General features: G+C 45.7%; 44 protein-coding genes and 1 riboswitch (1 of these 45 only partly in view). Of the genes, 39 read left to right on the top strand and 5 right to left on the bottom strand.

Annotated elements, in window-relative coordinates; genetic code table 11:
- The first annotated feature begins 74 nt into the window (after nucleotides 1-74).
- From GPK88_RS00475 to GPK88_RS00455, 5 genes are all read left to right on the top strand, one after another.
- Entirely contained in the window at nucleotides 75-251 is a 177-nt protein-coding gene (locus GPK88_RS00475; protein WP_173772132.1) for a hypothetical protein, read from the top strand.
- 7 nt (nucleotides 252-258) lie between these two features.
- On the top strand, nucleotides 259-3,285 hold the full coding sequence (locus GPK88_RS19250) for a metallophosphoesterase (RefSeq protein ID WP_173772134.1): 3,027 nt from the start codon (nucleotides 259-261) through the stop codon (nucleotides 3,283-3,285).
- Nucleotides 3,286-3,747: 462 nt separating this feature from the next.
- The gene (gene relB, locus GPK88_RS00465) at nucleotides 3,748-4,104 is read left to right on the top strand and encodes a type II toxin-antitoxin system RelB family anti-toxin (protein WP_173772136.1); all 357 of its coding nucleotides are present in this window, start codon (nucleotides 3,748-3,750) and stop codon (nucleotides 4,102-4,104) included.
- A gap of 2 nt (nucleotides 4,105-4,106) precedes the next feature.
- Nucleotides 4,107-4,940 carry a S1 family peptidase gene (locus GPK88_RS00460; protein ID WP_215707446.1) on the top strand — a complete coding sequence of 278 codons (834 nt, stop codon included), beginning with the start codon at nucleotides 4,107-4,109 and terminating at the stop codon, nucleotides 4,938-4,940.
- A gap of 15 nt (nucleotides 4,941-4,955) precedes the next feature.
- Nucleotides 4,956-6,461 (top strand): recombinase family protein, encoded by a 1,506-nt coding sequence (locus GPK88_RS00455; RefSeq protein WP_173772138.1) that lies wholly within the window; start codon nucleotides 4,956-4,958, stop codon nucleotides 6,459-6,461.
- A 77-nt stretch (nucleotides 6,462-6,538) separates the two neighbouring features.
- Here the strand turns inward: GPK88_RS00455 and GPK88_RS00450 are convergent, their stop codons facing one another.
- The 3 genes from GPK88_RS00450 to GPK88_RS00440 all read right to left on the bottom strand — a co-directional run bounded on the left by GPK88_RS00450 (nucleotide 6,539) and on the right by GPK88_RS00440 (nucleotide 11,382).
- A complete protein-coding gene (locus GPK88_RS00450; protein ID WP_173772140.1) occupies nucleotides 6,539-7,585 on the bottom strand; it encodes a transglutaminase domain-containing protein in 1,047 nt (348 codons plus the stop codon).
- Between the two features lie 147 nt (nucleotides 7,586-7,732).
- Nucleotides 7,733-9,619 (bottom strand): ABC transporter ATP-binding protein, encoded by a 1,887-nt coding sequence (locus GPK88_RS00445; RefSeq protein WP_215707447.1) that lies wholly within the window; start codon nucleotides 9,617-9,619, stop codon nucleotides 7,733-7,735.
- 11 nt (nucleotides 9,620-9,630) lie between these two features.
- Nucleotides 9,631-11,382 (bottom strand): ABC transporter ATP-binding protein, encoded by a 1,752-nt coding sequence (locus GPK88_RS00440; protein WP_021976390.1) that lies wholly within the window; start codon nucleotides 11,380-11,382, stop codon nucleotides 9,631-9,633.
- A 266-nt stretch (nucleotides 11,383-11,648) separates the two neighbouring features.
- Here GPK88_RS00440 and GPK88_RS00435 point away from each other — a divergent pair, with 266 nt between their 5' ends.
- Nucleotides 11,649-12,041: a metal-dependent transcriptional regulator gene (locus GPK88_RS00435; RefSeq protein ID WP_021976391.1), complete on the top strand. Its 393-nt coding sequence runs from the start codon at nucleotides 11,649-11,651 to the stop codon at nucleotides 12,039-12,041.
- Between the two features lie 111 nt (nucleotides 12,042-12,152).
- Here GPK88_RS00435 and GPK88_RS00430 read toward each other — a convergent pair whose 3' ends face one another.
- Nucleotides 12,153-13,067: a DMT family transporter gene (locus GPK88_RS00430; protein WP_508304643.1), complete on the bottom strand. Its 915-nt coding sequence runs from the start codon at nucleotides 13,065-13,067 to the stop codon at nucleotides 12,153-12,155.
- A 134-nt stretch (nucleotides 13,068-13,201) separates the two neighbouring features.
- A complete protein-coding gene (locus tag GPK88_RS00425) occupies nucleotides 13,202-14,434 on the bottom strand; it encodes an argininosuccinate synthase (RefSeq protein ID WP_021976393.1) in 1,233 nt (410 codons plus the stop codon).
- 429 nt (nucleotides 14,435-14,863) lie between these two features.
- Here GPK88_RS00425 and argC point away from each other — a divergent pair, with 429 nt between their 5' ends.
- The 33 genes from argC to GPK88_RS00260 all read left to right on the top strand — a co-directional run.
- A complete protein-coding gene (gene argC / locus GPK88_RS00420; RefSeq protein WP_021976394.1) occupies nucleotides 14,864-15,904 on the top strand; it encodes an N-acetyl-gamma-glutamyl-phosphate reductase in 1,041 nt (346 codons plus the stop codon).
- Between the two features lie 36 nt (nucleotides 15,905-15,940).
- Nucleotides 15,941-17,164, top strand: a complete 1,224-nt coding sequence (gene argJ, locus GPK88_RS00415; protein ID WP_173772142.1) for a bifunctional glutamate N-acetyltransferase/amino-acid acetyltransferase ArgJ — start codon at nucleotides 15,941-15,943, stop codon at nucleotides 17,162-17,164.
- A gap of 550 nt (nucleotides 17,165-17,714) precedes the next feature.
- Entirely contained in the window at nucleotides 17,715-18,611 is an 897-nt protein-coding gene (gene argB / locus GPK88_RS00410) for an acetylglutamate kinase (protein WP_118062712.1), read from the top strand.
- Nucleotides 18,598-19,788 carry an aspartate aminotransferase family protein gene (locus GPK88_RS00405; RefSeq protein ID WP_119247803.1) on the top strand — a complete coding sequence of 397 codons (1,191 nt, stop codon included), beginning with the start codon at nucleotides 18,598-18,600 and terminating at the stop codon, nucleotides 19,786-19,788. The genes argB and GPK88_RS00405 overlap by 14 nt, the downstream gene beginning before the upstream one ends.
- A gap of 447 nt (nucleotides 19,789-20,235) precedes the next feature.
- Nucleotides 20,236-21,675: a sodium:proton antiporter gene (locus GPK88_RS00400; protein ID WP_173762645.1), complete on the top strand. Its 1,440-nt coding sequence runs from the start codon at nucleotides 20,236-20,238 to the stop codon at nucleotides 21,673-21,675.
- Nucleotides 21,676-21,690: 15 nt separating this feature from the next.
- Nucleotides 21,691-22,695, top strand: a complete 1,005-nt coding sequence (locus tag GPK88_RS00395) for a cytidylate kinase-like family protein (protein ID WP_148448466.1) — start codon at nucleotides 21,691-21,693, stop codon at nucleotides 22,693-22,695.
- A 239-nt stretch (nucleotides 22,696-22,934) separates the two neighbouring features.
- Nucleotides 22,935-23,147 (top strand): FeoA family protein, encoded by a 213-nt coding sequence (locus GPK88_RS00390; protein WP_118062708.1) that lies wholly within the window; start codon nucleotides 22,935-22,937, stop codon nucleotides 23,145-23,147.
- A gap of 113 nt (nucleotides 23,148-23,260) precedes the next feature.
- The gene (locus GPK88_RS00385) at nucleotides 23,261-23,401 is read left to right on the top strand and encodes a hypothetical protein (RefSeq protein WP_178004320.1); all 141 of its coding nucleotides are present in this window, start codon (nucleotides 23,261-23,263) and stop codon (nucleotides 23,399-23,401) included.
- On the top strand, nucleotides 23,398-23,622 hold the full coding sequence (locus GPK88_RS00380; protein ID WP_021977524.1) for a FeoA family protein: 225 nt from the start codon (nucleotides 23,398-23,400) through the stop codon (nucleotides 23,620-23,622). The genes GPK88_RS00385 and GPK88_RS00380 overlap by 4 nt, the downstream gene beginning before the upstream one ends.
- A gap of 55 nt (nucleotides 23,623-23,677) precedes the next feature.
- Nucleotides 23,678-25,861: a ferrous iron transport protein B gene (gene feoB / locus GPK88_RS00375; RefSeq protein ID WP_174096010.1), complete on the top strand. Its 2,184-nt coding sequence runs from the start codon at nucleotides 23,678-23,680 to the stop codon at nucleotides 25,859-25,861.
- 222 nt (nucleotides 25,862-26,083) lie between these two features.
- Entirely contained in the window at nucleotides 26,084-26,281 is a 198-nt protein-coding gene (locus tag GPK88_RS00370) for a FeoB-associated Cys-rich membrane protein (protein ID WP_021977522.1), read from the top strand.
- 17 nt (nucleotides 26,282-26,298) lie between these two features.
- Nucleotides 26,299-26,655: a heavy-metal-associated domain-containing protein gene (locus tag GPK88_RS00365; protein ID WP_021651583.1), complete on the top strand. Its 357-nt coding sequence runs from the start codon at nucleotides 26,299-26,301 to the stop codon at nucleotides 26,653-26,655.
- Nucleotides 26,656-27,069: 414 nt separating this feature from the next.
- A complete protein-coding gene (locus tag GPK88_RS00360) occupies nucleotides 27,070-27,849 on the top strand; it encodes a nucleotide-binding protein (protein WP_118062705.1) in 780 nt (259 codons plus the stop codon).
- Nucleotides 27,846-29,162, top strand: a complete 1,317-nt coding sequence (locus tag GPK88_RS00355) for a nitrogenase component 1 (protein WP_215706380.1) — start codon at nucleotides 27,846-27,848, stop codon at nucleotides 29,160-29,162. Before GPK88_RS00360 ends, GPK88_RS00355 begins: the two co-directional genes overlap by 4 nt.
- Complete coding sequence (locus tag GPK88_RS00350) at nucleotides 29,159-30,196, top strand: nitrogenase component 1 (protein WP_021977519.1); 1,038 nt, start codon at nucleotides 29,159-29,161, stop codon at nucleotides 30,194-30,196. Before GPK88_RS00355 ends, GPK88_RS00350 begins: the two co-directional genes overlap by 4 nt.
- Before the next feature lie 76 nt (nucleotides 30,197-30,272).
- A complete protein-coding gene (locus GPK88_RS00345; protein WP_215707445.1) occupies nucleotides 30,273-32,744 on the top strand; it encodes a carbamoyltransferase HypF in 2,472 nt (823 codons plus the stop codon).
- A gap of 3 nt (nucleotides 32,745-32,747) precedes the next feature.
- Complete coding sequence (locus tag GPK88_RS00340; RefSeq protein WP_022426401.1) at nucleotides 32,748-32,957, top strand: HypC/HybG/HupF family hydrogenase formation chaperone; 210 nt, start codon at nucleotides 32,748-32,750, stop codon at nucleotides 32,955-32,957.
- Nucleotides 32,957-34,000, top strand: coding sequence for a hydrogenase formation protein HypD (gene hypD / locus GPK88_RS00335; protein WP_021977516.1), 1,044 nt, complete (start codon nucleotides 32,957-32,959; stop codon nucleotides 33,998-34,000). Before GPK88_RS00340 ends, hypD begins: the two co-directional genes overlap by 1 nt.
- A gap of 46 nt (nucleotides 34,001-34,046) precedes the next feature.
- A complete protein-coding gene (hypE, locus tag GPK88_RS00330; protein ID WP_195567142.1) occupies nucleotides 34,047-35,054 on the top strand; it encodes a hydrogenase expression/formation protein HypE in 1,008 nt (335 codons plus the stop codon).
- A 37-nt stretch (nucleotides 35,055-35,091) separates the two neighbouring features.
- A complete protein-coding gene (locus tag GPK88_RS00325) occupies nucleotides 35,092-35,361 on the top strand; it encodes a TM1266 family iron-only hydrogenase system putative regulator (protein WP_174096000.1) in 270 nt (89 codons plus the stop codon).
- Nucleotides 35,358-36,125 carry a nucleotide-binding protein gene (locus GPK88_RS00320; RefSeq protein ID WP_021977513.1) on the top strand — a complete coding sequence of 256 codons (768 nt, stop codon included), beginning with the start codon at nucleotides 35,358-35,360 and terminating at the stop codon, nucleotides 36,123-36,125. Before GPK88_RS00325 ends, GPK88_RS00320 begins: the two co-directional genes overlap by 4 nt.
- Complete coding sequence (locus GPK88_RS00315) at nucleotides 36,119-37,474, top strand: nitrogenase component 1 (RefSeq protein WP_215707444.1); 1,356 nt, start codon at nucleotides 36,119-36,121, stop codon at nucleotides 37,472-37,474. Before GPK88_RS00320 ends, GPK88_RS00315 begins: the two co-directional genes overlap by 7 nt.
- The gene (locus tag GPK88_RS00310) at nucleotides 37,471-38,757 is read left to right on the top strand and encodes a nitrogenase component 1 (protein ID WP_215707443.1); all 1,287 of its coding nucleotides are present in this window, start codon (nucleotides 37,471-37,473) and stop codon (nucleotides 38,755-38,757) included. Before GPK88_RS00315 ends, GPK88_RS00310 begins: the two co-directional genes overlap by 4 nt.
- 90 nt (nucleotides 38,758-38,847) lie before the next feature.
- Nucleotides 38,848-39,279, top strand: coding sequence for a DMT family transporter (locus GPK88_RS00305; protein ID WP_021977510.1), 432 nt, complete (start codon nucleotides 38,848-38,850; stop codon nucleotides 39,277-39,279).
- A 110-nt stretch (nucleotides 39,280-39,389) separates the two neighbouring features.
- Entirely contained in the window at nucleotides 39,390-40,166 is a 777-nt protein-coding gene (locus tag GPK88_RS00300) for a ComEA family DNA-binding protein (RefSeq protein WP_215707442.1), read from the top strand.
- Nucleotides 40,167-40,176: 10 nt separating this feature from the next.
- The gene (locus GPK88_RS00295; RefSeq protein ID WP_021977508.1) at nucleotides 40,177-40,866 is read left to right on the top strand and encodes a response regulator transcription factor; all 690 of its coding nucleotides are present in this window, start codon (nucleotides 40,177-40,179) and stop codon (nucleotides 40,864-40,866) included.
- Between the two features lie 3 nt (nucleotides 40,867-40,869).
- Complete coding sequence (locus GPK88_RS00290) at nucleotides 40,870-42,300, top strand: sensor histidine kinase (protein ID WP_021977507.1); 1,431 nt, start codon at nucleotides 40,870-40,872, stop codon at nucleotides 42,298-42,300.
- A 10-nt stretch (nucleotides 42,301-42,310) separates the two neighbouring features.
- Nucleotides 42,311-43,267 (top strand): GerMN domain-containing protein, encoded by a 957-nt coding sequence (locus tag GPK88_RS00285; RefSeq protein WP_174095994.1) that lies wholly within the window; start codon nucleotides 42,311-42,313, stop codon nucleotides 43,265-43,267.
- 36 nt (nucleotides 43,268-43,303) lie between these two features.
- Nucleotides 43,304-45,589 carry a DNA internalization-related competence protein ComEC/Rec2 gene (locus GPK88_RS00280; RefSeq protein WP_215707441.1) on the top strand — a complete coding sequence of 762 codons (2,286 nt, stop codon included), beginning with the start codon at nucleotides 43,304-43,306 and terminating at the stop codon, nucleotides 45,587-45,589.
- A 122-nt stretch (nucleotides 45,590-45,711) separates the two neighbouring features.
- Nucleotides 45,712-47,091: an NAD(P)/FAD-dependent oxidoreductase gene (locus tag GPK88_RS00275; RefSeq protein WP_215707440.1), complete on the top strand. Its 1,380-nt coding sequence runs from the start codon at nucleotides 45,712-45,714 to the stop codon at nucleotides 47,089-47,091.
- A 252-nt stretch (nucleotides 47,092-47,343) separates the two neighbouring features.
- Nucleotides 47,344-47,519: riboswitch (cobalamin riboswitch) on the top strand.
- A gap of 156 nt (nucleotides 47,520-47,675) precedes the next feature.
- Nucleotides 47,676-48,980 (top strand): sirohydrochlorin cobaltochelatase, encoded by a 1,305-nt coding sequence (locus GPK88_RS00270; RefSeq protein ID WP_021977503.1) that lies wholly within the window; start codon nucleotides 47,676-47,678, stop codon nucleotides 48,978-48,980.
- Nucleotides 48,981-49,101: 121 nt separating this feature from the next.
- Entirely contained in the window at nucleotides 49,102-50,115 is a 1,014-nt protein-coding gene (locus GPK88_RS00265; protein WP_215707439.1) for a hypothetical protein, read from the top strand.
- Nucleotides 50,112-51,134 carry the 5' portion of an ABC transporter substrate-binding protein gene (locus tag GPK88_RS00260; RefSeq protein WP_148448441.1) on the top strand. The gene runs 123 nt beyond the window's last position, so the window shows 1,023 of its 1,146 coding nt (coding positions 1-1,023); it begins with the start codon at nucleotides 50,112-50,114; its stop codon lies off the right edge, out of view. Before GPK88_RS00265 ends, GPK88_RS00260 begins: the two co-directional genes overlap by 4 nt.

Raw genomic sequence — 51,134 nt, 5'->3', positions numbered from 1 at the left:
AGTGCGCCTTCCGGGCGCAAGCAGGGAATAGTCCCTTATAGGGACAGAGCAAGCCACCCGCTAAGCGGGTGGTCTTGACTCAGACTATGCGGGACACGCTTGCAGAGCCAAAACAGAAACTGATTTCTATGGACGATGTAACTTCTGTGATTGCCGGACAGATTGGGCAGATTCTTCCGATGGACGAGGAAACGGCGGAACAATTCCGGCAGTTGGCGAAGAAAATGATTAAACAGGCAGAGAAAGGGTGAAAATGCTGTGGCACAATCAGAAATAAAGAAAATAATCAGGCAATTAAAGAAAAAAGAGATTAGAGTTTTTGATGTTTCAGAGGAATATGAGAATGAAATTCAGATTGTAACTTTTGAACGAAAAGCGGGATTGCGCATAACTGGAAAAAAAGGATTCGATATTATCTCAAATACCTTTTTTGTTGAAGAAACCTTAATTCACATTGATACAGATAGTGAACAACGAAAGAAAGATATTTTCTTATCCTTTGATGATTTTGATTCTTATTTTGATTTTTTAAACGGAGATATTTATGAAAATGCTTGCTATACATTTTGTCCTTTTTCGAAGCTCTCTACTTCTAAAAGAATTGATGCAGAAAAGTTAATGGCAAAAAAAGCATTTATCGAAGATACAATAGATGATTATTCATTGTCATTATCGAATAAAGAACAAGAAGGTTATGAGAAAGGCAAACAAATTCATAAATCATGTCAACAGTGGAACAAAAAATTTAGTAATTGTAATAGCTATGATGAATTAGTAAAAGTCGTGGAGAATTATAAAAAATCTAAGATTTCTTCCATTGTAGATGTCAGCTTTTTCTTCTTTCAATACATTTTTGCAGATGTTGAGAATAAAAAAAGATTCTCTATTATTATGGAATACATGTCCTCCGGTGCTTATCCTGAATACAAAATGATAAATGCTTTATGTTCAATATATGATCCTGATGATGTTATGCAATCGTTTAATTATTCTTTAGGAGCAAAGGGAACAATATATAAGCATAAGAAGAAATTAAAAGAGTATATTGATCTCTTGAAAGAGGGAGAAATTGATTTTTATTCAGAAGCATTGTTTGACAAGGAAACGCACTACTATTGTGAAAAAACTAAAGGATATCAAAAGAATAATACATATTTTCCAATCACAACAATTTATAGGTATTTTGAAACATTTGATGAGTTTGTTAATTATCGAAATGGGGATTTGACATATTGCGATTTATCAGATGCACTTGAATGTAATGCGGATTTTTCTAAGTATATCGTTGATGAAACAACAAAGCTTCCGATTCATGCAAATATGGATGTCACATATTCTGTAAAGAAATACTATCATAACAGAAAATTTTATGTAACACAGAAGTGGCTCAATAAATCTGGTAGTATACTTAAAGAATATAATCATACATTTAACTATTTTTTTGATTTTGTTGCTTTTCTTAAAGGAAATCTGTCCAATGCAAATTTGCTTTTTTGTGATGGAATTGACAATTTAGATCAGTGGGATTTTATTGACTTTACAGGTGCAAAACTGAAAAGCAGCTTGTGTGAAAAGTTTGGTTTACAATATGATACTTATACAATTAACTTGAATGTTATAGAATCCTTTGAGTGTATTGAAAAAAATGAATCCGAAACTGCTTTAGTTCTTCAATCTTCGAGAGATTTGGTATCGGAAGTAGCAGGACGAGACTTATCATATTTCGATTGGGCTTTTGATAACAAATGCCAAAGAGTTCACTATATTTCAGATCTTCATCTTATGCACAGAATACAAAATGCAGGCTGTCGTTCAAAAGAAGATATTATATATGTAATTCAAAGAATAGTTAATACTATTGCTAATGAAGCAGGATGCTTATTATTGATTGACGGTGATGTGTCATCAGATATTGGAATATTCCAGTTATTTGTAAAGATGCTTTCCAAAACATTACGCCGAAACACACAGGTTGTGTTTACGATTGGAAATCATGAGTTATGGAGTTTTCCGGGCTTTCAAATAGAGCAGATTGTTTCAAAGTATCGAACTATTTTGGAAAAGCATGGTATGTATTTACTTCATAACGATCTTCTTTACAAAGAAGATTGTAGTTTGCTTGCTGATCCGAAAACAGGAATACACCTGATTAAATACCATGATTTGTGCAAAATGAATGAACTGCAAATTGCTGACCGCTTGCGAAGTGCAAGATATGTGATTCTCGGCGGATTGGGCTTTTCAGGATATAATACAGAGTTTAATGCTGATAATGGCATTTATCGAATGACTATGGACAGGACTACTGAAATAAAAGAATCTAAAATTTTTGAAGATTTGTATAATCGGTTATGCCCTATTCTTGCAAATAAGAATGCAATTATTTTAACACATACACCCAAAAAAGATTGGTGCAGAGAAGCAGAACCTGATAAAAATTATGTTTATGTAAGTGGACATACACACAGGAATTTTTTCCATGACGATGGTGAATATAGAGTTTATTCAGACAATCAAGTTGGATACCATATCGAAACCCCTCACTTGAAAACTTTTTTAATTGATAACGATTATGATTGCTTTTCTGATTATGAGGATGGTATATTTGAGATTACGAGTGAGCAGTACAATGACTTCTACCGAGGGAAAAATATATCAATGACTTTCCAACGAGAAGTAAATGTACTCTATATGTTAAAAAAGAATGAGTATTACTGTTTTATTCACAAATCAAGAAGTGGTAGTCTTACTATCCTTAACGGTGGCACCATGAAAAAATTGGAAATTCAAGATGTTCAGTATTATTATGATAATATGGATACCATGATTTCTACGATAAAAACGCCGCTGGACAAGTTTACTTCATTTCAAAAACGAATTGCAGATATGGTAAAACAAATTGGTGGAATTGGCGCAATTCATGGTAGCATAGTTGACATTGATTTTTATAATCATATATATGTGAATCCATTTGACTTATCAATAACAGGGTATTGGGCATCAGATATAATTAACAAAATTGTATATCCGTCTATTCCTGCCTTATTAGAAAAAAATTGCCCTATAATGTTTGGCGAATATGTTAAACTTCTTAAAGGTAATAGTGAAAATCCATTAGCGTTGAAACAACAAACAAATATTACAGTATTACCACAGACATATCTTGATACGGATATTTACAAGGCTTCAAGAGAAATAAAGAAGATGCAAAAACTTAGTTCAAACATATTAACTTCTTGGTATGAAGATACTCTACATAAAAGAACTAAAATTGAACTTACATAGAAAGTTTTGCTTATTGGGGCTTATGAAAAAATGCGATTGTAAATCATGGGAGTAGGATAAGCGAAGCTCCCTTCATATACGCCCTGTCTGCTGATGAACCCAACCCTGTGCTTGCTGCTTCAAATGCTCTTGCCCTCCCGGTTGGCAACCTCATTTTCGCAGCAACGCCGACAGAGCGTATAACACACTATACTTTGCAAGCAAAGTCGTGTGCCAAAGGGGTACCCTTTGGAAACCCTATTTTAGAGGAAGCGTGTAGCCACACTTCCTCCAAAATGAAAAATAAGCGGTCACAATCTGCTGTAAAACCACAGTCGGATTGACCGCTTATTTTGTTGTAACCCTCCCCGTTTTCTTTATCCGCTTTACGAGTATATTCCTCAAAAATATGCTCAATACGGGTTGGAATAAAACCTTAAAAATGATATACTACGCATAGAGGAAACAAGGAGGTTACAGCCCATGAAAGAATTAGGAGAACGCCTGCGGAGATTGCGGGAAAGTGTGAAGCTGTCGCAGGTAAAGATGGCAGAACTTTTGGGAGTGAAGCAGTCCAGTATCAATCGTTATGAGCAGGGGCAGTCGGCTCCCTCTTTGGAAACGCTTGTAAGGTATGCGGATTATTTTGATGTATCATTGGATTACCTGCTTGCCCGGACAGACAATCCGCAAGGCAAGCTATATGAACACCGTCCGAAGATTGCGCCGGGGAGTGAGGAAATGAAGCAGTTTATTGAAATGTGTTTTGATCCGCAATCTCCGCTGAATGAAAAATTAAAACAGACGCTTCTTGAAATGATGAATGATAGGAGGAAATAATTATGGCAATAATTCCGGAATTTTTTATAAATTCTGTTACATCAATCGGTGTACGTAATGGTGCTGGTATTTCATGGACAGGTACAGGATTTTTTATAGTTAGAGTGTTTGATGCAGAAGGAAACGCACGTCCGATGCTTGTCACTAACAAGCATGTACTGGCAAATAAATGCAGTATTGTACTACGGTTGAAAAAAAGAGACAATAGTACATTAGATATTGTAGATGCAGCACTTTATGAGAATGGAGTAAAATTATATTATGAACATCCAAATGCAAATGTCGATATAGCTGTTCTTCCTTTAAATGGGAAATTTATAACAGATAACAATATAGAATTTGCAGCATTTGATATTGATAAACATGCAATGACATCTGAAGAATTACGATACGAAGGGGTTGACGAAGGAACACTGATACATATGTTGGGGTTTCCTATGGGACTTGTAAATATAAATTCTAATTTACCTATTTGTCGTTTGGGGTGTATTGCTAGAATTAGTGCTGCACAAATACTAGAGTCTTATAATATTCTTGCTGATATACAGAATTTTCCGGGCAATTCGGGAAGCCCAATTGTCACTAGACCAGAAATAGTTTCAATAGAAGGTACGAAATCGTTGAATAAATCTGTATTAGTTGGAATTGTTCATTCGTATATTCCGTATAGAGAAAATTTAATCAATAGTCAAACCCAGCAAGTTGTAGAAATACGAAGTGAAAATAGTGGAATTGCATTAATTCATCCAGTTGAATTTATTAGAGAGGTTGTAGATGAAATCGTAAAGCCTTTCAATGAGAAGGCTAATTCGCAAAACCAAACGGAAGAAGAATAATTGGAGAGATGCAAAATGAAAGGTGTTATCTATGCCCGCTATTCTTCCGACAATCAGAGAGAAGAAAGTATTGAGGGACAGTTGCGGGAATGTAAGGAGTATGCAGAGCGCAACGATATTACAATTTTAGGAACTTATATTGACAGGGCATTGTCAGCAAAAACAGATAACCGCCCCGAATTTCAACACATGATTAAAGACAGCGCAAAAGGCTTATTTGATGTTGTCCTTGTATGGAAATTAGACCGCTTTGCCCGGAACCGTTACGACAGCGCACGATATAAAAATCTTTTGAAAAAGAACGGTGTGAAAGTCATTTCCGCAAGGGAAAATATCTCCGAGGGCAGCGAGGGAATTATTCTGGAAGCCATGTTGGAGGGATATGCGGAATACTATTCTGCGGAGCTCTCTGAAAAGGTTATCCGGGGACTGACCGACAATGCGCTGAAATGTAAATACAACGGCGGTACTGTTCCGATGGGATATTATATTGACGAACAGCAGTATTATCAAATCGACCCCAAGACTGCCCCGGTGGTACTGGAAATGTTTACAAAGTACAGCGAGGGGGCAACCATGCAGGAGCTTGTTAATCTATTGAACAGTCGGGGTATGCGTTCCATTCGTGGCGGGAAAATTACGCTGAATATTATGAACCATTTGTTGAAAAACCGCCGCTATATGGGCGAGTACAGTTATCGTGATGTAGTCAAAGAGGACGGTATTCTAGCGATTGTCCCGAAAGAATTATTTGAACGGGTACAGAAACGGCTGGCGAAGAACAAAAAGGCTCCTGCCCGTCACAAAGCCGAGGACGATTACCTTTTGACAACGAAGCTGTACTGTGGGAAATGCGGCTCCTTTATGGTGGGAGAAAGCGGCACAAGCCATACGATGAAAGTACACCGTTATTATCGCTGTGTGAATACCAAGAAAAAGAAGCTCTGCGACAAGAAAGCAGTCAAGAAAGACTGGATTGAAGATTTGGTTGTCAACTATACCATGAAAGCAATTATGAATGATGCAGTCATGGAACGGCTGATTGATATGCTGATGGAGTTGCAGAAGAAAGAAAGCACCGATCTGCCCCTTTTGAAAAAGCAGCTTGCAGAAACGGAAAAAGGTATTAACAATATGCTCAACGCCATTCAAGCAGGAATTTTTACCCCGTCCACCAAGCAAAGACTGGACGAGTTGGAGGAAACCAAAAGCCAACTTGAAGTCAGCATTTTGCAGGAGGAAATGCACAAGCCCCTGCTTACAAGAGAACAGATTGCATTTTTCATTTACCGTTTCCGCAAATTTGATGTGACAAAGCGGGAACAGCGGCAAAGACTGATTGACAGTTTTGTAAATGCGGTGTATCTTTATGAGGACAAGATAATCCTTACTTTCAACTATAAGGACGGTTCTAAGACTATCACACTGGCGGAAGTTGAGGGTTCGGATTTATCCGTACTCGGTGCAGTGATCAAGAGGCTTTCTATAAATCTGATTTATGGAAAGTCTTTTAATTTTTAGAATTATATTCACAGAAAAATGCCACATATGCATAATGATATGTGGCATTTTGACGCTATCGAATTTCTTAAATGACGTTACAGTTTCTCCCCTTCATTCACTTCCTCAATAAACACCTTCCCTTCCGCCTGCTGTTCCGCAAAATGAAATCGCAGTACAGCCTGAGGCCAGTTGAGTGTGATGATGGCTTTTTTGTCCCGTGTCTTTCCTGCGGCCTGGATCTGATCTACAAGGTCTGCGAGGACTTCACGGGTGAGATATCCGCCTCGCCAGTGGAAGGTGAATTCGCGGCCTTTTTTTGCAGCCTGGAGGGCACGTTTGTATACGTCTTCCAATTTGGTGAAGGACAGCTTTTTCTCGCGGTAATAAAAGTGGTTTCCATCCGGGCAGGGAGGTGCCGGAGCGATCAGTGGTTCATGGTCACGGAAGATGTTTTTGTCATCCAGATTAAAATAATCGTAACGGATACTGGTTGAGCCGTCTTCGTTTTTGCCCAGAGTATTATCGAAAGTGGCATCCAGATGATAGTACTGTCCGTTGATCCGGACGATGTTCCAGGTATGACGGTATTTGATCCCTTTTTCCGGATTGTTCCCGCAGATGGCGATAATACACCATACACCAAGGGCATCACAGAGGACCTTTACGGATTTGGCGATTCCCTCGCAGACACCGACACCATGGCCCAGAGGCCCGATGATCTCGTGGGAATATGGCTTTTTCAGTTTGTCGTAGCGGATATTTTCGCAGATGAAGTCATGGACATATTTTTCCTTATCCCACTCGGAAAACTTCATGGCGGTGCGCACAAGCTTGTCTACGCGGGCTCCCAGGGCTTTCTGATGCTTCCGGATTTTATTTTTGTCGAAGATATATTCAGGGATCAGTATCAGATTTGGCGAGTCCTTGTAATAACGGTATTTAAATCCCACAGCCCAGAAAATCTCCGGGTGATCCAGACGAAGCTGGAAAAATACATCATAGAGCCAGTTTCCATCGGTGGTTGGTACCTGCGGGATCAGGAACTCGTCGGAAAGCTCCATAAGCCCGTGAAGCATTGCACGGTACACGTTTTGTTTATCTTTCGACATTTTGCCGTAGTAATATTCTTCAGTTTGTTTCATATATAAAAATACGGAGACTCCTTTCCGGAAAAATAGATTTCAATCAAAGATTATAGCATAAAAAAACATGCAGGACTATCAGAAAAGATACACCCTGCATGTTTTTGGTATTGAATATTTTAGATCGAAAATAACTGTGAGCCAGGATCAGCCATTATACAGCTGATAATACCGGCCCTTCTGAGCAAGCAGCTCCTCATGAGAACCACGCTCGATAATACGACCCTGCTCCAGGACCATAATACAGTCACTGTTGCGTACGGTGGAAAGTCTGTGGGCAATCACAAAAGTTGTCCTGCCTTCCATCAGTTTATCCATACCATCCTGTACCAGCTTTTCGGTACGGGTATCAATGGAACTGGTGGCTTCGTCCAGGATCAGGACAGGCGGGTCTGCAACAGCTGCACGGGCGATGGAGAGAAGCTGTCTCTGGCCCTGGCTCAAGTTTGCACCGTTTCCACGGAGAAGGGTGTTATAACCCTGTGGAAGCCTGCGGATAAAACCGTCGGCGTTGGCAAGTTTTGCTGCTGCGATCACCTCTTCGTCTGTGGCATCCAGTTTTCCGTAGCGGATGTTTTCCATAACGGTTGCCGTGAACAGGTTGGTATCCTGAAGAACGATGCCCATGGAACGGCGGAGATCGTCTTTTTTGATCTTGGTGATATTGATGCCGTCGTAACGGATCTTACCTTTCTGAATGTCGTAAAAACGGTTCAGAAGGTTGGTGATGGTTGTTTTTCCGGCGCCGGTAGATCCTACAAAAGCGATCTTCTGGCCTGGCTGTGCGTACATGTTGATGTCATGAAGAACGATCTTGTTGGAGTTATAACCAAAATCCACATCCTCCAGAACCATGTCACCTTTCAGTTCGATATAATCTGTGGTACCTTCCGCCTTATGGAAATGTTTCCATGCCCAGCGGCCGGTACGTTTCTCGGATTCAGTGAGAACGCCGTTTTCCTCTTTTGCGTTGACAAGAGTAACGTAGCCTTCATCCACCTCGGAATTCTCATCCAGAAGATCAAAGATACGTTTGGCACCGGCAAGGGCCATAACAATACTGTTGAACTGCTGGCTGACCTGGTTGATGGGCATGTTGAAACTCTTGTTGAAAGTCAGGAAGCTGGCAAGTCCGCCGAGGGTGAAGTTTCCGATGCCGTTGATGGCAAGGATACCGCCAACCATGGCACAGATCACGTAGCTGACGTTTCCAAGCTGGGCAACTACAGGCATCAGTATGTTAGCAAAACGGTTGGCGTTGTCTGCGCTGGCAAAAAGCTGGTCGTTCAGCTCATCGAATTTCTGGATGCTTTCGTCCTCATGGCAGAAGACTTTGACAACTTTCTGTCCTTCCATAATCTCTTCGATATAGCCGTTGACAATACCAAGGTTTGTCTGCTGTTCCAGGAAATATTTTCCGCTCAGGCCCGCAAGTTTCCGGCTGGCAGTCAGCATAATGGCAACCATAAGCAGAGTCACGAAAGTAAGCGGAACGTTGAGGATCAGCATACTTACAAGAACACTGACAATGGTGATCACACTGGAAAGCAGCTGTGGGAAACTCTGGCTGATCATCTGGCGCAGGGTATCAATGTCGTTGGTGTAGATGGACATGATATCACCGTGTGCGTGGGTATCAAAATATTTGATGGGAAGTGTTTCCATTTTTGCAAACATGTCGTTTCGGAGGTTACGTAAAGTTCCCTGGGAAACATTGATCATGATACGGTTATAAGTATAGGTGGCAATAACACCGATGGCGTAAAAACATGCCACACGTGCGATTGCAGCAGTTAAAGGCCCGAAGTCCGGTGTATCTGCCTTAAGAAGAGGCGTGATATACTGGTCAATCAGGGTTTTCATGAACATGGTTCCCTGTACATTGGCAAGAACGCTGACAAAAATGCAGATCACCACGATCACGATATGGATACTGTAGTTCTTAAAAATATAACGGGAAAGGCGTCCCAGAAGTTTTCCTGGCTGTTCCGGCGCTCCCATGCCTTTCGGTCCAGGACCACCCGGACCTTTCATGTTCTGTTTTTTCAAGCCGGATCACCTCCCTCGTCAAAATCACCGGCACCGCCGGTCTGTGAATTGAATACATCCTGATAAATGGCGTTGGTCTTAAGAAGTTCCTCATGGGTACCAAATCCGTTGATCTCGCCGTTGTCCATAACGATGATGCGGTCTGCATTCTGGATACTGGAAACACGCTGGGCGATGATCAGCTTGGTGGTATCCGGGATCTCTTCTGCAAAAGCACGGCGGATTTTTGCGTCTGTGGCAGTATCTACCGCACTGGTGGAATCGTCCAGGATCAGTATCTTCGGTTTCTTCAGAAGAGCACGGGCGATACAGAGACGCTGTTTCTGACCTCCGGAAACGTTGGAACCGCCCTGTTCAATGAAAGTATTGTATTTATCCGGCATTTTTTCGATGAAATCATCAGCGCAGGCAAGCTGGCATGCACGGCGGCATTCTTCTTCCGTGGCGTTTTTGTCACCCCAGCGGAGATTTTCCAGAATGGTTCCTGAGAAGAGGACATTCTTCTGAAGGACAACGGAAACCTGGTTCCTGAGAGATTCCAGGTGGTATTTGCGGACATCGATGCCTCCCACCAGAACAGAACCGTCCGTTACGTCATAAAGACGGCTGATCAGGTTGACAAGACTGGATTTGGCACTTCCGGTACCGCCGATGATTCCGATGGTCTCGCCGGAGCGGATGGAAAGGTTGATGTCTTTTAAGACCGGTTCTTTGCTGTCTTTCTTATAACTGAAGTTTACGTGGTCGAAGACGATGCTTCCGTCCGGAACTTTTGTTACCGGGTTCTCCGGGTCAGTGATATCAGCAGTATCGTTGATGACTTCCGTAACACGCTCGGCACTGGCAATACTCATGGTCACCATAACAAAAACCATGGAGAGCATCATCAGGCTCATGAGAATGTTCATGCAGTAAGTGAGAAGGCTCATAAGCTCACCGGTAGTAAGCGTGCTGCCCACGATCATTTTTGCGCCAAGCCAGCTGATTCCAAGGATGCAGGCGTAAACGGTAAACTGCATCAGAGGCATGTTCATAACAACGATCTTCTCGGCACTTAAGAACATTTCGTATACTTTGTTACAGGCTTTCTGAAATTTGCTGATCTCGTAGTCTTCACGGACATAGGCTTTGACAACACGGACGGCACCGATATTTTCCTGGACACTTGCGTTCAGGTCATCGTATTTGCGGAACACAGTCTGGAAATATTTCGTTGCTTTCCGCATGATAAAGATCAGACAGGCACCGAGGAAGATCACCGCGATCAGATAAATGCTTGCAAGTTTGGCGTTGATGAGAAATGCCATGACCATGGCACAGATCAGGCTGGCCGGTGCACGGGTACACATACGCAGGATCATCTGATAGGCATTCTGCAGGTTGGTCACATCTGTGGTAAGACGGGTGATCAGGCCGGCAGTGCTGTATTTGTCGATGTTGGAAAAAGAAAAGGTCTGGATGTTGGTGTACATGGCTTTTCGGAGGTTTCTGGCAAAGCCTGTGGAGGCCAGTGCTCCGTATTTTCCGCCCATGACGCCGGACCAGAGTCCGCACAGGGCAAGAACTACCATAACTCCACCCATCCGATAGATATGGCCGATATTTCCGGCTTCCACACCCTTATCAATGATGGAAGCCATGGCCAGGGGGATCAGAGTCTCAAAGAGAACTTCCAGGATCATGAAAAAAGGCGTGAGAAACGAGGCCTTTTTAAACTCCCTGACCTGGGCCAGAAGGGTTTTGAGCATAAAAAATCTCCTTTCTTTTACTGTTCAAAAAGATAGCACCCCTGGAAAAAAGTTCCGGGCTGCTACAGAACAGATGTATTGTTCAGATACTATTATCAGGTAAAATATTTTTAATGTCAAGACAAATATGTGTGAAATACTTGACATAACATCATTTAAGCGGTATATTAAAAGTTAATATTCACCTGTGAAATAGGGGCGAGAATGCGATTCAGATCCCTTTAGAGGGTCTATATAGAGTTTAATTTTTGTAGGGAGGATTTTATATGGAAATCAGACAGTCAGCAGAGGATTACCTGGAATCAATTCTGGTTTTATCGAAGAAGGGCGGCGGGGTTCGTTCCATTGATATTGCTACCAGACTTGGCGTTTCCAAGCCAAGTGTCAGCCATGCGATGAAGCTTCTCCGTGAGGACGGATATATTGCCATGGACCGTTACGGTACTGTGACACTTCTGGAGAAGGGCGCAGAGATCGCCAACCAGATCTATGAGAGACACACCGTACTTGCCAAGATGCTGGAGGGACTTGGAGTTCCGGCAGAGATTGCACTGGAAGATGCCTGCAAGATGGAGCACGATATCAGCCAGGAGAGCTTTGAGAAGATCAAGGCGCATTATAATAACTTTATTAAGAGAGACGAAGCAGCAGCGGAGTAAATGAAGTGACCGGCCAGTATCCACACGGGGCGGCAGTGAAAGCCAATGAAAGATAAAAAAGAAGTGCATGAGAAGCGTGATAACTTTTCATGCACTTTATTGTTTATCTGCCTATTTCGCAGAAGATTTCTCCGGCAGCTGTGCCAGGATGATAGCCGCGAACATGATGACGCATCCAAGAAGCTCTTTTGCGGAAAGCTTCTGTCCAAGGATGACCCAGCCTGCAAGTACGGAGATACAGGATTCCAGGGAAAGAATCAGAGAAGCTACCGTTGGATTGACATTTTTCTGGCCTACGATCTGCAGAGTGTAGGCAACGCCGCAGGACATGATTCCGGCATATAGGATGGGAAGCCATGCGGTGAGGATGGAGGAAATCTGCGGATGTTCAAGGATAAGGGCCGGGATCATGGACAGGATCCCGCAGATCAGAAACTGGATGCAGGAGAGTTTTACCCCGTCCGTTTTCGGGGAAAAATAGTCAATGACCAGAATGTGCAGAGAAAAAAGAAACGCACACACCAGCACCAGAATATCTCCGCGACCAATGGAAAAACCATCCGTGATGCAGAGAAGATAAAGACCGATCAGAGCCATGACAACGGCTGCCCAGATAAAGGGACTGCATTTCTTTTTCAGGAAAAGTCCGATAATCGGGACAATGACAATATAGCAGGCAGTGATAAAACCGGCTTTTCCCACCGTTGTATATTTGATGCCGAACTGCTGGAAGTTGCTGGCTGCAAAAAGTGCTATGCCGCAGGCGATACCGCCGATCCAGAGATCGCGGGTTTTGTATGGAGAAGATGTGGTTGTTGATGTTGAGGGATCTGCCGCTGCAGAAGCTGTATCTTTGGAGCGGTTTAAGAGAAAGATCACCGGCACCAGAACAGCAGCACCGATCAGGGAACGGACGCCGTTAAAAGTAAAAGGACCTACATATTCCATGCCTACACTCTGGGCGACAAAGGCGATTCCCCAGATGGTAGCGGCCAGAAGCAGGCAGAGAGAATTTTTCAGAGGCATTTTCTGTGTGTTCATGATAAAAGAATCCTTTCGCGTATTATGTGGTCAAAGCGATATATAAGAAAAGACCCCGGGGAACTTCAGATAGCTTCCCGGGGCATTTTTATGATCTGTCGGAACCGTGTCCGGCAAAATTAGTTCTGATTCTGGTTGTTCTTAACTTCTGCAAGCTTCATAGCACGAACTTTCAGCGGCAGACCGAACAGAGTGATGAATCCGTCAGCGTCGTGGTGGTCATACATATCACCGGTTGTGAAGGAAGCAAGGGACTCATTGTAAAGGCTGTATGGAGAAGTTGTACCATTCTTGATGATGTTTCCTTTGTAAAGTTTGAATTTAACTTCACCGGTAACATATTTCTGAGTGGATTCAACAAATGCCTGGATAGCCTCACGGAGTGGTGTGTACCATTTTCCCTCGTAAACAACCTGTGCAAACTGGCTGCCCAGTTTCTTCTTGGCTTCCATTGTCTCACGGTCAAGGATCAGCTCCTCAAGCTGGTCATGAGCTGCCATCAGGATTGTTCCGCCAGGAGTCTCATAAACACCACGGGATTTCATACCAACAACACGGTTCTCAACGATGTCAACGATACCGATACCGTTCTCGCCGCCAAGTTTGTTCAGCTCAGTGATGATCTCGGAAACTTTCATTGCCTTTCCGTTGAGAGTTTTCGGAACACCCTGCTCAAATGTCATGGTAACTTCTGTTTCTTTATCAGGAGCTTTCTCCGGTGTTACGCTTAATACAAGCATGTCATCGTAGTTCGGAGCCTGGGAAGGATCCTCAAGTTCCAGTCCCTCGTGGCTGATGTGCCAGAGGTTTCTGTCACGGCTGTAGCTGTGGCTTGCATCGAACGGAAGAGTGATGCCGTGAGCTTTACAGAACTCGATCTCATCTTCACGGGACTGCATGGTCCACAGATCTGTCATACGCCATGGAGCGATGATTTTGATGTCCGGAGCAAGAGCTTTGATACCAAGTTCGAAACGGATCTGGTCATTTCCTTTACCTGTAGCACCGTGGCAGATTGCAACAGCGCCTTCTTTACGTGCGATCTCAACCAGTTTCTTGGCGATAACCGGACGAGCCATGGAAGTTCCGAGAAGATAGGAATGCTCATATACAGCACCGGCCTCTACACATGGCATGATGAAATCATCGCAGAACTCATCAACAATATCTTCAATATATAATTTGGAAGCACCGGACATTTTTGCTCTCTCTTCAAGACCGTCCAGCTCGTTTCCCTGTCCGCAGTTTACACAGCAGCAGACAACGTCATAATCAAATGTTTCTTTCAGCCACGGGATCAGGGCTGTGGTATCAAGACCACCGGAATACGCTAAAACAACTTTTTCTTTCATAATATATGTCCTCCTGGGATTTTTTGAAATTTTGTATCGCTCCGGACATTTCCGGGACGGTGAATTTTTTTACGTTATCTGGAAAAATTATGCTGTTTTATAACTTTACCAGAGTGAATAAATATTCATGCGTGACAAAACAAAATTTTCGGCTGTCCTGTCGACATGGCTTAATATACACCAGATTTTATAAATATGCAAGAGATAATTTGAAAAATATGAAAAATTTTTTGCATAAAAATGCATCGAAAAACGGGTAATATTATAAGAAAATACATGAAAAACAGAAAAGACAGTGAAAAATCAAAGAAAATGACTATTGCATAATATGCAGAGAAGATGTATAATCTATCCATTGACAAGGCGGACATATGAGGAACGCCTTTTTACTTAAGCCGTAAGAGATACGGCAGAGGAGGAATGTGAAAGATGATTAAAGCAGGAATTATCGGTGCGACAGGGTACGCAGGAAATGAGATCGTAAGACTTCTTCTTGGACACAAGGATGTTGAGATCAAATGGTTTGGTTCCCGAAGCTACATAGATCAGCAGTATGCAGATATTTATCAGAACTTTTTCAAACTGGTGGATGCCAAATGTATGGATGACAATATGGCGGCACTTGCAGATGAGGTGGACGTGATCTTTACCGCAACCCCGCAGGGCCTTTGTGCATCCCTTATTAATGAAGAAATCCTTTCCAAATGTAAGGTGATCGACTTAAGCGCGGACTTCCGTATTAAAGATGTGAAGAAATATGAAAAATGGTACGGAATCGAGCACAAAGCACCGCAGTTTATTGATGAAGCAGTTTACGGTCTCTGCGAGATCAACCGTGAGGATATCAAAAAGGCACGGCTGATCGCCAACCCGGGATGCTATCCGACATGCTCCACACTGTCTATTTATCCGCTGTTAAAAGAAGGCCTCATTGATCCGAACACTATTATCATTGATGCAAAGTCCGGAACATCCGGAGCAGGAAGAGGAGCTAAAGTTCCGAATCTTTACTGTGAGGTAAACGAGAGTATTAAAGCTTACGGCGTTGCCACACACAGACATACACCGGAGATTGAGGACCAGCTTGGATACGCATGCGGACAGGAAGTGCTGATCAACTTTACCCCGCATCTTGTTCCGATGAACAGAGGAATCCTGGTAACTGCATATGCTTCCCTGACAAAGGATGTTACCTATGAGGAAGTAAAAGCGGCCTATGACAAATATTATAAAGATGAGTTCTTTGTACGTGTGCTGAACAAAGATGTATGCCCGCAGACAAGAAACGTGGAAGGCAGCAACTTTGTAGATGTAAACTTCAAGATCGATCCGAGAACTAAGAGAGTTATCATGATGGGCGCCATCGACAACCTGGTAAAAGGTGCCGCAGGACAGGCCGTTCAGAACATGAACCTGATGTTTGGATTCGACGAGAACGAAGGACTGAAACAGATCCCGATGTGCCCGTAAAACACAGAGGATTTCAGACGAGAGGAGACATAGAATATGAAGATCATCGATGGCGGCGTTACAGCCGCAAAAGGTTTTGAGGCAGCGTCAACTGCAGCAGAGATCAAATATAAAGGCCGTACCGATATGGCCATGGTATTCAGTGAAGTTCCCTGTGTGGCTGCAGGAACATTCACGACCAATGTGGTAAAAGCAGCTCCTGTAAGATGGGATCAGGACATTGTATACAATCATCAGGGCGCAAGAGCCGTGATCTGCAACAGCGGAATCGCCAACGCATGTACCGGTGAGGAAGGATTCGGTTACTGCAGAGAAACAGCCAAGGCAGCATCCGAAAGCCTTGGAATCCCGGAAGACAGCGTGCTGGTAGCATCCACAGGTGTCATCGGAATGCAGCTTCCGATCGACCGTATCGCAAACGGAGTAAAAGCCATGGCGCCGAAGCTTGAGGGAAGCCGCGAGGCAGGCCTTGAGGCAGCAAAAGCCATCATGACAACCGACACCGAGAAGAAAGAGGCAGCTGTAGAGATCGAGATCGGCGGAAAAACCGTAACCGTAGGCGGTATGTGCAAAGGTTCCGGAATGATCCACCCGAATATGTGCACAATGCTTGGATTCATCACCAGTGATGTGGACATCTCCAAGGAACTTCTTCAGGAAGCACTCAGCGAGGACATCAAAGATACCTACAACATGGTATCTGTTGACGGAGACACCTCCACAAACGACACGGTTCTCCTCCTGGCAAATGGTCAGGCCGGCAATCCGAAGATCACAGAGAAAAACGCAGATTATGAAGAGTTCAAAAAAGCCCTCAACTACGTAAACACAACCCTCGCCAAAAAGATCGCAGGGGACGGAGAAGGCGCAACCGCGCTCTTCGAGGTCAAAGTCATCGGCGCAGCCACCAAGGCAGAAGCCGTAACCTTAAGTAAATCCGTAGTAACCTCTTCCTTAACAAAAGCAGCCATCTACGGCCACGACGCAAACTGGGGCAGAATCCTCTGCGCCCTCGGCTACTCCGGAGTCCAGTTCGACCCAGAAAAAGTGGATCTCTACTTTGAGAGCAAAGCAGGAAAAATAAAGATCATTGAAAATGGAGTTTCTACAGGATACAGTGAAGAGGAAGCTACAAAGATCCTCTCTGAAGACGCTGTGACAGCCATTGCTGATATGAAGATGGGCGAGGCCAGTGCAACCGCATGGGGATGCGACCTTACTTATGATTATGTAAAAATCAATGCGGATTATCGTTCTTGATGTAAGAGCTCTGTAGAACGGTTTTTTATGGTGGATTTTATATGTAATTTTGTTTCAGTTTGTAAGCTGAGAAAACCCTTAGGGGGAGCGAGCTCGGAGTTGCGAAGCCCGCACGCTCCCCCTAAGAACCCCCTCCGTTGGGCACGCTTGGTTGTGGTGTGTTGAACGTTAGTTGACGAAGACTGAGTGACGAACATGAGAAACTTCAGGGCGGGAGCTTGGAAGTTGAGCCATGTTAAACGTCAGTCGCCAAAGGCAGACTGACGGGCTGTTCGCCTTCGGCGAAAGCGCGTCGGAGGTGGCTGCCTGCGGCAGCCTATCCGCAGCAGGCGCTTTGCCCGCGGTGCGGGCAACAGCCCGTTCTCCGTGGCCGGAGGGGAGGAGCGCGAGGAGGGGAAACGGCCTTCGGAACTCCGAGTGCTTCCCCTCCTCGCAAATCCCACAGCTATCAGCTGAGACAAAACTATAATTTATAAAGAAAAAACGTCCAACATACAACAAAAAAACCTTTTTCAACCCATATCATTTTTCAAAAAAAGGAGATACCCATATGGTGAATCAGAAATATCTTGACAAAGCAGAGGTTCTCATAGAAGCCCTGCCATACATTCAGCGGTTTAACCGCAAAATTGTAGTCATCAAATACGGCGGAAGCGCTATGCTTGATGAAGAATTAAAACGTAACGTCATCAAGGACGCAGTCCTCCTGAAGCTGGTTGGCTTCAAACCGATCATCGTCCATGGCGGCGGCAAGGAAATCAGCCGCTGGGTGGGCAAAGTTGGCATGGAGCCTCGTTTCGTAAACGGTCTCCGTGTAACAGACAAAGACACCATGGAGATCGCAGAGATGGTTCTCGCAAAAGTCAACAAAGAACTTGTTACTTTAGTAGAATCTCTCGGCGTTCAGGCTGTAGGTGTCAGCGGTAAAGACGGTGGTCTTCTCCAGTGCAAAAAGAAACTTTCCAAAGGCGAGGACATCGGCTACGTAGGTGAAGTCACAAAAGTCAATCCAAAGATCCTCCAGGACCTTCTGGAAAGAGACTTCCTTCCGATCGTATTCCCAATCGGTTTTGACGAGAATTTTGATTCCTACAACATTAACGCAGATGATGCAGCCTGCGCTATTGCAGAGGCGGTCAATGCAGAGAAACTTGCCTTCCTTTCCGATATTGAAGGTGTATACAGAGACGCTTCCGATCCGTCCACTCTGATCTCCGAACTTCGTGTAGATGAGGCTGAGAACCTGATCTCCGATGGTACTGTCGGCGGCGGAATGATCCCGAAACTGAAAAACTGCATCGATGCCATCGAGCATGGTGTAAACAGAGTCCATATCCTTGATGGAAGGATCCCGCACAGCTTACTGCTTGAGATCTTTACAAACAAAGGTATTGGTACCGCAATTTTAAAAGATGATGGGGAGAAATATTACAATGAGCATGAATGAACTGATGGAAGAATCAGAAGCCAGTATTCTTCATACATATAACCGTTTTCCGGTAGTTTTTGAAAAAGGCGAGGGCTGCCACCTCTATGATTCCGAAGGAAAGGAATATCTGGATTTTGCAGCAGGTATCGCTGTAAATGCACTGGGGTATCATTACCCGGGCTATGACGAAGCATTGAAAGCCCAGATCGACAAACTGATGCACATTTCCAACCTGTATTACAATGAGCCGATCATTGATGCAGGTGCCAAACTTGTACAGGCAAGTCATATGGAAAAAGCATTCTTCACAAACAGTGGTACAGAGGCTATCGAGGGTGCTCTGAAAGCTGCCAAGAAATATGCCTACGAGAGAGATGGCCATGCAGATCATGAGATCATTGCCATGAACCATTCTTTCCACGGCCGCAGCATCGGTGCACTTTCCGTGACAGGTACTGCACACTACAGAGAGCCTTTTGAGCCTTTGATGGGTGGCGTAAAATTTGCGGATTTCAATGACCTTGAGAGCGTAAAAGCTCAGGTTACAGACAAGACCTGTGCCATCATCGCCGAGACTGTACAGGGCGAGGGAGGTATTTACCCGGCTACCAAAGAGTTCCTGGAAGGCTTGCGTAAGCTCTGTGATGAGAAAGATATCATCCTGATCCTGGACGAGATCCAGTGTGGTATGGGACGTACAGGACATTATTTCGCATGGCAGGCATACGGCGTACAGCCGGATATCATGACCTGTGCCAAAGCTCTTGGCTGCGGTGTTCCGGTAGGTGCTTTTGTTCTGAATAAGAAAGCAGCGGCAGCATCCCTGAAGCCAGGCGATCATGGAACCACTTACGGTGGAAATCCGTTTGTATGCGCGGCGGTCAGCAAGGTATTTGATATCTTCGAAAAAGACCAGATCCTTTCTCATGTACAGGGCCTGACCCCGTATCTGGAGGAAAAACTGGACGAACTGGTTGCAAAACATGAATGTGCGGAAGTAAGAAGAGGCAAAGGCTTCATGCAGGGTATCGTGATCAAAGGACGCCCGGTAGGAGATGTTGTGAAAAAAGCTCTTGCAAAAGGTCTCCTCGTGATCTCAGCAGGAAGCGACGTTCTCCGTCTTGTTCCTCCCCTTGTGATCACAAAAGAGGATATTGACAAAATGGCCGAGATCCTTGACGAGTGCATGGAATAAATAACAGAGATCTTCTGGCGAGGGAAGCCCAAAGCAGGCTTCAGGAGCAGAAAAACGAAAGATCATAGTTCAGGGAAATCCTGATACAGGACAGCAGTATTTTTTGGTTGGCAGATAACCGGCCAGGGAAAGATACTGCTGTTTTTTTGTTCCACAGAAAATGGTGTCCTGCAGTAAAAACAGGATTTTGGATATGAGGAGTCATGCCTGCCGAAACGTAAACACATCACAGCATCAATATATATATAATATATAACAGACATATCAAACAGTATTCAAAAATCTGGTTGTGTGTTAAAAAATAAACAAAAGTCGTCACGACACACCAACAAAATGCACAAAAAAATGAGCAGATCTGAGTATAAATTGCACATCCACACAGTTGATTTTAAAACGCCATATGTTATAATTTCACTGGTTAAAAAATTTATGTGAGGGGTGAATATTTTGAAAAAATTATTAACCGTCATGTGTACTTTTCTGACAGTAATCCTGTCATGCCCTGTGGGTGTATGGGCGGCTGGAAACGGTGAGACAGTATCAAGCGTGCCGGTGTGGCTTTGTATTCCTTTTGCGGGCCTTCTTCTGTGTGTTGCAGTGATGCCGCTGGTAAAAGGTGAGTGGTGGGAGTCACATCAGCCGATCGTGGTTGCGTTCTGGATCGTTCTTATGGTTATTCCGTTCTTATTTGTATACGGCGCCGGAAAAACTGCGGAAACAGTACTTGAGTGCGTAATTAATGACTATCTTACATTTATCATCCTGTTATTCGGATTGTTCTGTGTATCCGGTAACATTACGGTTGAGGGCGATTTTGCGGGTTCGCCAAGAGTAAATGTAGGACTTCTTGCACTGGGAACTCTGCTTTCCAGCTGTATTGGAACCACCGGAGCCAGTATGCTGATGGTGCGTCCGGTGATCAAAATGAATTCCTGGAGAAAGAGAAAAGGCCACATTATGATCTTTTTCATTTTTATGGTGTCAAACATGGGTGGCTGCCTGACACCGATCGGTGACCCGCCCCTTCTGATGGGATTCATGCGGGGAGTTCCTTTCTTCTGGAGCCTGCACCTTCTTCCGGTACTGCTCTTTAATATGGTGATCCTTCTGTTTGTGTTCTATCATCTGGACATGCGCTCTTACAAGAGAGATATCGCAGAGGGACGTAAACCGGACATCAGCAAACCGGGAACAGAGTTCAAGATCGATGGACTTCACAACATCATTTTCCTTGTAATGATCGTTGTAGGCGTTATCTTAAGTGGTATGCTTCCGAGTATGCCGGCATTTCAGGATGCAGCAGGCAATGTAAGAGGAATCCATATTTTCGGTGAGGTTACATTAAGCTTCCCGTCAATCATTGAGATCATCCTGATCCTGGCAGCAGCATTTCTGTCCTTTAAGACAACGGACAAAAAGATCCGTGTGCGAAACCATTTTACCTGGGGTGCGATCAAAGAAGTTGCGGTACTTTTTATCGGAATCTTTATCACCATGCAGCCTGCCCTGATGCTTCTGAAAGCAGTGGGACCGAATCTTGGAATTACCGAGCCGTACCAGATGTTCTGGGCGACAGGAGCACTGTCCAGTTTCCTGGATAATACACCGACCTATCTGGTATTTCTGACTACAGCGGGAACCCTTGGATTTACAAGTGGAATCGCAACCACACTGGGAACGGTTCCTGTAAAACTTCTTTCCGCGATTTCCTGTGGTGCCGTATTTATGGGTGCCAATACATATATCGGCAATGCTCCGAACTTTATGGTCAAGACACTTTCTGACGAAAATGGTATCAACATGCCGTCCTTCTTTGGATACATGGGATGGTCCATTTGTTTCCTGGTACCGGTGTTCATCATCGATATGCTGGTATTCTTTTTATAAGGGAGGAGGATCAATATGCAGGATAATAACATTCGAGAGAAATGCAGAGAACTTGCTACCAGACTTTATGAACTGGATGGCGAGGTTTATAAAAGCGTAGGATCTTCCCTTGGACGTACCTTTACCGGTGACAGAGAAGGTACCATCCGTAACTTAAGTGCCCTGATGTATACCAAACCGGACGGGCATCTTCTTCGAAGCGAGATGGCCCTGATCAGTAACATGGCCAGAACCATCAAGGATAAAGACGAAAAAAGCCGTCTGATGAAGAAATATGATGAGATCTTTCAGGAGATCCTTACGCTGCCGGAGACCTTTGTTGCTACGGATATCATGGATAAGGAACGTGTGGCGCTGAATCATATGATCAAGCGCAGGGAAAAAATTTCCGAGGACGATCATCTGGTCATCTGTATCAGCCGTACACAGGGAAGCGCCGGCAATGATATCGGTTTCGGTCTGGCAGATAAACTTCGAATCAACTATTATGATGTGGAGATCTTTGACCAGGTATTAAGACGTCTTGAGGCGGAAAAAGGTGCAGTCAACGATGCGGAATATTTTGCAGACTTCAATAAATATGAGAAGAAGCATAAATTTGACCCCAAGGGCTGGTTCCGGGAATTTAACCGTTATCACGGTCTTCCGAAACAGGATGCGGTATTCTTTAACATGAGTGACCTGATCTGTGACCTGGCATCAAAAGAGGACTGCATCATCATGGGACGATGTGCGGATGCGATCCTGAAGAACAATCACATTCCACATATCAGCCTGTTTATCACGGCGCCTTTTGCCATCCGTGTCCAGCATGTCATGGATGTAAGAAAGATGAATATGAAGCAGGCGGTCCGCTTCCTAAAGAAGATGGACAGCCAGCACAGAAAGTATTATAACTTCTATGGTGGAGCCCACTGGGGCAAGCCGGATAACTATGACCTGTGTATCAACAGTGCAAGTTATGGAATCAATGAGACAGAAAATCTGATCCTGAAGCTGCTGGATGATCAGATCCATTAAAAGATAATATCAGAAAATTATAAAAGAATTCCTGTAAAAAGAGAAGTGCCTGTCCGGCAGGTAGAAATATCTCAAAATACAGGAATTCTTTTTATGCTTTTTTTATAAAAAATTTAATCTTGATTAACTTTTTTCATTTTGGGGATTGACATTCGAAAAAACTTAGTATACACTAACCTATGAGTTAGAATTAACTAATTAGACGAAGTTAATTAATAGGAAGAAACGGAGGAACTTCTATGCAGCCGATTTTATTTTTGCAGTCAGGTGATACTGGCACAATTAAGCGTATTTCCGGAGCAGAAGACACAAGAAGATTTCTTGCAGGCCTTGGTTTTGTTGAGAATGCGGAAGTGACAGTCGTTTCCCAATTTGACGGTAACCTGATCGTAAACATCAAGGATTCCAGAGTAGCAGTCAATAAGGAAATGGCCAGACACATTATGGTGTAACCGGATTGTGCGGCAGTGACCGCTAGTGAATTTGCCCAAGACTGTGTGAAGTGCAGTTGAGGATAGATTATGGACGTAAGGTTCTTTATGAAGGATGATTTACGTTCACTGAAATGAACAGCAGACAGACCGTAAGGGCCTGTTTTACTGTAACTGCTCCGGGAGATGAGCAGTTTTTATGGTCTTTGGAAGCAGATGCGGATGAAGATCATCATATGGATTTGGAATATAAACAGGGAGGAAAAGAGAAATGACTTTACGTGATGCAGAAGTAGGTTCTACAGTAGTTGTTTCCAAGATCACCGGCGACCCGGCTTACAAGCGCCGTATCATGGACATGGGAATCACAAAAGGCAGCGAGGTTTATATCCGCAAGGTAGCTCCTCTTGGAGATCCGGTTGAGATCACCATCAGAGGTTATGAGCTTTCCCTGCGTAAGCATGACGCAGCATGTGTGGAAGTAAAGCAGAAATAAACTTCGAAAAAATGACAGAGCATAAGGCTCTGATCTGAAAAAAGGAGGATGAAAAATGTCTGTAACAATAGCTCTTGCCGGAAACCCGAACTGTGGTAAGACTACAATGTTCAACGCTCTTACAGGCGCTAATCAGTACGTTGGTAACTGGCCAGGTGTTACTGTAGAGAAAAAAGAGGGTAAACTGAAAAACCAGAAGGATGTAACTGTAACAGACCTTCCAGGTATCTATTCACTTTCCCCGTATACACTTGAGGAGGTTGTCAGCCGTGATTACCTTCTGAAAGAAAAACCGGATGTGATTATCGACCTTGTGGATGCAACAAACATCGAGAGAAACCTGTATCTTGCAACACAGCTTCTTGAGATCGGTATCCCGGTTGTTATCGCTCTTAACATGGTGGATCTTCTGAAGAAGAACAACATCCACATCAATGTAAAAGGTTTAAGCTCCGCACTTGGATGCCCGATCGTTGAGACATCCGCCCTTAAGGGAACAGGACTTAAAGAGGTTGTTGATGAGGCAATCAAATGTGCAAACCAGCACAGAGTACCATCCAAACAGATGGAGTTCCCGAAGGCAGTTGAGAAAGCTGTAAACGAGATCGAGAGCCTTGTTCCTGCAAACATCTCTGAGGAGAACAAGAGATGGTATGCAGTAAAACTTCTCGAGAGAGACAGCAAGGTAAAAGAAGGTCTTAACCTTCCGGCTTCTGCTCAGTCCAAGATCGAGGAGATCGCTTCCAACCTTGAGAAGGCAGAAGATGATGATACAGAGAGTATCGTAACAGATGGAAGATATCAGTACATCCAGAAAGTTGTTTCCGCAAACGTTAAGAGAAGCGGAAATAAGATGACTGTTTCCGATAAGATCGACCGTATCGTAACAAACCGTATCCTCGGTCTTCCGATCTTTATCCTTACCATGTTCATCGTTTATTATGTATCTGTAACAACAGTTGGTACCATGGTAACAGACTGGACAAATGACAGCTTCGTCGGAACTATCCAGGGTGTTGTAGCTGATGGCCTCAGCGGTGTCGGCGTTGCTGACTGGCTGGTAAGCCTTGTATCTGATGGTATCATCGGTGGTCTTGGTGCAGTACTTGGATTCGTTCCGCAGATGGCGATCCTGTTCCTGTTCCTGTCCATCCTTGAGGACTGCGGTTACATGGTTCGTATCGCATTCGTCATGGACCGTGTATTCCGTCATTTCGGACTTTCCGGAAAGAGCTTTATCCCGCTCCTTATCTCCTCTGGTTGTGGAATCCCTGGAATCATGGCTTCCAAAACAATCGAGGCTGATAACGACCGTCGATTAACAATCATGACAGCAACATTTATTCCTTGTGGTGCTAAGCTTCCTGTTATCGCTCTTATGGGTGGTATCATGACAGCATATGTAACTGGTGACTATGTAGCAGCTGGTTTCATCACACCACTGATGTACTTCATCGGTGTTGTAGCAGTTCTTGTATCTGCCATCATCCTGAAGAAAACAAAACCGTTCTCCGGTAAACCTGCTCCGTTTGTAATGGAGCTTCCACAGTACCATATTCCGTCTGCAAAGACAGTTCTGCTTCACGTTTGGGAGAGACTGAAAGGCTTCATCATCAAAGCCGGAACAATTCTTTTCCTTGCAACTGTTATCATGTGGGTTCTTTCCAGCATTGGCAGCACAGGAAGCGGAATCGGATTTGTTGAGGACAGCAACGACAGTATCATGGCTATCCTTGGTGGTATCCTTGCTCCGATCTTTGCTCCTCTTGGATTCGGTAAATGGCAGCCGGTTGCAGCATCCATCTCCGGATTCTCCGCAAAAGAGTCCATCGTTAGTACAATGGGTGTTCTTGCAAACGTAGCTGGTGATGATGCAGAAGATACCATGATCGTTGGTGCAGCGATCAAAGCATGGTTCCCGTCAGCAGTAGCAGCATTCTCCTTCCTGCTGTTCAACCTGCTTGACTCTCCGTGTCTTGCAGCTATTTCTACAATGGCACATGAGATGCAGTCCAGAAAATGGTTCTGGTTTGCAATTCTCTTCCAGAACATCTTTGCTTATGTTGTAACACTTTGTGTATACCAGATTGGTCTTGTTGTTACAGGTGCCGGATCCTTCGGAATTGGAACGATCGTTGCTCTGATCCTTGTGGCAATCATTCTCTTCCTTCTGTTCAGACCAGATCCGTACAAGAACCAGAACGATGTTACAAAGAGATCTGTTCAGGCAGCAGAGTAATCGTAAACCGGTCATACAGTTAAGATCCGGTACATATGATAACTTTGAAATGATGCTGTGAAAACAGCGGAAATGATAAGAAACATAAGGAGGCCGGGTATGTAAATACCTGGTCTTCTGTGTTATAATAAGCCTGAAGAAACATAGGAATTTTTTACAAAATTATTCATCAGAAGCTGACAGCGTCTTAACTGCTGTGCAGCGAAAGAAAGGGTGACAGATATGAGTATAGTAGCGGATATTATTGTACTGGCGCTTGTGATCGCATATGGTATATTTGTGATCAGTTATCTTTATTCAAGAAAGAAACAGGGGCTCAGCTGTGTTGGCTGTGCCGGTAATACACGTACCAACGGCTGTGGCGGCGGATGCTCCGGTCATTGCTCCGGATGCTCAGGCTGCAGCGGAATGCAGAAGTAACCAGGAGGTAGATCATTATGGCAAATGCAATCGTTGTCATCGTTGTTATCATCATTATGTTGTTTGCCGGAAAAGGCGCATATAAACATCTGAAAGGTGAGGGTGCCTGCTGTGGAGGCGGCAGCAAACCGGAAATCCCGAAGAAGAAACTGGACGGAACGAAGCTTGGTGAGAAAACTATGAAGATCACAGGAATGCACTGTGAGAACTGTGTAGCCAGCGTCACTAGAGCCATCAACCGTATTGACGGAGCGGCAGCCAAAGTCAGCCTGAAAAAAGGTGAGGCAGTGGTTTCCTATGACAGAGAGATTTCCAACGAAGAACTGAAAAAAGTTGTTGAAGATCGTGGATATCACGTAGTTTCTATTCAGTAAGGATCCATCAGAATAATACGTTTGCCGGAGCTTCCCATCCGGCAGAGCAGAGAAAAGACTTCTCGTCGAAATGCTTAAAAATATTTCGATAAGAAGTCTTTTTTTGTGTAAGAAGTCAGAGTTGCAATTGACTCACTAATAGCTGCTATTGTATAATAAAAACAGAAAAATCAGACGGAATGAAAAATATTATTACAAATTTTCTTTCTATCCGAATGATGTGTCATGAAAGCCAAATAGAGAGGTAACAGACTTTGACAGCAAGGTATGATCCGAGCGGGAATTGTTGTTCATTTAGCGTGGCTTTAGCTGCTTTGTGAGCGGAATACGGGACTCTTTCACCTTGTGTGGTGAAGGAGCTTTTTTTATGTAAAATGCCTGCAGGAGCAGGCGCATTCAGTAAGGGAGGATTTTATGCTGAAGGTAGCAGTATATGGAAAGGGCGGTATCGGAAAGTCTACAGTGACTTCCAACCTGGCGGCGGCGTTTGCGGCCATGGGAAAAAGAGTGATCCAAATCGGGTGCGATCCAAAAGCGGATTCCACCATCAATCTTCTTGGTGGAGAACCTCTCCGGCCGGTGATGAATTATATGAGGGAAGAAGATGAGGAACCGGAGAAACTGGAAGATATATCGAAAGAGGGTTTTGGCGGCGTTCTCTGTATTGAGACCGGAGGTCCCACACCGGGACTTGGCTGTGCGGGAAGAGGAATTATCGCAACGTTTCAGCTTTTGGAGGATCTGAAGCTTTTTGAGACCTGGAAGCCGGATGTGGTACTTTACGATGTGCTTGGAGATGTGGTGTGCGGTGGTTTTGCGGCGCCGATCCGGGAGGGCTATGCGGAAAAAGTCCTCATTGTCACATCCGGGGAGAAGATGGCACTCTATGCAGCCAACAATATTTCCAGTGCTGTTCGGAATTTTGAGGACCGCAGCTATGCGAGGATCTTTGGAATCGTGCTGAACCACAGGAATGTGGAGAATGAGACCGAGAAGGTGCAGGCTTTTGCAGAAAAAAGTAATATTCCTATTGTTGGTGAGATTCCCAGGAGTGATGAGATCATCCGCTGGGAAGACCAGGGAAAAACGGTGATCGAGGGTGATGAGAATTCTGAGATCAGTGAGAAATTTTTTGCGCTGGCGCGGAAGCTGCTGGAGAGTGAAGGGACTGTGCAGGAGAAGGAGGACGTATGAAAAAGAAAGCATATTTTGCAACAGCAGAAGAACTGGAACGGCTTGGACCGGAAGCGATCCCGCCGCAGATGATCTCCGGGAAACATCTGATCTACAGTTCTCCGGCAACGCTGGCATTTAATTCTCCGGGAGCGGAAGGCTTCGGGGTAAAACGTGCGGGGCTTGCAGTGCCGGATTCCATTATGCTGATCGTGGCGCCCGGATGCTGTGGAAGAAATACTTCTCTTATCAGTTCCATGCCGGAGTATAATGACCGTTTTTTTTACCTGATGATGGACGAGACAGATATTGTCACAGGCCGTCATCTGAAAAAGATCCCCAAAGCGGTAAAAGAGATCTGCGACTGCTGTGAGAAGAAGCCGTCGGTGGTGATGATCTGCATCACCTGTGTGGATGCGCTTCTGGGAACGGATATGGAACGTGTCTGTCGGAAAGCAGAGGAAAAAGTGGACATTCCGGTGCGTCCCTGTTACATGTATGCGCTGACACGTGAGGGCAGGAAGCCGCCCATGGTCCATGTGCGCCAGTCCTTATATTCTCTTCTGGAACCACAGAAGAAAAAAGGAAATGTGGTCAATCTCCTGGGATTTTTTTCGCCGCTGGTGGATGACTGTGAGCTTTATGATCTGCTACATCAGGCTGGTGTAAAAACCATCCATGAGATTTCCAGATGTAAGGATTATGAGGAATACCGGACCATGTCCCAGGCTAATTTCAATCTGGTGCTTCATCCGGAAGCAAGGTTTGCGGCAGAGGATTTTCATAACCGGCTGAAGATCCCGTTTATTGAGCTTCGAAGGCTCTATCAGATGGATAAGATCGAAAATCAGTATCGGGCTCTGGGACAGGTCCTTGGGGTGGCTTTTGACCAGGAGCAGTATAAGGATGAGGCTTCCAGGGCGGTGGAACAGTTCCGAAAAGTCTGTCCGGATGCCTCCTTTGCAGTAGGGGAGTGCATGAACGGAGATCCTTTTGAGCTGGCACTTGCGCTGGTGCGCTATGGATTTCAGGTGCCGGAGATCTATGGAACTATTACAGCTGAGAATTTTGTATACATACGACATTTGGCTAAGTTGAGCCCGGGCACGAAGATTTTTTCCAATATGGAACCTACCATGCTGTATTATGATCCAGCAGAGAGTGGCGTAAATCTTACGATTGGTAAGGATGCGGGATATTATCATCCGGATCAGCCTAATGTAGTCTGGAATCAGGACCGTCAGCCTTATGGGTATGCAGGGGTACGTAGATTATTTGAGGCACTCCTTGAGACTGCGGCGGAGCAGGATAAGAGGAAGGGGGAGAGAGCATGAGAGGACTTCGGAAATATCTGACACCCTTTGCCCCGGATCAGTCAGGAGCAGTGTCGGTTCTGTATGAGCTGGGCGGGATCATCGTGATCTGTGATGCCGGAGGCTGTACGGGAAATGTCTGCGGCTTTGATGAGCCAAGATGGTTTGAGCGCAAAAGTGCCGTGTTCAGTGCGGGACTTCGGGACATGGATGCCATCCTGGGACGGGATGACCGCCTGGTTGCCAAACTTGTGGATGCGGCAGAAAAGGTGGAGGCAGGCTTTGCGGCAGTGATCGGAACGCCGGTGCCCGCCGTGATCGGAACGGATTATCAGGCACTGAAGCGGATGTGCGAGAAAAAAACAGACCTTCCGGTACTTGCGGTAAATACCGATGGAATGGAGCTTTATGACGGGGGAGAACGGAAGGCTTATCTGGAACTTTTTAAAGTTTTTGCCCGGGAAAAACTGCCGGTGGAGACGGGCAGGGTGGGCATCCTTGGAATGACGCCACAGGATGTCAGTGACCTGAAGGCGGCAGATAAGCTCCGGGAAAAATTTAAGTCTCAGGGGCACCAGGCAGTCTGCTACGGAATGGGAGATGGGCTTGATGAAGTAAAAAAAGCCTCCTCTGTGGAAAAAAATATCGTGGTTTCTCCAGCGGCACTGGAATGTGCCAGATATCTTGAGAAAACTTTCGGAACGCCTTATGAGGTGGGATATCCGCTGGTGGAGGAACTGGTGCCGGATATGGAGTATGCAGGGAAAAAAATTCTCATCGTGCAGCAGCAGGTAATGGCCGGTTCCATAAGAGAGGAACTTCAGAAACGTGGCGCAGATGGAGAGATCACAGTGGCAAGCTGGTTTTCCATGGAAAAAGATCTCCTGGAAGAGGGGGATGTGCCATTGAAAGATGAGGAAGATTACATGGATCTGGTGGAAAAAGGCAGATATGATGTGATCTTTGCAGATCCCTGTATGAAGCGGATGGCAAAGACGTTTTCCGGTGTGTTTGTGGATGCGGTGCATTTTGCGGTATCCGGAAAGTGCAGGTAGACTTAAGAGCAGGGCATAAAGTTACATACATACTGTAACCGGATCAGGGGAGCTGGTTACAGGGAATGGAGAACATATGGAGTGCGAAATTACAAAAATGATCCGTGTTTACGGAATCGTCCAGGGTGTGGGCTTCCGCCCTACGGTCAGCCGTCATGCCATGGCAAGGGGAATCCGTGGCAGTGTGTCCAATAAAGGACCCTATGTGGAGATTTTTGCCCAGGGCAGGCAGCAGGATGTGGACGGTTTTATCGGAGATATCGAGAACAGGCCGCCGAAGCGTGCGGCCATCCTGAAGCTTCTGGTGGAACCGGTGGAGGAGCCGGAGGAATTTACGCAGTTTGATATCATTGAAAGCGAGAAGACAAAGGGTGAGATCTTTGTTTCTCCGGATATTGCCATCTGCGACGAATGTAAGGAAGAGATGTTTGATCCGAAAAACAGGCGGTATCTGCATCCGTTTATCAACTGTACCTGTTGTGGCCCGAGGCTGACGATCCTCGATTCCCTTCCCTATGACCGGGAGCGTACCAGCATGAAAGAATTTCCCATGTGTCCGTCCTGTGCGGATGAGTACCATAATCCGGACACCAGACGTTATGACGCCCAGCCGGTGTGCTGCAATGACTGCGGGCCGGAGGTCTATCTCATTGGAAGAGAGGAACGTGGCCGGGAGGCGATCACTTATACGAGGAAGACCATTGCTTCCGGCGGGATAGTGGCCATCAAGGGAATCGGTGGTTTTCATCTCTGTTGTAATGCCACCAGTGAGGAGGCCGTACAGCGGCTCCGGAAACTGAAACGGCGTCCGGTGAAGCCTTTTGCGGTGATGGCACAGGATCTGGAAACCGTGAAAGAAGTCTGTCAGGTCAGTGAGGAGCAGGAGAAGATCCTTACCGGGCATCAGAAACCGATCCTGCTGCTGGATAAGCTTACTGAGATGTCCTGTGGACAGAAAACAGATGCGAAACTCATAAAATATGGAAAGAACATCGGGAAAGACCAGGGCAGATCAGAGGCAGAATGCGGAAAACCAGCGGAACTCTGTGAGAGTATCGCTCCCGGGAATCCAAAAGTCGGTGTGATGCTTCCCTACGCACCGGTGCAGCTTCTTCTTTTTCATTATGACGATGGAATTGAGATGCCGAAGCTTCTGGTGATGACCAGTGGAAACACATCCGGCGCACCGATCTGCAGAGACGATCATGAAGCTGTGGAAGAACTTTCTTATTTATGTGACTGCATTCTTTCCCATGACAGGAAGATCCGCATCCGGGCCGATGATTCGGTGATGGATTTTTATAAGGGAGAGCCATATATGATCCGGCGCTCCCGTGGATATGCACCTCTTCCGTTTATGGTTTCCACACCCTGGAAGGGACAGGTGATCGCGGCAGGTGGAGAGCTTAAGAATACATTCTGCATTGGTGTGGATAACCGTTTTTATCCGTCCCCTTATGTGGGTGATCTGGAGGATCTTCGAACGGTAAAAGCCCTGAAGGAAACCATAGGCCGGCTGGAAACACTTCTGGAAGTACAGCCGGAAGTGGTGGTCTGTGACCTTCATCCAAAATATAATTCCACAGTGGTGGCCCAGGAACTGGGGCTTCCCGTTCTGAAAGTGCAGCATCATTACGCACATATTTTATCCTGCATGGCAGAAAATGACTGCGAGGAAAAAGTGATCGGTGTTTCCTTTGACGGAACCGGATATGGAACAGACGGGACGATCTGGGGCGGTGAGATCCTGATCGCAGATTATCAGGGATTTACAAGGATTGGAAGTATCGAACCTTTTGTGCAGGTGGGAGGAGATGTTTCCGCAAAAGAAGGCTGGCGGATCGCAGTTTCCCTGATCTGGCAGAATACAGGAAATATGGAGAAAACTCTTGATACTGTCCAAAAACTGGGACTTTGCACAGAGCAGGAAGCAAAAGTACTGGTGACGATGGCACAGAGAAAGCTCAATGCAGTGACTTCCACCAGTGCAGGAAGGCTCTTTGACGGAGTCAGCGCGATCTTGGGGATCCGGAGAGCGTCCACGTTTGAGGGGGAAGCTTCCACAGCGCTGGAGTTTGCGGCGGAAGCGTGGAGAGCGCAGGAGATACAGAAGAAAAATGTGGATATAAGAGTGAAAAGCCTGAAAATGTGGATGACAGAAAAAAAAGATATTCCGGAAAATCCAGGCACCTCAGCATCATCCACAGAGGAACGGAAATTTGTTTTAAATACAGGTGACATCGTTGCACATCTGGTTCAGGAAAAACTGGCAGGGGAAGATTCCGGGAAGCTGGCTTATGAATTCCATCGGGCACTGGCAGAACAGATCCTTGCAGCCTGTGAGGCAGCAGAGCAGGAGACCGGAATTAAAAAAGTGGCATTAAGCGGTGGCGTATTCCAGAACCGGCTGCTTCTGGAACTGGTAGATGACGGACTTGCAGAAAGAGGTTTTGAAGTTCTGAAACACAGCCTGATCCCGCCAAATGACGGAGGAATCGCACTTGGACAGGCGGCGTATGGAATGGCTTATGTGAACAGGAGGAAATAGAGTATGTGTGTAGGATTATCAGCAAAAGTAGTAAAGATCAGTGACGGAACCGCAGTGGTAGACGCAGGCGGCGCAAAGAGAGAAGTTTCCGCCCAGCTTCTGGGAGATCTGGAGCCGGGAGATTATGTGATGGTACATGCTGGTGTTGCCATTGCAAAGATCACTGACGATGACGAGGAAGAGACAGACCAGCTGATGGAGGAACTGCTGTGATGGAAGAGAAGAAAAAAACAGCAAGAGAGATCATAGAAGGATATCAGGGGCCGCCGGTGCGGATCATGGAAGTCTGCGGAACCCATACTCACGAGATTTTCCGTCTGGGGATCCGCAAGCTTCTGCCACCGCAGGTGGAGCTGATTTCAGGCCCGGGCTGCCCGGTCTGTGTAACACCGGTAGGCTTTATTGACGAGGCCGTTTATCTTGCTCTGGAAAAACAGGCGACTATCTGTACCTTCGGTGATCTTGTCCGTGTACCAGGGACAAAGAAAAGCCTTGCAGATGCCAGGGCAGAAGGTGCCAGGATACGCATCGTCTATTCACCGGCAGATGCGGAAAAATATGCGAAAGAACATCCGGAGGAACAGGTGGTATTCCTTTCCGTTGGTTTTGAGACCACCACACCTGCAGGATGCCTTTCTGTAAAAAAAGCCAGAGAGGACGGCCTTTTAAACTATTCCCTTCTCGTGGCGAACAAGACCATGCCGCAGGCTTATCAGGCATTAAAAGGCAGCGCGGATGTGTTCCTTTACCCTGGCCATGTCAATGCCATCACAGGAACGGCGCTCTGTGAACATCTGGCAGAGGAAGGTGTCAGTGGTGTGGTGGCAGGATTTACAGCGAAGGAGCTGCTTACCGCACTGGCAGTTGCACTGGTACGTTTCCAGGAGGGAAAGCCGTTCTTTGTAAACTGTTATCCGCGCGTGGTAAAAAGCGAAGGAAGCCCGGAGGCACAGACACTGATCGAGGAACTGATGGAACCCTGCGATTCCGAATGGCGTGGACTGGGTGTGATCCCGGGATCCGGCCTGGTGCTCCGGAAAGAATGGGAAGCTTTTGATGCCAGAAAAAAATATGCGGTGCCGCCGATCAAAGGCAAACCAAATCCGGCCTGTCGCTGTGGCGATGTGCTTCAGGGAAAATGCAAACCGTCGGACTGCAGGGTATTTGGAAAAGTCTGTACCCCGCAGCATCCGGTAGGAGCCTGCATGGTATCTAATGAAGGAGCCTGTTCCGCATATTTTATGTATGGAAATTAACTGTCCGGTTTAATGGACTGTAATTAACAGAAAGAAGATGAATATTATGGATAATAAAACAGTAACCATGGCACACGGTGCCGGAGGCCGCCAGACCTCAGAACTGATCGATGAAGTATTTAAAGCACATTTTGCAAACCCGGATCTCACAGCTGATGATGCGGCAGTGCTGGTTCCGCCGACAGGAAAAATGGCGGTATCCACCGATGGATTTATCGTTTCCCCGGCGTTTTTCCCGGGAGGAAATATCGGTAAGCTTTCTATCTGTGGAACGGTCAATGACCTTGCCTGTATGGGAGCGAAACCGATGTATCTCACCTGCGCTTTTGTGATCGAAGAAGGTTTTCCCATGGAGAAGCTGGAAGAAATCGCCGCAGCCATGGAAAAAACAGCGAAAGAAGTCGGTGTGCGTATTGTTTCCGGCGATACCAAGGTAGCAGGAAAAGGCCAGGTTGACGGCGTGTTCATCACAACAACCGGAATGGGCGAGATTCAGGATGGCGTGAAGGTAGGCGGCGAGCTGGCAAAACCGGGAGATGCCATCATTGTGACCGGTGATGTGGGAAGACATGGATGCACCATTCTTCTGGCAAGAGAGGATTTTGGCATTGACGCAGATGTGACAAGCGACTGTGCGCCACTGTGGGAAACTGTAAAAGAAGTGATGGATGCAACTCATAACATTCATGTGATCCGTGATGCAACAAGAGGCGGCGTTGGAACGGTTCTCTATGAGATTGCAGGCCAGAGTAACGTGGGAATCCGTCTGGATGCACCATCTGTTCCGGTAGCGCCGGAAGTAAAAGGTGTCTGCGGCATGCTTGGACTGGAGCCGCTTTATCTGGCATGTGAGGGCCGTATGGTCATCATGGCACCGAAGGAAGAGGCGGAAAAGATCGTGGAAGCACTGCGTAAATGTCCGTACTCCAAAGACGCTGCCATTATCGGCGAAGTGACCGAAGACCAGCCAGGAAAAGTTGTCATGACTACGGAAATTGGAACTCAGGCATTACTTCCGCAGCCAGGCGGGGAACTTTTGCCGAGAATCTGCTGACAGCAATGAATCATACCGGAAAGGAGAGTCTGACGTTATGGATACAAGAGTGGCACTGATCTCGATCATTGTGGAAAACAATGACGTGATCGATGACATCAACCGTTTTCTTCACGAAGCGGGAAAATATATTATCGGGAGAATGGGAATCCCCTACCGGGAAAAAGGAATTAACATTATCAGCATTGCCATTGATGCGCCACAGGATGTGATCAGCTCCTTATCCGGAAAGATCGGCCGTCTCAAGGGAGTTTCCGCAAAAACGGCATATTCCAATGTGATCACAAAAGCGGAGGACAGAAAATGATAAGAGTTGCGGTATACGGAAAGGGCGGCATCGGAAAATCCACCACAGTTTCCAATGTGGCAGCCGCCCTTGCGGAAAAAGGAATGAAAGTGATGCAGATTGGCTGTGATCCCAAGGCGGATTCCACCATTCTTCTCCGGCATGGGAAAAAAGTCCCCACAGTGCTGGATCTTTACAACGAAAAGCGCCAGGACCTGAAACTTGCAGATATGGTGCAGATCGGATACGGCGGTGTAGTCTGTGTAGAAGCCGGCGGCCCTACACCTGGACTTGGATGTGCGGGAAGAGGTATCATCACTGCACTGGAAAAACTGAAAGAAACCGGAGCCTATGAGACCTATAAACCGGACATTGTTCTCTACGATGTACTGGGAGATGTTGTCTGCGGCGGTTTTTCCATGCCCATGCGAAAAGGGTATGCAGATAAAGTATTTATCATCACTTCCGGGGAAAACATGGCCATCCATGCAGGAGCGAACATTGCCATGGCGGTGGAAAACTTCAGAAGCAGAGGCTACGCATCTCTGGGAGGTCTGATCCTGAACCGGCGGAATGTGCCAAGAGAAGAAGAAAAAGTCCGGGAGCTGGCAGAGGATTTTCACACCCAGGTAGTAGGAACTCTTTCCAGAAGTAACCTGGTTCTTGCGGCAGAGGAACAGGGAAAAACGCTTCTGGAAGCTTACCCGGAAAGTGAGATGGCAGGAGAATACCGGGCACTGGCAGAGCAGATCCTGAATGCATGCAGGGAGGATGGCACATGTTAAAAAGAGTTGGCGATCGGGAGTTTCCGGGAAAAACAGAAGTATTTATAAAAGAAGCTTCTTTTCCGGTGCCCTTTCAGCCGGGGCTGGAATTTAATTCCCCGGCCCACGGAAACTGGAATATCGTACATACGGGAATGCTGGTCCCGGAAGCACATCAGATCTATGTCTGTGCGGACAATTGCATGCGTGGTGTTGTTCTGACTGCGGCGGAAATGAATGCGGCAGACCGTTTTTCCTTTGTGATCGTGGAGGAAAAAGATCTTCTTGGAGGAAACCTGGAGGATGTGACCATCGAAGGGGTAACGGACGTTCTGAACCGCCTGGATAAGAAACCAAAAGCAGTGCTGCTTTTTACGGTATGTCTTCACCATTTTCTGGGAAGCGATCTGGACCGGATCTACGGAGAATTGGAAAAAAGATTTCCGGAGATCTTTTTTATGCGGTGTTTCATGGATCCTATCATGCAGAAAACAGGCCCCACGCCAGATCAGAAGCTTCGCCTGGCCATGTATGATGCCGTGCAGGAGAGAAAGGCAGATCCAAAATGCGTGACGGTTCTGGGCAGTGATTTTGCGCTGGATGAAGGTTCGGATATCTGCCGGATCCTGAAGAAAAACGAAATCCTGCTCCGAGAGATACCGACCTGTGAAACCTGGGAGGATTATCAGAACCTGGGAGAGGGAAGTCTGATTCTGAACTGTTACCCTGCCGGAAAATTCGGGGCAGAAAAACAGGCCGAAAGACTGGGAAGGCCTTTTTTGTATCTGCCGGGAAGTTTTGATTATGGGGAGATACAGGAACAGGAAGAGAAGTTGCTGGGAATGCTGGGACAGCAAAACAACAGGAAAACAGGAAAAATCAACGGCCTGGATATCGAAAAAGAGATCCGGGAATGTGAGGAGGCTCTTTCTCATGCACACCAGATCATCGGTGACACTCCCATAGCAGTGGATTATCTTTTTCATCCAAGGCCCTTGGGACTTACAAAACTTCTCCTTACCCATGGATTTCAGGTACAGTCCGTTTTTCTGGACAGTATCAGCCCGGAAGAAAAAGAGGTATTTTTCTGGCTGAAGGAGAATTATCCGGAGCTGAAGTTGATTTCCACTGTCCGTCCGGAGATGAGGGTGCGGACACGGCAGCAGTCCGAAAAAATCCTTGCCATCGGCCAGAAAGCAGCTTGGTTTACCGGAAGCCGAAATTTTGTCAATATGGTACAGGGCGGCGGGCTCTGGGGATTCGACGGAATCAGACATACCGCGCAGCTGATGGTGGAAGCATTTCATGAAGAAAAAGATCCGGAAGATCTGATCGTTCGAAAAGGATGGGGGTGCGAAAGCTGCATATGAGACAGGCATATCGAATTATACCGATTTATACGGCAGACGTGTCCGGTGTCTGTTCCGCTTTGTATGAGCTTGGAGGAATGACGGTGATGCATGATCCTTCTGGCTGTAATTCTACCTATAATACCCACGATGAGATCCGTTGGTATGACCAGGACAGCCTGATTTTTATCTCAGGCCTTACGGATATCGATGCGATCATGGGAAATGATGAGAAATTTCTCCGGGATATCGAAGATGTGGCGGAGGAACTGAAACCGAAATTTATTGCTCTTGCAAGTTCCCCGATTCCCTTTATGAACGGAACAGATTTTCCTGGACTTGCCCGTGCACTTACGGCCGAGACAGGGATTCCGGCGTTTTCGGTTCCAACCAGTGGTATGCATGATTATGTGTATGGAGCAGGGCTGGCACTCTCTGAGATTGCCAGACATTTTACCGGCGCTGCAGAGAAGAGAAAACGGAAATTAAATCTTCTTGGAGTAACACCCCTGGATTTTGGCCCCCAGCCGATGGTAGATGCCATGAAAAGACATCTGGAAAAATATGGGTGGGAGATCCTTTCCACCTGGGCTATGGGCGATACGCTGGAAGATCTGTCCCATGCCGGTGAGGCGGAGGTAAACCTTGTGGTATCTTCCGTGGGAATCCCGGCTGCCAATGTTCTGAGAGAGAAATTCGGGACACCATTTCTTGTGGGAACTCCGGTGGAAGGCTATGAGGGAGAGATTTCGGACGCACTTGAGAAGGCAGCGGAGAGCTTTTATGAAGCGTTTGAGTATAAAAAAGAAAATCCTGCGGAGAAAAATGGAACGCAGATTTCTGGCAGACAGGAAGAGCTGTGGAAAGTAACTCCGGACCAGGTGCTCTATTTGCAGAAAAAAGACAGCCAGTCGTCAGAACTTATCTGTTCAGGAGACGATTTGGAAACGATCGACAAAACGATCAACAGAGCGGATTCGCTTTTCCCTGTTCCGGACATCACCCTCATCGGGGAACCGGTTACCATGGGCTCCCTGGCAGCAGCCATAGAGCAGAAGTGTGGAAAAAAAGTTCAGCTTCTCTGCCCGCTGGAGATCACAGAAGGACTCCTCCGCTGGGGAGATGAAGCCATCCGCGGGGAAGAAGCCATGGAAGAAAAACTGAAAACTGCCAGGATCATTGTGGCAGATCCTCTCTACCGCCCGATCTGCCCGGAAAGTGCCACTTTTTATGAGATGCCGCATATTGCATTCTCCGGAAGAATCTATCTCAAAAATTTGTATAATTTCAGAAAAACCACATAAACTATAAGAAACCGGAAAGGCGTTGCAGAAATAGCAGCGCCTTTTTATGACGGTAAAACTGGTGAACGGATCTTATATGGAGGGATTTTTATGTGGGGATTTCTGTCGGCGCTGATCTCGGGCGCACTGATGAGCATTCAGGGAGTATTTAACACAAATGTAACAAAACAGACAAGTCTGTGGGTTTCCACCGGATGGGTGCAGTTTTCCGCATTTCTGGTCTGTGTGGCTGCATGGCTTTTTACAGGTAGGGAAAGTATCGGTGCACTGTGGCAGGTGGAGAATAAATATACGCTGCTTGGAGGCGTGATCGGTGCGTTCATTACCATTACCGTGATCCAGAGTATGGGCAGTTTGGGGCCAGCGCGGTCAGTTATGCTCATTGTGATCTCCCAGCTTGCAGTGGCTTATCTCATAGAACTGATGGGACTTTTTGGAGTGGAAAGAGCGGATTTTCAGTGGAGAAAGCTGTTTGGAATGCTGATCTGCATTGCAGGCGTGGTCATTTTCAAATGGAAATAGAAATAAAAGTATTGTAATATTTGTAATACTTCGTTAAAATAAGGTATGGTTTTGTATGAGTAACGGGGCACCTGCCATCACATCGGCAAAAAGGAGTGAACCCCTGACCCATGAAAATAAAATCACATATCAGAAGTGTTCAGCTTATTTTTTCCATATTTATGTTTCTGATCTTTGCAGGACTGACAGGTTGTAAGGATGATGGAGCAGAGTTTCTGGAAAAAGAACTGGTGCAGGAAGAAAGTACAGAAACATCCGGAGTGGATTTGGAACAAGAAGATCCTACGGACGCGGAAAGTGGAGTATCTGAGAAGAAGTCTGAGGAGAAGCAAGTGGATACAGTACAGGAAACGGCAGCTGCGAAACAGCAGCCGGAGATCTCAGAGATTCCAGAAACGATCTACGTAGACATCTGCGGAGCAGTAACCAGCCCCGGAGTCTATGAACTTCCATCCGGCAGCCGTGTTTTTCAGGCTATTGAGAAAGCCGGTGGATATCTTCCGGAAGCTGCGGCAAGTTATCTCAACCGTGCGAAGGGACTTTCTGACGGACAGCAGATCTATGTGCCTACCCAGGCGGAAGTGGACAGCCAGATGATTCAAGTTACTGAGGATGGACAGGAAGCCACATCAGAAACTGCCCCCGGGAATAACAACGAAGAGGGATCTGCCGGAGAAAATACTGGCACAGACCAGAAGATCAATCTGAACACCGCTGATGTATCCCAGCTTACCACTCTCACAGGTGTAGGGGAGTCCAAGGCCCTGGCGATCATCGCTTACAGGGAAGAGAACGGCCCTTTTACTTCCATAGAAGACATTATGAACGTGCCTGGTATCAAGGAAGGAACCTATGAGAAGATAAAGGATAAAATAGCAATAAAGTAAGGAGCGTTAAATGAGCAGGAAAGTATTGGTAGTAGATGATGAGAAACTGATTGTCAAGGGACTTCGTTTCAGTCTGGAGCAGGATGGAATGGAAGTGGACTGTGCCTATGACGGAGAGGAAGCTCTGGAAAAAGCCAAGGCAGGAGAGTACGATATAATTCTTCTGGACCTGATGCTTCCAAAGATGGATGGTCTTGAGGTATGCCAGCAGATCCGTGAATTTTCCAATGTCCCGATTATCATGCTTACAGCAAAAGGTGAGGATATGGATAAGATTCTGGGCCTGGAATACGGAGCAGACGATTATGTGACCAAACCGTTTAATATTCTGGAAGTCAAGGCCCGTATCAAGGCGATCATCCGCCGTGCAGGCAGCAACCAGAACAAACAGGAGAAAGCCAAGACCGTGGAAGTCGGAGAACTGAAGCTGGACTGCGAAGGACGCCGTGTATTTATTTCCGGAAAAGAGATTAACCTTACAGCCAAGGAATTTGATGTGCTGGAACTTCTGGTATTCAATCCGAACAAGGTATACAGCAGAGAAAATCTTCTGAATATCGTATGGGGATATGAGTATCCGGGAGATGTCCGTACAGTAGACGTACATATCCGTCGTTTAAGAGAAAAAATTGAGGCCAATCCCAGTGAGCCGAAATATGTACACACCAAATGGGGTGTGGGCTACTATTTCCAGGCATAAGCTGTGAAGATCAAAAAAAGCGGCAAGTTTTTTAAAAGTCTCCGCTTTCGTATTCTGATCATCCTGATCATACTGGGAATCGTACCAAGTGTCATTGTAACGGAAATGGTCATTGCCAACTATGAAGACCGTGCCATTGCCAACCGTGTGCAGAGCATGGAAAATATCTGTGACATCATGTGCGACCTGCTTATCAAAGAGAATTATCTGAATGACTCCAGCTCGCAGACAGTAAACAGCAAGCTGGAGTTGTTGTCTAATATCTATGGAGGAAGAATTCTCATTGTAGACAGGGATTTCAGGATTATTAAGGATACCTATGGCGTGGATGAGGGAAAAACTCTGGTATCCCAGAAAGTAGTAAACTGTTTTAAAGGGGAAGATGCCTACCGATATGATTCCGACAGCCAGAAGCTGATCCTGGCTGTTCCGGTAAAAAGCCCGGAAGTAAATCAGGTGCAGGGTGCCATGATGATTATGGCTTCTTCCAGTGAAGTGACGTCAACCATCCGGGAACTGGAGCAGAAAGGAATTCTGATTATTGGAATTATTGTAGTTCTGGCCATATTCCTGGGATATATCCTTTCCACAGTTCTGGTGAAACCTTTTGCCAGAGTAACAAAAGCCATCGAAGATCTGACAGACGGATATCAGAATGAAGAAATCTCCGTTCCGGATTATACAGAGACAGCGCTGATTACGGATGCATTTAATAAGATGCTTTCCAGAATGAAAACCCTGGATGAATCCAGACAGGAATTTGTATCCAATGTGTCTCATGAGCTGAAAACACCGATGACTTCCATGAAAGTTCTGGCAGACTCTCTTGTAGGACAGCAGGGGGTTCCGGAGGAACTGTATCAGGAATTCCTTTCGGATATTACAGAAGAGATTGACAGAGAGAACAAGATTATCACAGATCTGCTCTCCCTTGTGAAAATGGACAAAAAGGCAGCAGATATGAATATTACCAATATGAATATCAATGAACTGCTGGAAAATATCCTGAAACGTCTGCGGCCGATTGCAGATCAGAGAAGCATTTCCCTGATTCTGGATTCCTTCCGCCCGGTCAATGCAGATGTGGACGAAGTGAAGTTTACGCTTGCCATCAGCAATCTGGTGGAGAACGGAATCAAATATAACGTAGATGAAGGCTGGGTTCGTGTAACACTGGATGCGGATCACAAAGATTTCTTTGTAACCGTTGAAGATTCCGGACTTGGAATTCCTGAAGAATCTATTGAACGGATTTTTGAGCGTTTTTACCGTGTAGACAAATCCCATTCCAGGGAAATCGGAGGAACCGGTCTTGGGCTTGCCATTACCAGAAGTTCCATAGCCATGCATCACGGTATCATAAAAGTATCCAGCAAAGAAGGAGAGGGAACCACATTTACCGTGAAGATTCCTCTGTCCTATATTCCGTCCTAGGAGGTACAGCATGAAAAAAACGATAAAGATTATCTGCGTGACTGCTGCCTGTATCTTTCTTGGGCTGATTGCCTATATCGGTTTTGCGGGAAGAAAAGAGAAAAATGCAGAACAGCAGTACAGCTTTTACTATATCAACAGTGAAGAAACAAAACTGAAAGAAGAGAAGTATACACCGGAAAAAGAAACTGCAGAGGTGATGCTCCGGGATTTTTCGGAGAGCCTGAACAACCGCGAGACAAGGGAAGATGGAATTTCACTGTTTCCGGAAGACGTAAAAATTTCTTCCTATTCTATAAAGGATGGAATTCTGCGTCTGGAATTTAACGAGGCCTACAGTAAGATGTCCCGCACCAGGGAACTTCTGGTCCGTACCGGCGTGGTGAAAATCTTTATCCAGATTCCGGGAATTGATTCTGTGGAAATCTATGTGGGAAAAAAACCTCTTACGAATTCCAAAGGAGAAGAAGTCGGAGCTATGAACAGTGACACGTTTGTAGAGTTTTCCGGATCTGACGGGGATGTATACAGTTACGATACCTTTACCCTGTATTTTACAAACAAAAACGGTGACAAACTGGTGGAAGAACAGAGAAGTGTTCGTTACAGACGGAATCTTCCAAAGGCAACCGTAGTGCTGGAACAGCTGGCAAGAGGACCTCTGGAAAAAGATCATTATCCCACCATTCCGGAGAATTCGGAGGTACTTTCTCTCACAAAAGCCAACGGAATCTGCTATGTGGATTACAACTCTGTATTTCAGGATTATGCGTTAAATGTTTCCGAGCAGATCCCGATTTATTCTGTTGTAAACACATTGATTGCGGCAACGGATGTGGATAAAGTGGAGATTTCCATTGAGGGAAACAAAGAAGTGACATTTGGCCAGAATATGCAGCTTTACAAGTTCTATGAATGGAATGACAGTCTGCTGGCCAGCACAAAAGCCAAAAAAGAACAGAACTGATTTTAACAAAATATCTACATAAACGGGAGAACATGTATGACAAAACGGCCATTATGTTTTCTGTGTTTTCTCATGGTGCTTGGTTTAGGTATTATGAATTTTGCGGGGATTCCTCTTCTTGGGGGGAATCCCCTTCCTGTAACCGTACAGGACTGGATCGAAGCACATCCTGGATCTGTGATCTGCGGGGAGGTGGAGCAGTATGAAAATACAGAATTCTCCCAGTCTGTTTATCTGAAAAAAACATATCTGATTTATCAGTCAAAAAAATTTTCCATTGAAAATGTAAGAGTATTTTTGAAAAAAGAAGAAGACCTGAAACCGGGAATGAAAATTCTGGTAAAAGGAACCTTAAAAAGAGTGGAGGAACCCTCAAATCCCGGTGGCTTTGACAGTCAGCATTACTATGCCTGCCGTCATATCTATTATTTCATGAAGAACGCTGTGGTCCGGAAGAAAACAGAATCCTATTCCGGATACAGACAGCAGTTTTTTAAGGTAAAAGAAAAATGCAGGCAGATTCTTACGGCATCGACAGGAGAAGACGCACCACTTTTCTGCGCTATGGTGCTTGGGGACAAACAGGATCTGGAGCCGGAAATGAGGATGCGTTATCAGCTGGCCGGGATTGTACATATCCTTGCCATCAGCGGGCTTCATATCAGCATTCTGGGAATGGGACTTTATAATCTTCTGAAAAAAGCAGGCCTTGGAATCTGGCCTGCGGGAATTTTTTCGCTGGGGGTAATGCTGCAGTACGGGATCATGACCGGAGGGAGTATTTCCACCATGCGGGCGGTGACCATGTTTCTCATTGCCATGGGCGCCAGGATCACTGGACGGATTTATGACATGATGACTGCGCTTTCGGTAACAGCCATGATGATTCTTCTGGAATCCCCGGCGTATCTTCTGGACAGCGGTTTTCTTCTGTCCTTTGGCTGTGTTCTTGGGATCGGTGTTGCAGCGGAAAAAATCTGTGCTCTTGCAGGAGCAGAGAAAAAATGGATGAAGGCACTGGTAAGTTCCATAGCCCTTCAGCTGGTGACATTGCCTGTGATGCTGAAATTTTTTGGAGAAGTATCCCTTGCCGGATTTTTTCTGAATCTTCTGGTGCTTCCAAGTGTGGGCTTTGTGCTGATGGGAGGAATGGCGGCACTGTTGCTTGGAATTTTCAGTATTTCTGCTGCAAAACTGGTAATTTTGCCGGCAAGGGGACTGTTGCTTTTTTATGAATATCTATGTAGCCTTGCAGGAAAATTAAGGTGGAGCACCTGGATCGGAGGGGAACCGGAAATCTGGCAGATTCTGGTATATTATGTTTTTTTGATTACAGTTCTGTTTATGGGACAGTATATAAAAGAACCGATGAGGCGGGAACAGGAAGCGGGTATGAAATCAGAGTTATCCAGCCGGGATAAAAGAATCCCGGGAAAGATCCAAAGGAAACTCCGGACAGTCCGGGCAGCAGCCGGCGCATTGATGATAACAGGAATTCTGATCCTCGGGTTTCATCCGGCAGGAGACCTGAAGGTGACCTGCCTGGATGTGGGGCAGGGAGATGGCATCCTTGTGGAGACTCCGGATAATCACCATTTTCTTATTGACGGAGGAAGCAGCAGCCAGTCGGACCTTGGAAGATACTGCCTTCTGCCGGCTCTGAAAAGTCAGGGGATTTCTTATTTGGACGGGCTTTTTATTTCCCATACAGACAAGGATCATATCAGCGGGGCGAAGGAACTTCTGGAATATATGGGAAATGGCCTCACGACCATCCGGGCAGGATATCTGGTGCTTCCTTCATGGGCGGAAAAGCCGGAGGCTTGGGAGGAACTCTCGGATGCGGTACAAAAAGCCGGAATAAAAATTGTGACAGGAAAAAAGGGAGATGAGCTGCATTGTGGTTTGGTATCTTTTTCCATCTTGTGGCCGGAGAAAAACGCCACAGGAAAAGATGTGAATGAGGAGGCAATGGTGATGGAACTCTCGTTTGGAGAATTTCAGATGCTTTTTACCGGGGATATCGGAGCAGACACGGAGAAAAAGCTTCTGGCGTCCGGGATATTAAAGGATGTGGACTGTCTGAAAGTGGGACATCATGGTTCCCGTTATTCTACCACGGAAGCGTTTCTTGAAAAAATAAAGCCGGAACTGGCGATCATTTCCTGTTCTTCCACCAACACTTACGGGCATCCGTCGCCGGAAACCGTAGAGCGTCTGGAAGCGGCCGGAAGCCAGGTGGAATATACCATGAAAAACGGTGCCATTACTGTGGAAACCGATGGAAAAAAGCTTAAGATATATAGGTTTCGGAGGGACTGAAAAATTTTTTCAAAAACCGGAAAAAACAGGTGACTTTTGTACACACTTGTTGTAGAATAGTCAGGGTTTGTGCGAAAACGAAACATTGAAAACAGGCAACACAAGATAAGGAGTTTTTATTTATGAAATATGACGTACTGATCGTAGGAGCAGGTCCTGGAGGAATCTTTGCAGCCTATGAGCTGATGAATAATGATCCGGAGAAAAAGATCGCGGTTTTTGAAGCCGGCCATCCTCTGGAAAAAAGAAAATGTCCTATTGACGGAAAGAAAGTAAAATCTTGTATCCACTGTAAAACATGTGCAATCATGAAAGGATTTGGCGGTGCAGGCGCTTTCTCCGATGGAAAATATAATATCACCAATCAGTTTGGCGGAACGCTGTATCAGCATATTGGCAAGGATACAGCCACAGAACTGATGGAATATGTAGATAAACTGAATCTGATGTATGGTGGAGAGGGAACCAAGCTTTATTCCACCACAAACAGTGAGATCCGTAAGCTTTGTCTTCAGAACGGCCTGCATCTTCTGGATGCATCTGTCCGCCACCTGGGAACGGATATCAACTATGTAGTACTTCAGAATCTCTATGACAAGATGAAAGCCCATGTAGATTTCTATTTTGACGCGTCCGTTGACAAAGTGGAGAAAACAGAAGACGGCTATGCAGTTGTTGTAGGTGATGAGCGTTACGAGGGAACTTACTGCATCATCTCCGCGGGACGAAGCGGAAGTAAATGGATGGAGACTGTATGTACAGATCTTAAGATCCCCACACTTTCCAACCGTGTGGATATCGGTGTCCGTGTGGAGCTTCCGGCAGAGGTGTTCAGCCGTCTGACCGATGAGCTTTACGAGAGCAAGATCGTTTACAGAACCGAGAAGTTTGAGGATATGGTCCGTACTTTCTGTATGAACCCGAGAGGTGTTGTGGTTAATGAGAACACCAATGGAATCATCACAGTAAACGGCCACAGCTATGAAGATCCTGCAAAACACACCAACAATACAAACTTTGCGCTTCTGGTATCCAAACATTTCTCAGAGCCGTTCCATGACAGCAACGGATATGGTGAGAGCATCGCAAGACTTTCCAACATGCTTGGCGGTGGTGTTATGGTACAGCGTTTCGGAGATCTGATCCGTGGAAGACGAAGCACAAAAGCACGTATTGAGGAAAGCTTCGTAACACCGACTCTTTCCGCAACACCGGGAGACTTAAGCCTTGTTATGCCGAAGCGTATCCTGGATGGAATCATCGAGATGATCTATGCTCTGGATAAGATCGCACCTGGAACAGCAGATGACGATACTCTGCTTTATGGTGTTGAGGTTAAATTCTACAACATGGAAGTTGAGATCGATGAGAATCTGGAAACCTGCCACAAAGGTCTCTTTGTTATCGGAGACTGCAGCGGTGTGACACATTCTCTTTCCCATGCATCCGCCAGCGGTATCTATGTAGCCAGATACCTGGAGCAGGAGTACTTCAGTAAATAATATGAGCGGCCCTTTTCTGCTGTCACAGTGATGGCGGAAAGGGGCTGCTTTTATGTTGTAGGAAATCACTGTACCATAAATAAAAAACATAAATCATATAAAACCATGCATAATGTGCATGAATATTGAAAGGAGTATGTTGAAAATAACTGACAAATGCAGGGGAAGCACCATAATTCGTCCGACAGCAATCTTGACAATTTTGTGATTTTGTGGTAAAAGAATAAGTAACCAGGTAAAATCGAATATGTACAAATGTTATGGCAATAAGGTTGCGTCCAGTCGGATGTGCAAAAGAGAATCCGGTGAGAATCCGGAACGATACCGTCACTGTGAACGGGGAGCTGTTTTTAAATACCACTGGGAAACCGGGAAGGGAAAGCAGTGTGGAACCAAGTCAGGAGAACTGCCTTATTGTGAGATCCAGGATTCGCGGTCTACGAATCTGTATTCTCAATAACAATACAGAACTTCTTTTTATGTGTATTGCGAGAGAATCGTGTGTGAGCAGGCGGCCGCAGAAAGCAGCCGTTTTTTTGTACATATCAGTATTCTGGAAATACATGAAAAGAGGACGATAAGAAATGAAAAGAAAAACAATGTTAGCTCTGATGCTCGCAGTTTCCATGACATGCTCTATGGGTGCAGCTACAACAGCAATGGCAGCAGATGATTCCGCTACAGAAGAGAGCGCAGATGAGAGTACTGAGGCAGCTGATACCACAGAGGCTTCTGATGAAGACCAGAAAGCAGCTGACAATGTAGCAGCTCTGATCGACAAGATCTATGTTCAGGAGAGAACTGACACAACAGATGAGGATTGCAAGGCAGCCAAAGAAGCATGGGATGCTCTGACAGACGCTCAGAAAGAACTGGTAGAGGGCGAGAACGCTGATCCGGATTACTTCGGACGTGACACAGGAGACGCTTCCAAGGACGATCCGCGTAACCAGGATGAGATCGGTGAGAATGAACTTCTTGTTGTAAGCTTTGGTACTTCCTTCAATGACAGCCGTGCAGAGGATGTCAAAGGAATCGAGGATGCTCTTGCAGAAGCTTATCCGGACTGGTCTGTAAGAAGAGCATTTACAGCACAGATCATCATCAACCATGTAGAGGCAAGAGATGATGAAGTGATCGATAACATGCAGCAGGCTCTTGACCGTGCAGTAGAGAATGGTGTTAAGAATCTGGTTGTACAGCCTACTCATCTGATGCATGGTGCTGAGTACGATGAGATGACAGAAGCGATCAATGGCTATAAAGATAAATTCGAGTCTGTAGCTATCGCAGAGCCAATGCTCGGTGAGGTTGGAGACGATGCAACCGTGATCAACGATGACAAGAAAGCCGTTGCTCAGGCAATCACAGATGAGGCTTGCAAAGAAGCCGGATTTGACAGCATGGATGCAGCAGCTGAGGCTGGCACAGCATTCGTATTCATGGGACATGGAACATCTCATACAGCTAACATTACATACGATCAGATGCAGACACAGATGGAAAACCTTGGATTCAAGAACGCATTCATCGGTACTGTAGAGGGTAAACCGGAAGATACAGCCTGCGACAAGGTTATCGAGAAGGTAAAAGAGGCAGGATACAAGAACGTTGTTCTTCGTCCGCTGATGGTTGTTGCCGGAGACCATGCAAACAACGATATGGCCGGTGATGATGAGGATTCCTGGAAGAGCCAGTTTGTAGCATCCGGAAACTTCGAGAATGTTGATACACAGATCGCAGGTCTTGGACGTATCGAGGCTGTTGAGCAGCTTTATGTAGATCATACAAAAGCAGCTATCGACTCCATCGGAAGCACAGATGAGTCCGCAGATTCTGACGCAGCAGCAGATACAGAGGCTGATTCCGCTGAGGATTCCGCAGAATAATAAATATGAAACGATCTGAGTGAGCTCAGATACCTATAAGAAATCCATGTAACTGCCCGGAAAGATCAGGAAGACTGTCTTCCGGGCAGATTGCTGTATCTATGGAAGGGAGAAGATTATTATGAAAAAACGTTATGTAAACTTAATCCTTGCAATGGTAAGTGCATCAGCCATGGCCCTTGGCTCTGTGCCTGCAATGGCTGCAACAGATTCCGCAAAAACCGAATCTGCCAAAAACGATTCCAAAGAGGATGCAGAAGCTTCCAATGAGAAAGAGGCAGACGCAGCCAAGACAGATACCCTAGAAGATGGTGTTTATACAGCAGAGTTTGACACAGACAGCAGTATGTTCCATGTAAATGAGGCCAATGACGAAAAAGGAGAGCTTACGGTCAAAGATGGCAAGATGACCATCCATGTAAGCCTGGTTTCCAAGAAGATCGTAAATCTGTTTGCAGGAACTGCAGAAGATGCACAGAAGGATGGCGCCGAGATCATTGAACCTACCACAGATACAGTAAAATACAGCGACGGTTATACAGAGGAAGTTTACGGGTTTGATATCCCGGTACCTGCCATTGATGAGGAATTTGATGTGGCACTTCTGGGAGAAAAAGGTAAATGGTATGACCATAAAGTCAGCGTCAAAAATCCTGTAAAGACAGGTGATGTGGAAGAAACAACTGATGATACAGACAAAAAAGAAGACTCCTCCGACAAGGAGAACGCAGAAAAAGCAGATGTTTCCAAAGATGAGAAAACTTCCGATGACAAGAAATCTGAGGGAAAAAAGCTGGAAGATCTGAAACTGGAAGACGGAACTTACGAATTTGATGTAACCCTCACAGGCGGAACCGGAAGAGCAACGGTAGAATCTCCGGCCAAAGTAGAGATCAAAGACAAAGAAGCTACAGCAACCATCATCTGGAGCAGCCCGAATTACGATTACATGATCGTGGATGGCGAAAAATATGAGCCGGTGAACAAAGACGGAAATTCCACATTTGAGATTCCGGTGACTGTTTTTGACACAGAGATGGAAGTGACTGCAGATACCGTAGCCATGAGTACTCCTCACGAGATCGACTACACCTTGAACTTTGATTCTTCAAGCATGAAAAAGGAAGAAAAATGAAAAAAATAATTTCATACATATTTCTGACGCTGACGCTTGTTCTGGGCTGCGCGTTTGCCGTGCAGGCCGCAGAGACAGAACATAAGCCAGCGGATATTCCGGGCCTCACTTTCGACCACAGCATGGAGCTTTCCTATGCCAAGGAATTCAATGTGGATTACTATAACGACGGCTATGCACTGATCACCATCGATCAGGAAGGGCAGTTTCTTGTAGTTCCCGAGGGAAAAGAAGCACCGGAGGGACTGGATTCTGATATTGCAGTCTTAAAACAGCCGTTAAACAACATTTATCTGGTTGCAACTTCGGCCATGGATCTTTTCCGGGCCATTGACGGGATCGACAGCATCAAACTTTCCGGAACCAAGGAAGACGGATGGTATATCCAGGAAGCCAAAGACGCCATGGAGCAGAAAAAGATGATCTACGCCGGCAAGTACAGTGCCCCGGATTATGAGCTGATTTTGAACGAAGGCTGTGACCTTGCCATTGAATCCACCATGATCCATCACAATCCGGAAGTCCAGGAGAAACTGGAACAGTTCGGAATCCCTGTAATGGTGGAACGTTCCAGCTATGAAAGCCATCCCCTTGGAAGAACCGAGTGGATGAAACTTTACGCAGTCCTTCTTGGAAAAGAAGATGTGGCAGAAAAAGTTTTCAAAGAGCAGACAGACAAACTGGATAACGTGCTTACAGCAGATAAAACAGATAAGACCGTAGCGTTCTTTTATATCAACTCCGTAGGCGCGGTAAATGTAAGAAAAAGCGGCGACTATGTTTCAGAGATGATCTCCCTTGCAGGTGGAAATTACGTTCCGGAAGATACGGGAGAGAGTGACAATGCCCTTTCCACCATGAACATGCAGATGGAAGAATTCTATGCCAAGGCAAAAGATGCGGATTATATCATCTACAACAGTACCATTGACGGAGAGCTTCAGACCATCGATGAACTTCTTTCCAAAAGCGAGCTCCTTGCGGATTTCAAGGCAGTGAAGAACGGAAATGTCTGGTGC

Source organism: Blautia sp. MCC269, from assembly GCF_018785655.1.
Classification (GTDB): domain Bacteria; phylum Bacillota; class Clostridia; order Lachnospirales; family Lachnospiraceae; genus Blautia_A.
Note: the sequence above shows the minus strand (reverse complement) of the source record. Positions and strands in the feature narration are given on the sequence as shown.

What these genes read in the sequence shown, in the direction of transcription:
- GPK88_RS00365 (WP_021651583.1), top strand. Translation starts at nt 26,299, where the DNA reads ATGGCAAATGCAATCGTTGTCATCGTTGTTATCATCATTATGTTGTTT.
- GPK88_RS00340 (WP_022426401.1), top strand. Translation starts at nt 32,748, where the DNA reads ATGTGTGTAGGATTATCAGCAAAAGTAGTAAAGATCAGTGACGGAACC.
- relB (WP_173772136.1), top strand. Translation starts at nt 3,748, where the DNA reads ATGAAAGAATTAGGAGAACGCCTGCGGAGATTGCGGGAAAGTGTGAAG.
- GPK88_RS00455 (WP_173772138.1), top strand. Translation starts at nt 4,956, where the DNA reads ATGAAAGGTGTTATCTATGCCCGCTATTCTTCCGACAATCAGAGAGAA.
- GPK88_RS00425 (WP_021976393.1), bottom strand. Translation starts at nt 14,434, where the DNA reads ATGAAAGAAAAAGTTGTTTTAGCGTATTCCGGTGGTCTTGATACCACA.
- GPK88_RS00275 (WP_215707440.1), top strand. Translation starts at nt 45,712, where the DNA reads ATGAAATATGACGTACTGATCGTAGGAGCAGGTCCTGGAGGAATCTTT.
- GPK88_RS00270 (WP_021977503.1), top strand. Translation starts at nt 47,676, where the DNA reads ATGAAAAGAAAAACAATGTTAGCTCTGATGCTCGCAGTTTCCATGACA.
- GPK88_RS00390 (WP_118062708.1), top strand. Translation starts at nt 22,935, where the DNA reads ATGCAGCCGATTTTATTTTTGCAGTCAGGTGATACTGGCACAATTAAG.
- GPK88_RS00325 (WP_174096000.1), top strand. Translation starts at nt 35,092, where the DNA reads ATGGATACAAGAGTGGCACTGATCTCGATCATTGTGGAAAACAATGAC.
- GPK88_RS00450 (WP_173772140.1), bottom strand. Translation starts at nt 7,585, where the DNA reads ATGAAACAAACTGAAGAATATTACTACGGCAAAATGTCGAAAGATAAA.
- GPK88_RS00280 (WP_215707441.1), top strand. Translation starts at nt 43,304, where the DNA reads ATGACAAAACGGCCATTATGTTTTCTGTGTTTTCTCATGGTGCTTGGT.
- GPK88_RS00440 (WP_021976390.1), bottom strand. Translation starts at nt 11,382, where the DNA reads ATGCTCAAAACCCTTCTGGCCCAGGTCAGGGAGTTTAAAAAGGCCTCG.
- GPK88_RS00395 (WP_148448466.1), top strand. Translation starts at nt 21,691, where the DNA reads ATGCAGGATAATAACATTCGAGAGAAATGCAGAGAACTTGCTACCAGA.
- feoB (WP_174096010.1), top strand. Translation starts at nt 23,678, where the DNA reads ATGTCTGTAACAATAGCTCTTGCCGGAAACCCGAACTGTGGTAAGACT.
- GPK88_RS00310 (WP_215707443.1), top strand. Translation starts at nt 37,471, where the DNA reads ATGAGACAGGCATATCGAATTATACCGATTTATACGGCAGACGTGTCC.
- argC (WP_021976394.1), top strand. Translation starts at nt 14,864, where the DNA reads ATGATTAAAGCAGGAATTATCGGTGCGACAGGGTACGCAGGAAATGAG.
- GPK88_RS00380 (WP_021977524.1), top strand. Translation starts at nt 23,398, where the DNA reads ATGACTTTACGTGATGCAGAAGTAGGTTCTACAGTAGTTGTTTCCAAG.
- GPK88_RS00355 (WP_215706380.1), top strand. Translation starts at nt 27,846, where the DNA reads ATGAAAAAGAAAGCATATTTTGCAACAGCAGAAGAACTGGAACGGCTT.
- GPK88_RS00265 (WP_215707439.1), top strand. Translation starts at nt 49,102, where the DNA reads ATGAAAAAACGTTATGTAAACTTAATCCTTGCAATGGTAAGTGCATCA.
- GPK88_RS00405 (WP_119247803.1), top strand. Translation starts at nt 18,598, where the DNA reads ATGAGCATGAATGAACTGATGGAAGAATCAGAAGCCAGTATTCTTCAT.
- GPK88_RS00370 (WP_021977522.1), top strand. Translation starts at nt 26,084, where the DNA reads ATGAGTATAGTAGCGGATATTATTGTACTGGCGCTTGTGATCGCATAT.
- GPK88_RS00285 (WP_174095994.1), top strand. Translation starts at nt 42,311, where the DNA reads ATGAAAAAAACGATAAAGATTATCTGCGTGACTGCTGCCTGTATCTTT.
- argB (WP_118062712.1), top strand. Translation starts at nt 17,715, where the DNA reads ATGGTGAATCAGAAATATCTTGACAAAGCAGAGGTTCTCATAGAAGCC.
- GPK88_RS00345 (WP_215707445.1), top strand. Translation starts at nt 30,273, where the DNA reads ATGGAGTGCGAAATTACAAAAATGATCCGTGTTTACGGAATCGTCCAG.
- GPK88_RS00445 (WP_215707447.1), bottom strand. Translation starts at nt 9,619, where the DNA reads ATGAAAGGTCCGGGTGGTCCTGGACCGAAAGGCATGGGAGCGCCGGAA.
- GPK88_RS00460 (WP_215707446.1), top strand. Translation starts at nt 4,107, where the DNA reads ATGGCAATAATTCCGGAATTTTTTATAAATTCTGTTACATCAATCGGT.
- GPK88_RS00305 (WP_021977510.1), top strand. Translation starts at nt 38,848, where the DNA reads ATGTGGGGATTTCTGTCGGCGCTGATCTCGGGCGCACTGATGAGCATT.
- GPK88_RS00315 (WP_215707444.1), top strand. Translation starts at nt 36,119, where the DNA reads ATGTTAAAAAGAGTTGGCGATCGGGAGTTTCCGGGAAAAACAGAAGTA.
- GPK88_RS00360 (WP_118062705.1), top strand. Translation starts at nt 27,070, where the DNA reads ATGCTGAAGGTAGCAGTATATGGAAAGGGCGGTATCGGAAAGTCTACA.
- hypD (WP_021977516.1), top strand. Translation starts at nt 32,957, where the DNA reads ATGGAAGAGAAGAAAAAAACAGCAAGAGAGATCATAGAAGGATATCAG.
- GPK88_RS00385 (WP_178004320.1), top strand. Translation starts at nt 23,261, where the DNA reads ATGAACAGCAGACAGACCGTAAGGGCCTGTTTTACTGTAACTGCTCCG.
- GPK88_RS00320 (WP_021977513.1), top strand. Translation starts at nt 35,358, where the DNA reads ATGATAAGAGTTGCGGTATACGGAAAGGGCGGCATCGGAAAATCCACC.
- GPK88_RS00430 (WP_508304643.1), bottom strand. Translation starts at nt 13,067, where the DNA reads ATGCCTCTGAAAAATTCTCTCTGCCTGCTTCTGGCCGCTACCATCTGG.
- GPK88_RS00295 (WP_021977508.1), top strand. Translation starts at nt 40,177, where the DNA reads ATGAGCAGGAAAGTATTGGTAGTAGATGATGAGAAACTGATTGTCAAG.
- argJ (WP_173772142.1), top strand. Translation starts at nt 15,941, where the DNA reads ATGAAGATCATCGATGGCGGCGTTACAGCCGCAAAAGGTTTTGAGGCA.
- GPK88_RS00350 (WP_021977519.1), top strand. Translation starts at nt 29,159, where the DNA reads ATGAGAGGACTTCGGAAATATCTGACACCCTTTGCCCCGGATCAGTCA.
- GPK88_RS00435 (WP_021976391.1), top strand. Translation starts at nt 11,649, where the DNA reads ATGGAAATCAGACAGTCAGCAGAGGATTACCTGGAATCAATTCTGGTT.
- GPK88_RS00300 (WP_215707442.1), top strand. Translation starts at nt 39,390, where the DNA reads ATGAAAATAAAATCACATATCAGAAGTGTTCAGCTTATTTTTTCCATA.
- hypE (WP_195567142.1), top strand. Translation starts at nt 34,047, where the DNA reads ATGGATAATAAAACAGTAACCATGGCACACGGTGCCGGAGGCCGCCAG.